Source organism: Hydrogenophaga sp., assembly GCF_030373225.1.
GTDB lineage: Bacteria > Pseudomonadota > Gammaproteobacteria > Burkholderiales > Burkholderiaceae_C > Hydrogenophaga.
This window is the reverse complement of record NZ_JAUCZG010000020.1, coordinates 1-56,413: the sequence shown is the minus strand read 5'-3', so window position 1 is coordinate 56,413 and position 56,413 is coordinate 1. Positions and strand designations below refer to the sequence as shown.

The 56,413-nt window shown below is 64.4% G+C and carries 51 protein-coding genes, 2 tRNA genes and 2 pseudogenes (1 of these 55 cut by a window edge); 28 read left to right on the top strand and 27 right to left on the bottom strand.

All coding sequences use genetic code 11. The features are described from left to right. Positions 1 to 1,360 carry the 3' portion of an NAD(P)H-hydrate dehydratase gene (locus QUV35_RS12450; RefSeq protein WP_300874344.1) on the top strand. The gene continues 230 nt to the left of window position 1, outside the view, so 1,360 of the gene's 1,590 nt are visible here — the last part of the coding sequence; the start codon falls outside the window, past its left edge; its stop codon occupies positions 1,358 to 1,360. Between the two features lie 10 nt (positions 1,361 to 1,370). Here QUV35_RS12450 and QUV35_RS12445 read toward each other — a convergent pair whose 3' ends face one another. The 3 genes and pseudogenes from QUV35_RS12445 to rnr form a co-directional block, all read right to left on the bottom strand. Next, positions 1,371 to 1,922 (bottom strand): YggT family protein, encoded by a 552-nt coding sequence (locus QUV35_RS12445; RefSeq protein ID WP_300874341.1) that lies wholly within the window; start codon positions 1,920 to 1,922, stop codon positions 1,371 to 1,373. Between the two features lie 69 nt (positions 1,923 to 1,991). Next, positions 1,992 to 2,975, bottom strand: a complete 984-nt coding sequence (locus QUV35_RS12440; protein ID WP_300874338.1) for a gamma-glutamyl-gamma-aminobutyrate hydrolase family protein — start codon at positions 2,973 to 2,975, stop codon at positions 1,992 to 1,994. Further along, positions 2,972 to 5,305, bottom strand: a pseudogene (rnr, locus tag QUV35_RS12435) (ribonuclease R); the annotation flags it as partial. The gene QUV35_RS12440 and the pseudogene rnr, both read right to left, overlap by 4 nt. A 1-nt stretch (position 5,306) precedes the next feature. On the opposite strand from rnr, the gene QUV35_RS12430 reads away from it, so the two are divergent. Beyond that, a tRNA-Leu gene (locus QUV35_RS12430) sits at positions 5,307 to 5,391 on the top strand. Between the two features lie 169 nt (positions 5,392 to 5,560). On the opposite strand, the gene rimO is transcribed toward QUV35_RS12430, so the two are convergent. The 5 genes from rimO to QUV35_RS12405 form a co-directional block, all read right to left on the bottom strand. After that, a complete protein-coding gene (rimO, locus tag QUV35_RS12425) occupies positions 5,561 to 6,946 on the bottom strand; it encodes a 30S ribosomal protein S12 methylthiotransferase RimO (protein ID WP_300874335.1) in 1,386 nt (461 codons plus the stop codon). Positions 6,947 to 7,049: 103 nt separating this feature from the next. Beyond that, the gene (phaR, locus tag QUV35_RS12420; protein WP_300874331.1) at positions 7,050 to 7,586 is read right to left on the bottom strand and encodes a polyhydroxyalkanoate synthesis repressor PhaR; all 537 of its coding nucleotides are present in this window, start codon (positions 7,584 to 7,586) and stop codon (positions 7,050 to 7,052) included. Between the two features lie 220 nt (positions 7,587 to 7,806). Then, positions 7,807 to 7,883, bottom strand: a tRNA-Val gene (locus tag QUV35_RS12415). 47 nt (positions 7,884 to 7,930) lie between these two features. After that, entirely contained in the window at positions 7,931 to 10,231 is a 2,301-nt protein-coding gene (locus QUV35_RS12410; protein ID WP_300874328.1) for a bifunctional (p)ppGpp synthetase/guanosine-3',5'-bis(diphosphate) 3'-pyrophosphohydrolase, read from the bottom strand. 13 nt (positions 10,232 to 10,244) lie between these two features. Next, positions 10,245 to 11,165: an alpha/beta hydrolase gene (locus tag QUV35_RS12405; protein ID WP_300874325.1), complete on the bottom strand. Its 921-nt coding sequence runs from the start codon at positions 11,163 to 11,165 to the stop codon at positions 10,245 to 10,247. 86 nt (positions 11,166 to 11,251) lie between these two features. Between QUV35_RS12405 and QUV35_RS12400 the strand changes: the two genes are divergently transcribed. Beyond that, positions 11,252 to 12,022 (top strand): 3-hydroxybutyrate dehydrogenase, encoded by a 771-nt coding sequence (locus QUV35_RS12400; RefSeq protein WP_300874318.1) that lies wholly within the window; start codon positions 11,252 to 11,254, stop codon positions 12,020 to 12,022. 111 nt (positions 12,023 to 12,133) lie between these two features. Here QUV35_RS12400 and QUV35_RS12395 read toward each other — a convergent pair whose 3' ends face one another. Both QUV35_RS12395 and QUV35_RS12390 read right to left on the bottom strand, forming a co-directional pair. Beyond that, positions 12,134 to 12,805, bottom strand: coding sequence for an SIMPL domain-containing protein (locus tag QUV35_RS12395; protein WP_300874312.1), 672 nt, complete (start codon positions 12,803 to 12,805; stop codon positions 12,134 to 12,136). Between the two features lie 65 nt (positions 12,806 to 12,870). Next, complete coding sequence (locus QUV35_RS12390; RefSeq protein WP_300874309.1) at positions 12,871 to 13,251, bottom strand: hypothetical protein; 381 nt, start codon at positions 13,249 to 13,251, stop codon at positions 12,871 to 12,873. Between the two features lie 82 nt (positions 13,252 to 13,333). Between QUV35_RS12390 and ompR the strand changes: the two genes are divergently transcribed. Both ompR and QUV35_RS12380 read left to right on the top strand, forming a co-directional pair. Continuing rightward, entirely contained in the window at positions 13,334 to 14,065 is a 732-nt protein-coding gene (ompR, locus tag QUV35_RS12385) for a two-component system response regulator OmpR (RefSeq protein WP_300874306.1), read from the top strand. Continuing rightward, positions 14,065 to 15,468 carry an ATP-binding protein gene (locus QUV35_RS12380; protein ID WP_300874302.1) on the top strand — a complete coding sequence of 468 codons (1,404 nt, stop codon included), beginning with the start codon at positions 14,065 to 14,067 and terminating at the stop codon, positions 15,466 to 15,468. The genes ompR and QUV35_RS12380 overlap by 1 nt, the downstream gene beginning before the upstream one ends. Before the next feature lie 12 nt (positions 15,469 to 15,480). Here the strand turns inward: QUV35_RS12380 and ispF are convergent, their stop codons facing one another. Together ispF and ispD are read right to left on the bottom strand one after the other, a co-directional pair. Beyond that, on the bottom strand, positions 15,481 to 15,984 hold the full coding sequence (gene ispF, locus QUV35_RS12375) for a 2-C-methyl-D-erythritol 2,4-cyclodiphosphate synthase (protein ID WP_300874300.1): 504 nt from the start codon (positions 15,982 to 15,984) through the stop codon (positions 15,481 to 15,483). Next, on the bottom strand, positions 15,981 to 16,715 hold the full coding sequence (gene ispD / locus QUV35_RS12370) for a 2-C-methyl-D-erythritol 4-phosphate cytidylyltransferase (protein WP_300874297.1): 735 nt from the start codon (positions 16,713 to 16,715) through the stop codon (positions 15,981 to 15,983). The genes ispF and ispD overlap by 4 nt, the downstream gene beginning before the upstream one ends. A gap of 136 nt (positions 16,716 to 16,851) precedes the next feature. Between ispD and mfd the strand changes: the two genes are divergently transcribed. From mfd to QUV35_RS12330, 8 genes are all read left to right on the top strand, one after another. Continuing rightward, complete coding sequence (gene mfd, locus QUV35_RS12365) at positions 16,852 to 20,334, top strand: transcription-repair coupling factor (protein WP_300874294.1); 3,483 nt, start codon at positions 16,852 to 16,854, stop codon at positions 20,332 to 20,334. Positions 20,335 to 20,387: 53 nt separating this feature from the next. Further along, positions 20,388 to 21,113 (top strand): phosphoserine phosphatase SerB, encoded by a 726-nt coding sequence (serB, locus tag QUV35_RS12360; protein WP_300874292.1) that lies wholly within the window; start codon positions 20,388 to 20,390, stop codon positions 21,111 to 21,113. A 158-nt stretch (positions 21,114 to 21,271) separates the two neighbouring features. Then, a complete protein-coding gene (locus QUV35_RS12355) occupies positions 21,272 to 21,589 on the top strand; it encodes a BON domain-containing protein (protein ID WP_300874290.1) in 318 nt (105 codons plus the stop codon). 46 nt (positions 21,590 to 21,635) lie between these two features. Beyond that, positions 21,636 to 21,854, top strand: a complete 219-nt coding sequence (locus QUV35_RS12350; RefSeq protein ID WP_300874287.1) for a glycine zipper 2TM domain-containing protein — start codon at positions 21,636 to 21,638, stop codon at positions 21,852 to 21,854. A 57-nt stretch (positions 21,855 to 21,911) separates the two neighbouring features. Then, the gene (locus tag QUV35_RS12345; protein ID WP_300874284.1) at positions 21,912 to 22,289 is read left to right on the top strand and encodes a hypothetical protein; all 378 of its coding nucleotides are present in this window, start codon (positions 21,912 to 21,914) and stop codon (positions 22,287 to 22,289) included. A gap of 17 nt (positions 22,290 to 22,306) precedes the next feature. Further along, on the top strand, positions 22,307 to 22,690 hold the full coding sequence (locus QUV35_RS12340; RefSeq protein ID WP_300874281.1) for a hypothetical protein: 384 nt from the start codon (positions 22,307 to 22,309) through the stop codon (positions 22,688 to 22,690). Then, a complete protein-coding gene (locus QUV35_RS12335; RefSeq protein ID WP_300874278.1) occupies positions 22,687 to 23,064 on the top strand; it encodes a hypothetical protein in 378 nt (125 codons plus the stop codon). Before QUV35_RS12340 ends, QUV35_RS12335 begins: the two co-directional genes overlap by 4 nt. A gap of 9 nt (positions 23,065 to 23,073) precedes the next feature. Then, the gene (locus QUV35_RS12330; protein ID WP_156406473.1) at positions 23,074 to 23,223 is read left to right on the top strand and encodes a lmo0937 family membrane protein; all 150 of its coding nucleotides are present in this window, start codon (positions 23,074 to 23,076) and stop codon (positions 23,221 to 23,223) included. A gap of 15 nt (positions 23,224 to 23,238) precedes the next feature. Here the strand turns inward: QUV35_RS12330 and QUV35_RS12325 are convergent, their stop codons facing one another. Continuing rightward, positions 23,239 to 23,601: a translation initiation factor Sui1 gene (locus tag QUV35_RS12325; RefSeq protein WP_300874275.1), complete on the bottom strand. Its 363-nt coding sequence runs from the start codon at positions 23,599 to 23,601 to the stop codon at positions 23,239 to 23,241. A 74-nt stretch (positions 23,602 to 23,675) separates the two neighbouring features. Here QUV35_RS12325 and QUV35_RS12320 point away from each other — a divergent pair, with 74 nt between their 5' ends. The 6 genes from QUV35_RS12320 (at position 23,676) to selD (ending at position 30,330) form a co-directional block, all read left to right on the top strand. Beyond that, entirely contained in the window at positions 23,676 to 24,926 is a 1,251-nt protein-coding gene (locus QUV35_RS12320) for a DEAD/DEAH box helicase (RefSeq protein ID WP_300874272.1), read from the top strand. Positions 24,927 to 25,188: 262 nt separating this feature from the next. Beyond that, the gene (locus tag QUV35_RS12315) at positions 25,189 to 25,509 is read left to right on the top strand and encodes a DUF2282 domain-containing protein (RefSeq protein ID WP_300874268.1); all 321 of its coding nucleotides are present in this window, start codon (positions 25,189 to 25,191) and stop codon (positions 25,507 to 25,509) included. A gap of 45 nt (positions 25,510 to 25,554) precedes the next feature. Next, complete coding sequence (locus QUV35_RS12310) at positions 25,555 to 26,532, top strand: DUF692 domain-containing protein (RefSeq protein WP_300874265.1); 978 nt, start codon at positions 25,555 to 25,557, stop codon at positions 26,530 to 26,532. Further along, entirely contained in the window at positions 26,529 to 27,299 is a 771-nt protein-coding gene (locus QUV35_RS12305) for a DNA-binding domain-containing protein (RefSeq protein ID WP_300874261.1), read from the top strand. The genes QUV35_RS12310 and QUV35_RS12305 overlap by 4 nt, the downstream gene beginning before the upstream one ends. A gap of 140 nt (positions 27,300 to 27,439) precedes the next feature. Then, positions 27,440 to 27,883, top strand: a complete 444-nt coding sequence (locus QUV35_RS12300; protein WP_300874382.1) for a DoxX family protein — start codon at positions 27,440 to 27,442, stop codon at positions 27,881 to 27,883. A gap of 161 nt (positions 27,884 to 28,044) precedes the next feature. Then, positions 28,045 to 30,330: a selenide, water dikinase SelD gene (gene selD, locus QUV35_RS12295; protein WP_300874258.1), complete on the top strand. Its 2,286-nt coding sequence runs from the start codon at positions 28,045 to 28,047 to the stop codon at positions 30,328 to 30,330. Between the two features lie 30 nt (positions 30,331 to 30,360). Here the strand turns inward: selD and QUV35_RS12290 are convergent, their stop codons facing one another. From QUV35_RS12290 to QUV35_RS12255, 8 genes are all read right to left on the bottom strand, one after another. After that, a complete protein-coding gene (locus QUV35_RS12290) occupies positions 30,361 to 31,206 on the bottom strand; it encodes an S-methyl-5'-thioinosine phosphorylase (protein ID WP_300874256.1) in 846 nt (281 codons plus the stop codon). 3 nt (positions 31,207 to 31,209) lie between these two features. Then, positions 31,210 to 32,205, bottom strand: coding sequence for a hypothetical protein (locus QUV35_RS12285; RefSeq protein WP_300874253.1), 996 nt, complete (start codon positions 32,203 to 32,205; stop codon positions 31,210 to 31,212). Then, positions 32,202 to 33,056 (bottom strand): ATP-binding cassette domain-containing protein, encoded by an 855-nt coding sequence (locus tag QUV35_RS12280; RefSeq protein WP_300874250.1) that lies wholly within the window; start codon positions 33,054 to 33,056, stop codon positions 32,202 to 32,204. Before QUV35_RS12280 ends, QUV35_RS12285 begins: the two co-directional genes overlap by 4 nt. Beyond that, positions 33,053 to 33,949, bottom strand: a complete 897-nt coding sequence (gene phnE, locus QUV35_RS12275) for a phosphonate ABC transporter, permease protein PhnE (RefSeq protein ID WP_300874247.1) — start codon at positions 33,947 to 33,949, stop codon at positions 33,053 to 33,055. The genes QUV35_RS12280 and phnE overlap by 4 nt, the downstream gene beginning before the upstream one ends. Further along, complete coding sequence (locus QUV35_RS12270; RefSeq protein ID WP_300874245.1) at positions 33,946 to 34,812, bottom strand: phosphate/phosphite/phosphonate ABC transporter substrate-binding protein; 867 nt, start codon at positions 34,810 to 34,812, stop codon at positions 33,946 to 33,948. Before QUV35_RS12270 ends, phnE begins: the two co-directional genes overlap by 4 nt. Continuing rightward, positions 34,809 to 35,855: an arsenosugar biosynthesis radical SAM (seleno)protein ArsS gene (gene arsS, locus QUV35_RS12265; protein ID WP_300874242.1), complete on the bottom strand. Its 1,047-nt coding sequence runs from the start codon at positions 35,853 to 35,855 to the stop codon at positions 34,809 to 34,811. The genes QUV35_RS12270 and arsS overlap by 4 nt, the downstream gene beginning before the upstream one ends. 103 nt (positions 35,856 to 35,958) lie before the next feature. Next, positions 35,959 to 36,594 carry a DUF1109 domain-containing protein gene (locus QUV35_RS12260; RefSeq protein ID WP_300874239.1) on the bottom strand — a complete coding sequence of 212 codons (636 nt, stop codon included), beginning with the start codon at positions 36,592 to 36,594 and terminating at the stop codon, positions 35,959 to 35,961. Beyond that, on the bottom strand, positions 36,591 to 37,151 hold the full coding sequence (locus tag QUV35_RS12255; protein WP_300874236.1) for a sigma-70 family RNA polymerase sigma factor: 561 nt from the start codon (positions 37,149 to 37,151) through the stop codon (positions 36,591 to 36,593). The genes QUV35_RS12260 and QUV35_RS12255 overlap by 4 nt, the downstream gene beginning before the upstream one ends. 170 nt (positions 37,152 to 37,321) lie before the next feature. On the opposite strand from QUV35_RS12255, the gene QUV35_RS12250 reads away from it, so the two are divergent. The 8 genes from QUV35_RS12250 (at position 37,322) to QUV35_RS12215 (ending at position 45,590) form a co-directional block, all read left to right on the top strand. Next, positions 37,322 to 38,218 (top strand): DUF547 domain-containing protein, encoded by an 897-nt coding sequence (locus QUV35_RS12250; RefSeq protein ID WP_300874234.1) that lies wholly within the window; start codon positions 37,322 to 37,324, stop codon positions 38,216 to 38,218. Between the two features lie 425 nt (positions 38,219 to 38,643). After that, positions 38,644 to 39,906 carry a site-specific integrase gene (locus QUV35_RS12245; protein ID WP_300874231.1) on the top strand — a complete coding sequence of 421 codons (1,263 nt, stop codon included), beginning with the start codon at positions 38,644 to 38,646 and terminating at the stop codon, positions 39,904 to 39,906. Beyond that, positions 39,903 to 40,331: a hypothetical protein gene (locus tag QUV35_RS12240; RefSeq protein ID WP_300874229.1), complete on the top strand. Its 429-nt coding sequence runs from the start codon at positions 39,903 to 39,905 to the stop codon at positions 40,329 to 40,331. Before QUV35_RS12245 ends, QUV35_RS12240 begins: the two co-directional genes overlap by 4 nt. A 340-nt stretch (positions 40,332 to 40,671) precedes the next feature. Beyond that, positions 40,672 to 40,890, top strand: a complete 219-nt coding sequence (locus QUV35_RS12235; RefSeq protein ID WP_300874227.1) for a hypothetical protein — start codon at positions 40,672 to 40,674, stop codon at positions 40,888 to 40,890. Then, positions 40,887 to 41,288, top strand: coding sequence for a hypothetical protein (locus QUV35_RS12230; RefSeq protein ID WP_300874224.1), 402 nt, complete (start codon positions 40,887 to 40,889; stop codon positions 41,286 to 41,288). The genes QUV35_RS12235 and QUV35_RS12230 overlap by 4 nt, the downstream gene beginning before the upstream one ends. Positions 41,289 to 41,400: 112 nt before the next feature. Next, positions 41,401 to 41,694, top strand: coding sequence for a helix-turn-helix domain-containing protein (locus QUV35_RS12225; protein WP_300874221.1), 294 nt, complete (start codon positions 41,401 to 41,403; stop codon positions 41,692 to 41,694). A 91-nt stretch (positions 41,695 to 41,785) separates the two neighbouring features. Next, positions 41,786 to 44,188 (top strand): AAA family ATPase, encoded by a 2,403-nt coding sequence (locus QUV35_RS12220; protein WP_300874218.1) that lies wholly within the window; start codon positions 41,786 to 41,788, stop codon positions 44,186 to 44,188. A gap of 1,213 nt (positions 44,189 to 45,401) precedes the next feature. Next, on the top strand, positions 45,402 to 45,590 hold the full coding sequence (locus QUV35_RS12215) for a hypothetical protein (protein ID WP_300874216.1): 189 nt from the start codon (positions 45,402 to 45,404) through the stop codon (positions 45,588 to 45,590). A gap of 125 nt (positions 45,591 to 45,715) precedes the next feature. On the opposite strand, the gene QUV35_RS12210 is transcribed toward QUV35_RS12215, so the two are convergent. The 6 genes and pseudogenes from QUV35_RS12210 to QUV35_RS12190 form a co-directional block, all read right to left on the bottom strand. Then, entirely contained in the window at positions 45,716 to 48,448 is a 2,733-nt protein-coding gene (locus tag QUV35_RS12210; protein ID WP_300874213.1) for a phospholipase D-like domain-containing anti-phage protein, read from the bottom strand. A 377-nt stretch (positions 48,449 to 48,825) separates the two neighbouring features. Further along, positions 48,826 to 51,414 (bottom strand): anti-phage-associated DUF1156 domain-containing protein, encoded by a 2,589-nt coding sequence (locus QUV35_RS12205; RefSeq protein ID WP_300874210.1) that lies wholly within the window; start codon positions 51,412 to 51,414, stop codon positions 48,826 to 48,828. A gap of 36 nt (positions 51,415 to 51,450) precedes the next feature. Next, positions 51,451 to 51,669, bottom strand: a pseudogene (locus QUV35_RS18920) (DUF1156 domain-containing protein); the annotation flags it as partial. Positions 51,670 to 51,700: 31 nt separating this feature from the next. Beyond that, on the bottom strand, positions 51,701 to 52,306 hold the full coding sequence (locus QUV35_RS12200) for an anti-phage-associated DUF3780 domain-containing protein (protein WP_300874207.1): 606 nt from the start codon (positions 52,304 to 52,306) through the stop codon (positions 51,701 to 51,703). Continuing rightward, positions 52,303 to 55,419, bottom strand: a complete 3,117-nt coding sequence (locus QUV35_RS12195) for a DUF499 domain-containing protein (RefSeq protein ID WP_300874205.1) — start codon at positions 55,417 to 55,419, stop codon at positions 52,303 to 52,305. The genes QUV35_RS12200 and QUV35_RS12195 overlap by 4 nt, the downstream gene beginning before the upstream one ends. Before the next feature lie 66 nt (positions 55,420 to 55,485). Beyond that, a complete protein-coding gene (locus QUV35_RS12190) occupies positions 55,486 to 55,680 on the bottom strand; it encodes a helix-turn-helix domain-containing protein (protein ID WP_300874203.1) in 195 nt (64 codons plus the stop codon). 251 nt (positions 55,681 to 55,931) lie between these two features. Between QUV35_RS12190 and QUV35_RS12185 the strand changes: the two genes are divergently transcribed. Then, on the top strand, positions 55,932 to 56,225 hold the full coding sequence (locus QUV35_RS12185) for a DUF3293 domain-containing protein (RefSeq protein WP_366945426.1): 294 nt from the start codon (positions 55,932 to 55,934) through the stop codon (positions 56,223 to 56,225). The last annotated feature ends 188 nt before the right edge of the window (positions 56,226 to 56,413 follow it).

Below are 56,413 nucleotides of genomic sequence, written 5' to 3'. Positions count from 1 at the left end.
CCGTTGGGCCGCGGGCAGCAACAGCGGTCTCAGAGTCATCGTCACCCACGCCGTGGACGGGCATGCCGGCGAAGAAGCGCTTCCAGCGGATGCCCGATGGGCCTTGGCAGAGGCACGTTCGGCCGGCGTGGTCTTCCAGCCGGATGCGCCCGAAAGCTTCGACCTCGCGATCGATGCACTGCTGGGCATCGGCGCCGGCCGGCCTCTGCAAGGACGCCTGGCGAGCTGGGCCATGGGGTTGCGCACCACGGACGCACCGGTGTTGTGCGTCGATCTGCCCAGCGGTCTGCAGGCCGACACAGGGCAGTTGGCACCGATCGAAGAAGCGTCTGCGGTTCGTGCCCATCGAGCCGGTCCGCGCCACACCTTGGCACTGCTCACCCTGAAGCCCGGTTTGTTCACCCATCAGGGCCGCGACGCGGCCGGCAGGGTCTGGCTGGACGATCTGGGCGTGCGTCCATCCGCGTCGGTGGCGCCCACAGCCTGGCTCGCGGGCCGAGCGGCGCCAGGCGCGACCAGAGCGGACAAGGCACACGCCAGTCACAAAGGCAGCTTCGGCGACGTGGTGGTGATCGGCGGCCAGGGCATCGCAACCAGCGGCGCCGGCATGACCGGCGCGGCCGTGCTGGCGGCCCGGGCCGCCCTGCACGGCGGCGCCGGAAGGGTGTTCGTCGGCCTGCTGGAAAGCGGCGCGGCCAACGAAACCCGCTGGGATCCGGTCTGTCCGGAACTGATGTTTCGACGTCCGCAAACCTTGGCCGACGAGGCCTGGGTGGAGCGAGCCTGCGTGGTCTGCGGTTGCGGCGGCGGCTTGTCGGTGGCAGCGGTCCTGCCCCGGTGGATGGCCGCCGCCACCCTGGTGCTCGATGCCGATGCACTCAACGCGGTGGCCAGCGACACCGCCCTGCAGACCCTGCTGGCGCAGCGCACGTCCACCGCGCAGGTGACGGTGCTGACCCCTCACCCGCTGGAGGCGGCCCGGCTGCTGGGTTGCAGCACCGCGCAGGTGATGGCCGACCGGCTGCGGGCGGCCCGGACGCTGGCCGAGCGGTTTGGCGTGATCTGCGTGCTCAAGGGTTCGGGCACGGTGCTGGCCGCGCCGAACCGTGTGCCGATGATCAATCCGACAGGCAACGCCGCGTTGTCCACGGCGGGAACGGGCGACGTGCTGGCGGGCATGATCGGCGCCGCACTGGCGGGCTCCCCGGCACCCGGGCAGGGCACCCTCGATCGGGTGGCTGGCGCCGTGTTCCAGCATGGCTGGCTGGCCGACCATTGGCCTGCCGACGGTCAATCGCCTGGGGTGCCAGCGGGTCTGGTGGCCGGCGAACTGGCCCGTCGCGTCAGGCCGTTCGACTGAAGAACGCCGTTCAGCCGAGCAGCATCAGGCCGATCTGCAGCAGGATGATGAGCAGCAGAACCGACAGATCGACACCGCCAACCAGCGGCACCACGCGCCGGATCGGGCGCAGCAGGGGTGCACACAGCCGATCCAGCGTGGCCAGCACCGGCGACTGCGGCTGTACCCAGGACAGGATCGCGTAGCCGATCAGCAGGATCATCAGTCCCTGCAACAGGGTTCGCACCAGGATGCGCAGCGCCATGGTGAGGATGGTGATGACCCAGGTGGCGGGCGACACCGACAGGTCGGACACGCCCGAGGCCAGCATCAGCCAGATGCCGCCATACGCCAGCGCCAGCAGGATCGCCGACAGCAGGCTTCCCCAATCGATCCTGCTTTGCGCCAGCGCGCGCGGCAGGATGCGCCGGACCGGCTGCACCAGCCAGTCGGTGACCGCGATCGAAAACCGTCCGGGTTGGGCCGACATGTGCACACGCAGGTGGTTCATCCACGCGCGCAGCAAGGCCATCGCCATCAGGAAGAAGAACAGCGTCTCAAGCAGGAAAAAAACGATGCGCATGCTGTGCGGGTCCGGTTGGGAATGACAGTGAAAGGTGTCTCGTTGCCCGGTCGGTGGAGCGCCGTCCGCTCACGCGCCCACCAGCCGCAGCGGTGGCCGGGGCACACGTGGATCGGGCTCGCGGCCAGCGGTCAGGCGCTCCATCGCCGCCTCGCGGGAGGCCTCGAGAAAGTCCAGCATGATGGGCGAACTGTCGGCCAGCGCGTGACGACCGTGATGGAACTCGGGGTGCCACTGCACGCCCCGTGCGTACGCGTCGCCCGTCCAGCGGATCGCCTCCACCAGACCATCGAGCGTCGACACGGCCTCAACCACCATGCCCTTGCCGAGCTCTGCGACCGCCTGGTGGTGGATGCTGGTCACCCGCAATTGCGAAGCGCTGGGGTAGAGCTTGGTGAGGGCCGTTCCCTGCAGAAAGGTCACGTCGTGTTCGAGTTGGTCGTACAGATCGGTGTCCACATGGGCGTGGGCGGCCGGGCATTGGGTGGAGATGTCCTGGTAGAGGGTGCCGCCAAACGCCACGTTGAGCAGCTGCGCCCCACGGCAGACGCCGAGCACCGGCTTTTTTTGCGCCAGGAATGTCCTGAGCAGGGCCAGTTCGTACCGGTCGCGCACCACGTCGCCCTGCCAGCGCGGGTCGATCGGCGCCTGACCGTAAGACTGGGGCGCCACATCCGCCCCACCCTGCAACACCAGCGCGTCCAGTTCCTGGACCACGTGCTCCACCTTGAGGTGGCGAGCGGCGTGTTTGCTGTCGTGCGCCACGGCGGGCACCATGAAGGCAATGGCTCCATGCTCCATGATCCAGTGCGCCAGCGACTGCTCGATGTACTGCAGGTTCTTGTTGCGAAACCCCAGTTCCAGCGGTACCTGGTAGAGCAGGCGGGCCGACACGCCGATGCGCAAGGAGCGCTCGGTGGGCAACGGGCCGACCTTGGGGACACGCTTGATGGCTGGCGCCAACCGCACACGGGTGCTCGAAACGGCCTCCAGCGCAGCGGATCGCGCGGGGGCCTTCTTCAACCCGGAAGTGACGGTTTTGCGCTCGCTCAACGCCGGCTCTTTCTGGGCTGGTTGGCGGTGCTGCGTGCAGCGCCGCGATCGGACTTCTTGCCCGCTGCCTTTTTGCCCGGTGGCTTGGTGTCCGGCGCCGGTGCGCGGGGCGCCCTGTCCTGGCGGCCAGCGGCTGCGGGCTCGGCGCCCCTGCCCCGGCTGGCCTTGCCGCCGCGCCCAGGGCCCGCAGCGCCTTCGGGGGTGCCAGCCTGACCGGTTTTGTCACGCATCGCGCGCAACACCAGGTCGTCCTCGCCGCTGACCAATCGAAAGTCGATCCGCCGACCATCGAGGTCGACGCGGCTGACCTGCACCTGCACGCGGGTGCCCAGTGCGTAGCGGATGCCGGTTCGCTCGCCGCGCAGTTCCTGGCGGGCCTCATCGAAACGGAAGTACTCGCCGCCGAGTTCGGTGATGTGCACCAGACCTTCAACATACATGGCATCGAGCGTGACAAACAGACCGAAGCTCGTCACCGAGCTCACGACGCCACTGAACTCCTCGCCCAGGTGTTCGCGCATGTACTTGCACTTGAGCCAGGCCTCGACGTCGCGGCTGGCCTCGTCGGCTCGGCGCTCGTTGGCACTGCAATGCAGGCCGGCGGCCTGCCAGGCCAGCGTGTCGACCGACGGCTTTTTCACCACCTCCCCCACCGCCAGCGGCTTGGCGCGACTGGCCAGGCGTTTGCTCAGCTTGGCGTGGGCCTCGCCCGGCGTGGGCAGCACGGGCAACTCGTAGCGCTGGCGGGCCAGGATCGCCTTGATGACGCGGTGCACCAGCAAATCGGGGTAACGGCGGATCGGGCTGGTGAAGTGGGTGTAGGCTTCGAAGGCCAGGCCGAAGTGCCCGCTGTTGACCGGCGTGTAGATGGCCTGTTGCATGGACCGCAGCAGCATGGTGTGGATCTGCTGCGACTCGGGACGGTCTTTGGTCGCGGCCGCGATCTTCTGGAAGTCGGCCGGCTTGGGGTTGTCGCCGATGGTCTGCGACACGCCCATGGCCTTGAGGTAGTTGCGCAGGATCTCCTGCTTCTCCGGCGTGGGGCCTTCGTGCACTCGGAACAGGCCGGTGTGTTTGCCCTCGCTGATGAAATCGGCCGAGCACACGTTGGCCGCCAGCATCGCTTCTTCGATCACCTTGTGTGCATCGTTGCGCGTGCGCGGGATGATCTTCTCGATGCGGCCTGATTCGTCACAGACGATCTGCGTTTCGGTGGTTTCGAAATCGACCGCGCCGCGTTCACCACGCGCGGTGAGCAAGGCGCGGTACACGTCGTGCAGATTGAGCAAATAGGGCACCAAAGCCTTGCGCTGACTTGCTTCGGGCCCACGCGTGTTCTGCAGGATGGCGGCCACCTCGGTGTAGGTGAACCGCGCATGGCTGAACATCACCGCCGGGTAGAACTGATAGGCGTGCACCTCGCCCTTGGCGTTGACCAGCATGTCGCAGACCATGCACAGGCGCTCCACACCGGGATTCAAGGAACACAGCCCGTTGGAGAGCTTCTCCGGCAGCATGGGAATCACCCGGCGGGGGAAGTACACCGAGGTGGCTCGCTCGTAGGCGTCAACGTCGATGGCCGAGCCTGTCTGCACATAGTGGCTGACATCCGCAATGGCCACCAGCAGGCGCCACCCTTTGCCTTTGCCGACCTTGGCCGGCTCACAGTAGACAGCGTCGTCGAAGTCGCGTGCGTCTTCACCATCGATGGTGACCAGAGGCACATCACGCAGATCGACACGGTTCTTGTGATCGGCGGCGCGCACATGGTCGGGCAGCGCGCGCGCCTGCGCCATCGCCGCATCCGAGAACTCGTGCGGCACGCCATATTTGCGCACCGCAATTTCGATCTCCATGCCGGGATCGTCGATCTCGCCCAACACCTCTTTCACCCGACCCACAGGCTGGCCGTACAAGGCAGGTGGTTCGGTGAGCTGCACGACCACCACCTGCCCGGGCTTGGCCGAGCCGGTGGCCCCCTTGGGGATCAGGACGTCCTGCCCGTAGCGCTTGTCTTCGGGCGCCACCAGCCACACACCACTCTCCTGGAGCAGGCGGCCAATGATGGGGGAGTCAGAGCGTTCGACGATTTCCGTCACGCGACCTTCGGGTCGACCCTTGCGGTCCAGCCGCACGATGCGGGCCTTGACCCGGTCCCGGTGCAGCACCGCTCTCATCTCGTTGGACGGCAGGTAGATGTCGGCCTGACCATCGTCGCGGACCACAAAACCATGGCCGTCCCGATGACCGGAGACGACACCTTCAAATTCGGCCAACAGGCTGTTTTTTTCGTTCACTTTTTCTCTGCTATGATTGCGTTTTTCCTGAAATGCCCAGGTGGCGGAATTGGTAGACGCACTAGTTTCAGGTACTAGCGCTGAGAGGCGTGGAGGTTCGAGTCCTCTCCTGGGCACCAATCATAAAGGCTTGCAAACGTGATGTTTGCAAGCCTTTTTCTTTGGTCCCGGCAGCAGCAAACGAACCAACGCTTGCTGGCGCGCTGCAGAGATGCTGCGAAATCTGAAGCAGGCAAAGGAGGGCCGGTGCCGCGAGGCCAGGGCTGAGCCGGACCCGCGCCATCGCCTTCAAATCGGGACCGCCAGCAGGTCGTGCCCCTGCGCAGCAACGATCCTCGCCTTGGTGAATTCACCGACCTTCAAGGTCTTGCTGATCTTCTCGGGCGGCAGCAAACGCACCAGCCCATCGATCTCCGGTGCGTCGGCATAACTGCGGCCGACACCGCCCTTTTTGCCCATGCCGGGCGCCGAATCCACCAGCACCTGCATGGTCGCGCCCACGCGCTGCTGCAGCTTTTGCGCCGACACCTCCTCGGCCACCGCCATGAAGCGTGCGCGACGTTCCTCACGCAGGGCGTCGGGCACCGCATCGGGCAGCGCATTCGCCACCGCCCCCTGCACGGGTGAATAGGCAAAACAACCGGCACGGTCGATGTGCGCCTCGCGCAGGAAGTCCAGCAGGTGATCGAACTCGGCTTCGGTCTCGCCAGGAAACCCCGCAATGAAGGTACTGCGCACCACGATCTCCGGGCACAGTTCGCGCCAGCGTGCAATGCGCTCGAGGTTTTTCTCGCCGCTGGCCGGGCGCTTCATGCGGCGCAGCACATCGGGGTGGCTGTGCTGAAGCGGCACGTCAAGGTAGGGAAGGCACAAACCCTCGGCCATGAGCGGAATGATCTCGTCCACATGCGGATAGGGATACACATAGTGCAGGCGCACCCAGGCGCCATACCCCTTGGCCAGCTCGCCCAGCGAGCGCACCAGATCGAACATGCGCGTCTTGACCGGCTTGCCATCCCAGAAGCCGGTGCGGTACTTCACGTCGACGCCATAGGCCGAGGTGTCCTGGCTGACCACCAGGAGTTCCTTGACGCCCGACTCGAACAGTTTGCGCGCTTCGGTCAGCACATCACCGATCGGGCGGCTCACCAGATCCCCGCGCATCGACGGGATGATGCAGAAGGTGCAGCGGTGGTTGCAGCCTTCGCTGATCTTCAGGTAGGCATAGTGGCGAGGGGTGAGCTTGATGCCCTGTGGCGGCACGAGGTCCACGAAGGGATCGTGCGGCTTGGGCAGATGCAGGTGCACCGCGCTCATCACCTCGTGCGTGGCGTGCGGACCGGTCACCGCCAGCACGCTGGGATGCATCTGCCGCACCAGATTGCCGCCGCCTTCGCCCTCGCGCGCGCCCAGGCAGCCGGTGACGATCACCTTGCCGTTCTCCGCCAGGGCCTCACCAATGGTGTCCAGGCTCTCGCGGACCGCGTCGTCGATGAACCCGCAGGTGTTGACGATCACCAGATCGGCGCCGGCAAAGGTCTTGGAAGTTTGGTATCCCTCGGCACTGAGTTGTGTGAGGATGAGTTCGGAGTCGGTGAGCGCCTTGGGGCAGCCCAGGCTGACAAAACCGACTTTGGGGGCCGCGTTGGCGACCGGGACAAGCGTTTCAGACATCGCCCGATTGTCTCAGACCTGCTGCAACAGCGCAGAGCTCACGAGGGCGTGTCGATCCGGCCCTCGGGCGCCGCGGGCTTCGGCGGCGCGCGAAGCCCGGGGTTCAGCGCTTGAGTCCGAGCGCTGCGAGCATCTGCTCGCTGTTCTTCTGCATCTGCTCCTGCATCTGCGTGAACGCGCTGCGCGACTGTTCAAGGTAAGTGCCCATCATGCCCTGCATCATCGGCGACTGCACATTCATGAATTGCTTCCAGGCTTCCGGGTTCGCGCCGCTGGATTGCTCGGTCATCTTGTGCTGCAGGTCCATGAAGATCTGCACGTTCTTCTCGAGGTAGGCGCCCATGAAATCCTGCATGGCGTGCCCGTAGAAACGGATGATGTTGGCCAGCACCTGCTCGGTGAAGATCGGCACGCCCGCGGTTTCTTCCTCCAGGATGATTTGCAGCAGGATGCTGCGCGTGAGATCGTCGTTGGTCTTGGCGTCGCGAACGACAAAGGGCTCGTTGTCCATCACCAGCGTCTTGACTTCGGCGAGCGTGATGTAGGAGGACGTGTCGGTGTCGTACAGACGCCGGTTCGGGTACTTCTTGATGACGCGCACGGCGGGCTGGCTGCCGCTCTCGGCCTTGTTTTTTTGCACTGATGGATCTTTCTGGGAATGGGAAGGGACCCACCGCTGCAGGCCGGGGATCGCAGACCATTCTAAAAACGCCGGCGCCTCGCCGGGCCATGGGTTTTCCCTGTGCACAAAGAGGGCAGCGCGGGCGTTGAATTCGGCCAGCACCAAGGCGCGTGGGCAACAAAAAAGCCCGACACAGGGCCGGGCTTGCTTGCTGGATGCCTTGCATCCGGAAAAAGTTTGGTAGGCGCGATTGGACTCGAACCAACGACCCCCACCATGTCAAGGTGGTGCTCTAACCAGCTGAGCTACGCGCCTACAAACGATTCGAAGCTGCGAAGTATAGCAGGCCCGAGAGGCCGTTTTCAGCGCCGGCGCACCTCGCGCACACCGGGCACGTCGCCCACCACGGCCATCGCTCGGGCAACCTGCCTCGCGTCGACCACTTCGATCGTGAAAGTCATCCACGCCACCCCGCGCACAGACTGGGTCTGCACGCCGATGACGTTCATCTTTTCGCGGGCGAAGACGTCGGAGATGTCGCGCAGCAAACCCTGCCGGTCCTGCGCTTCGATGCCCACATCGACCGGATACACCGCGGCCTGGCCGTCGCGCCCTGCTCCGCTTTGCCCGCTCCATTGAACTTCGATCACGCGGTCCGGGTTCTTTCGCTGCAGGTGGGCGAAGTCGGTGCAGTCGGCGCGGTGGATGCTCACGCCCTTGCCGCGCGTGACAAATCCGCCGATGTCATCGGGCGGTGCGGGCTTGCAGCATTTGGCCAGCTGGGTCATGAGCGAGTCCACGCCCACCACCAGCACGCCCCCGGCCGCCGGGCCGGTGTTTTTGCGGGGCTTCTTGAGCCACACCGGTTGCTCGTTCGCCGGCGCCACTTCGGGAGGACGCAGGTGCTGCTCGATGGCGCGCAAGGACAGCTCGTCCTTGCCCACCTGCTCGAACAGCTCCTGGGCCGACGCGAGCCCCATGGACATGGCGAGGTCGTCGAACTTCAGGGCCGTGCGGCCTTCGCGCTGCAGCAGCTTCTCGACCGCCTCGCGCCCGCGCGCCATGGTCTCTTCCATGGCTTGCGCGTTGAACCATGCGCGCACCTTGCTCTTGGCGCGGTGGCTGACGAGGTAGCCCAACTCACCGTTGAGCCAGTCGCGCGAAGGACCGCCTTCCTTGGCCGCCGTGATCTCCACCGTCTGGCCGTTCTGCAACGGCGTGTTGAGCGTGACCATGGCGCCGTCGACACGCGCGCCGCGGCAGCGATGCCCCAGGCTGGTGTGCACGGTGTAGGCGAAGTCCACCGCGGTCGCCCCCTGCGGCAGTTCGACGATGGCCGCGTCGGGAGTGAGCACGTAGATGCGGTCTTCAAACAGGCCGTGGGCCGCACCGCTGAGGTCGCGCTCCCAGGCCAGCAGTTGGCGCAGCACGGCGATCTTGGCGTCGTAATCCGAGCTGGCCGTCACACCGGCATAACCCTTGGCGCCGGCCTCCTTGTAGGCCCAGTGCGCCGCCACGCCGTGCTCTGCATGGTCGTGCATGGCCTGCGTGCGGATCTGGATCTCGAAGGCGCGGCCCTGCTCGTCGCGCACCACCGTGTGCAAAGACTGGTAGCCATTGGCCTTGGGTTTGGCGATGTAGTCGTCGAACTCGTCCGCCACCGGCACAAACTGGGCATGCACATGCGCCAGCACGGTGTAGCAGTCGTCCAGTTGCGGCACGATCACGCGCAGCGCCCGGATGTCGAACACCCGATCGAAATCGAGCGACTTGCCGCGCATTTTCTTGACGATGCTGTAGATGTGCTTGGGCCGCCCCTGCACCGAGGCCGCCACACCTTGGCGCTTCAAGTCGTCCTCGAGTTGCTGGCGCACCTGCTCGACGTGGAGTTCCCGCTCGGCGCGCTTCTCGTCCAGCAAGCGGGCCACGTCCCTGTAGGTGTCGGGCTCCAGGAACCGGAAGGCGAGGTCTTCCATTTCCCATTTGATCTGCCAGATGCCCAGGCGGTTGGCCAGGGGGGCGAACACGTGCAGCGATTCGCTCGCCAACCCCAGCCCCGGATCGCCCTTGCAGGCGGCAAAGTAGCGCAAGGTCTGCAGGCGCGAGGCCAGTCTGAGCATGACCACACGCAGGTCGCGGGAGAAAGCCAGCAGCATCTTGCGGACGTTCTCGGTCTGGCTCGCGGCCAGCTCGGACACCGGGCTCTTGTTCGTGGTCGATGCGACCTGATCGAGCGCTGCCAGCCGCTCCTCTTCCTTCTTGGCCTGAACCTCGGCGGTCTTGATGCGGGCCTGGCGCTGCAACTGCACCAGCTTGGTGGTCTCCAGGGCAAGGGCGGCGAAATTTTCGCCAAATGCCTTGGTGATCACCTCCTGGGGCCGGTTCAGGTACTGGCAGGCATACACCAGGTAGGCAGCAGCCTGCATGGCCTCGGAACCGCCAATGTCGGCCAGCACGTTGGCCACGGCATCGGCATGCGCCAGGATGTTCTCACCGGTGTCGAGTTCTTCGTGGGCGAGCAAGGGCTCTGCAAACGCCCTGGCCCGCACCAGTGCCTGCGCCTGGTGGGGCAAGCTGTCGGCGGTGGCCGCGACGATGGCCGACGGCACCACCACCGGCGCGTCGGCCACGTCGGCCTGGCCCGAAGAAGAAGATCGCTTCATGCCGATCGCCCCGTCAGGCCGACCACAGGAAATCCCGCACCGCCGCCACCTGGTCGTCCGCCACCAGGGTGGGCGCATGACCGACGCCGGCAAAGGTCACCAGCTGCGCCATGGGCCCGCGCCGGGTCATCTCCAGCGCGGTGGCTTGCGTGAGCAGATCGGACATTTCGCCCCGCAGCAGCAGCGTGGGGGCCTTGATCGCGTCGTACAGGCCCCAGAGCGCAGCCTCGCCAGCCTGCACGATCTGCCGGGCCGTCGCCTCGTCCGCGCTGGCGGTCATGGCCTTGAAGGGCACGGCGATCGCAGGGTCGTAGTGCAACCACCAGCGACCGTCTCGTTCGCGCAGCAGTGGCAGCGACAGCGCACGCCACTGCTCGGGCGTGTGCGGACCGAAACCGCTTGAGATGGTGGCCAGGTAGTCCACCGCCGACTGCTCGCTGTCGAACGACGGATTCAGACCGAGGTAGGTGCCGATGCGCAGCAAGGCCTCCCACTGGATCACCGGGCCCACATCATTGAGGACCAGTCGCCGAAGACCCACCGCTGGCTGGGCCGCCAGCGCCATGCCGATGAGGCCACCCATGCTGGTGCCGACCCAGTCGATCCGGACATCGGGCGTTTGCGCTTTCAGGTGCGCCACGAAGGCAGCGAGGTCGCCCGCATAGGTCGCGATCTGGTAGCCCATCGGATCGGCCAGCCAGTCGCTGTGTCCGCGTCCGGCCACATCCACCGCAATGACCCTCGAGCGCTGGCACAAGGTTCTGGCCAGGGTGTTGAAGTCCAGCGCCTGGCGCGACAGGCCGTGCACACAGAGCACAACACTGCGCAGATCAGCGGCCTGGCACGACCACTCGTGATACGCCAGGCGACGGGGTGCGCCGGTCGTGGCGGCAGCGCCGCCCACGGTGAAATACTGGAGTTGGTTGGCTTGCATGAGGCGATGGGGTGAAGGGGCCGGAGGTGTCCGTGATAATCAGGTGGCCACCGTTCAATCAATCGTAATGGAAGTGAGAATTTCACATGCTTGCCAACAAAACCGCCCTCGTCACAGGCTCCACCAGCGGCATCGGCCTGGGGATCGCCAAGGCCCTGGCGCGCCAGGGGGCCAACATCGTGCTCAACGGGTTCGGTGACATCGAAGGTCCGAAGGCTGAGATCGCTGCCCTGGGCGCCAAGGTGGCCTACCACGGTGCCGACATGAGCAAGCCCGCCGACATCGAAGCCATGATGGCGTTCGCTGCCGCCACCTTCGGGCAGGTCGACATCCTTGTGAACAACGCCGGCATCCAGCATGTGGCGCGCATCGAAGACTTCCCGGTCGAGCGCTGGGACGCGATCATCGCGATCAACCTCACCAGCGCCTTCCATGCCAGCCGTCTGGCCTTGCCCGCCATGCAGAAGGCCAACTGGGGCCGCATCATCAACGTGGCCTCGGTGCACGGCCTGGTGGGTTCGGCCGAAAAATCGGCCTACGTGGCGGCCAAACACGGCATCGTGGGCCTGACCAAGGTCACTGCACTGGAAAACGCCAGCAGCGGAGTGACCTGCAATGCGATCTGCCCCGGCTGGGTGCTCACGCCGCTGGTGCAGAAACAGGTCGACGCCAAGGCCGCAGCCATGGGCATTTCCAACGAAGACGCCAAAAAGCAGCTGCTGGGCGAAAAGGAACCGTCGATGCAGTTCACCACGCCCGAGGAGCTGGGCGAACTGGCGGTGTTCTTCTGCTCACCCGCGGGCAACAACGTGCGCGGCGTGGCCTGGAACATGGATGGCGGCTGGGCCGCACAGTAGAGCCGGCCACGCAAGCGCGTGCTGCCTCCAGAGATACCGCGGAACGGGCTTTGCCAGGCCGTCGGTGTCGACCCGTTGAGGGGATCGGGCGCAGCGCGGCTGGCCTGCCTTCTATCTCAGTTGCACCGAACCGGACACCGTCACGTTGACCGTGGACTTGCCGGGTTCCACCGGCACCGCCGCATCCGACATGGCGGCCTTGGCCTCCATGGCCATCGCCCGCGGCTGAAACGGGCGGCCCTCCTGGTCGGCCGAACTCACCGACACCTCACGAAGGCTGTAGCCGGCAAAGCCGAAGCCCTTGGCGACGTCGCCAGCCTTTGACTTGAACCGTTCGATGGCCATGGCCTGGACATCGGATTCGAGTTTGAGCCTCGCCTCGCGAGAGAGTGAGAAACCCATGTTGCTCATGGTCAGCGTCTGGATCTTGCCGGCGGTGCTGCTGATGCGGGCAAAGTCGCGCCCTTCCAGCACCAGCTCGGTGCTGCCTTGCCATCCACTGATCTTGCCCTTGTCAGAGTAGCGCGGGTACAGGCTGAATTGTCCTGTGCGCACTTCCAGTTGCTGGGGTTGGGCGCTGGCGCGCGCCACCGCCAGCGCGGATTCGAGCGCGGCCTTGAGCTGGTTCTGCACGGTCACCGCATCGCTGCCTTCGCGGGTGGTGCTCAGGCTCATGCTCAACCAGTCCTGCGGGGCCTCGAGAAAGCCGCTCGCGGACAGGTTGACCACGTTGAGGGGAGGCGCCTGCAAGCCCTGGGCTTGCGCCAGGGTCCCAAAGGCCATCAATGAAGAGAGGAGAACGGTGCGAAGCGGGAAGCGAGGGGAAGTCGAGCGAAGAGCGGACGGGATCATTGTTTGAACTTGTACTCTTGAGGTGACTGGCCGCGGAGCTGCTCGCGCAGACGTTGGCGCTCTTCAACGGACAGGCGGTAAGGCTTGGCGTTGTCCTCCATGTCGTCAAAGGGTTGCCGCAACACGTCGCGCAGGCGCATGGCCGTGCGGGGCTCCCCCTCATCCACCGAAATGGGCATGACCATCACCGCTCCATTGGAAGGCAGGGGTGGGTTGCGCTGATCGTCCGGACCGGCATGCACCGAACCCAACGCCAACATCATCAGGCCCAGAGGCAAATACGTTTTCATGGTCCGGTCGAGTATCAACATTCCGGCGATTGTGGGATGTGCGAGCAGTGAAGCGTTCGGCGCTGCGGGCAACATCTGTAACAGCATGTCAGGAAAATAAAAATCCAGTGCTGACAAGCACTTGGCACTGCCACAATCGAGTTTGTTACATATTCAGGAAGCTGTCCCAATGCCACAAAACAACACACGCGCCAACAAGATCCTGGTGGTCGATGACGATGTCCGCATTCGCGACCTGCTGCGCCGCTATCTCATGCAGGAAGGATTCGAGGTCATGCTCGCCGAAGACGGCAAGTCGCTCAACCGGGTGCTGCAGCGGGATTCGGTCGACCTGATCGTGCTCGACCTCATGATGCCCGGCGAAGACGGGCTCTCGATTTGCCGCCGCCTGCGTGCCAACGGCGACCGCACGCCCATCATCATGCTCACCGCCAAAAGCGAGGATGTCGATCGCATCGTGGGCCTGGAGGTCGGCGCCGACGATTACCTCGGCAAGCCGTTCAATCCGCGCGAACTGCTCGCGCGCATCCATGCCGTGCTGCGCCGACGCCCACCGGTCGAAGTGCCCGGCGCGCCGTCGCAGGACCAGGAGGTGGTGAAGTTCGGTCCCTTCGAATTCGACCTGAGCCTGCGCACGCTGCGCAAGGAAGGCGCCGACCTGCCCCTGACCACTGGCGAGTTCGCCATGCTCAAGGCTCTGGTGCGCCATCCCCGCCAGCCGCTGTCGCGCGAAAAGCTCGCCCAGCTCGCGCGGGGCCGTGAATTCGAACCCTTCGACCGCAGCCTGGACGTGCAGGTTTCGCGCCTGCGCAAGCTGATCGAAGAGGACGCCGCCTCGCCGCGCTACCTGCAGACGGTGTGGGGCGTGGGCTACGTGTTCGTGCCGGACGGCAACGCCTGATGTCAGAAGAGTCACGGGTTCCGTTCGAAACCCGACCCACCTCGCTGGAGACGGCTCCCGCGCCGCTGGAGATGCGCCCCAGCCGGGGCGTGAGCCTGTTCTGGCGCACCTTCTTCTTTCTGGCGCTGCTGCTGGTGGGCTGCATCGTGGCCTGGCTGCAGACCTTTCGTGCGCTCGAGTACGAGCCTCGCGCATTGCAAAGCGCGAACCAGTTGGCCTCGCTGGTCAACCTGAGCCGCGCAGCGCTGGTCCATTCCGATTCGATCGCCCGCGTCTCGCTGATCAAGACCCTGGCCGACGAGGAGGGCCTGCGCATTGCGCCGCGGGAGCCCAACGACACGTTTCGCCTCTACAACACCGATGTGCTCAGCCGCAACGTGGCCGAGCGCCTGAGCGGTCGCCTCGGTCCGGACACCCTGGTGGCCCGCGAGGTCAACGGCGCGCCGGGCCTGTGGATCGGCTTCACGATCGATGGTGATCCCTACTGGCTGCTCACCGATCCCTCGCGCATCGGCCCGGTGGCGGGCACCACCTGGCTGATCTGGCTCGGCACCGCTGCCCTGCTCTCGCTCACCGGCGCCGCGCTCATCGCACGCCTCATCAACCGACCCCTGAAAAAACTCTCGTTCGCCGCCAGCCGGGTGCGCGAAGGCGATTTCAACGCGAGCCAGCTCAACGAAGCCGTGGCCACCAGCGAGATCCGCGAGGTCAACATCGGGTTCAACCGCATGGCGCAGCGCCTGTCGAAGATCGAGCAGGACCGTGCCCTCATGCTGGCGGGCATCTCCCACGACCTGCGCACCCCGCTGTCGCGCCTGCGGCTGGAGACCGAGATGAGCGTGGCCGATCCGCAGGCACGCGAACACATGGCGGCCGACATCGAACAGGTGAATTCGATCATCGACAAGTTTCTGGACTACGCCCGGCCCGACCACATCAAACCCGAGCGCGTGAGCCTGAACCAGGTGGTCGATGCGGCCGTGTTCGCCCTGGGTGACAACGAAAGCAATGTGTTCACCACCAGCATTCCGCCCGACACCGCGGTGATGGGTGACGCGGTGGAGTTGCAGCGCGTGTTTGCCAACCTGCTGGAGAACGCCTGTCGCTACGGGCGGGACCCCGGCACCGGCGTGGCCCGCGTGGAAATCGCCGCCAAGCCCAAGGACGATTGGGTGCTGATCAAGCTGCGCGACCATGGCCAGGGTGTGGACCCCGAGATCCTCGAGCAGCTCACACAACCCTTTTTCCGCGGTGACGTTTCACGCACCGCGGCCACCGGCACGGGCCTGGGGCTGGCCATCGTGGACCGCGCCATTGCCCGCATGGGTGGGCGCTTCGCCCTCGCCAACAGCAGCACCGGTGGCCTGTCGGCCCACATCAAGCTGCCGCGGGCAACCGCCTGACGGGCCGCCCTGTCAGGACCGCACGCAGAGCAGGACCACGGCACGCGCTTCCATCGACAGGCCCTGACCCACCGGGCCGATCTTCTCGGCCGTCTTGGCCTTCACATTGACCTGGGCCTCGGCCAGGCCCAGCGAGCGGGCGATGCTGGCCACCATGGCCGGGATGTGGGCCGCCAGTCGGGGTGCCTGGGCGACCACCGTGCTGTCGACATTGCCGATCTCGAAACCTGCCGCGCGCACCCGACGCGCGGCCTCTTGCAGCAGCACGCCCGAATCGGCACCCCGAAAGCGTTCGTCGGTGTCGGGGAAATGGCGACCGATGTCGCCGAGCGCGGCGGCGCCCAGCAGCGCATCGGTGATGGCGTGAAGCAGCACGTCCGCATCGGAATGACCCAGCAGGCCCTGGGTGTGCTCGATGGGCACGCCACCGACCACCAATTTGCGCCCCGGCACCAGGGCATGCACGTCCCAGCCCTCGCCAATGCGCCATGCGGGCGCGGGAATCGGGGTGTTCATGTGCGGCTCCTGAAGATGGCTTCGGCCAGGTCGAAGTCGTCGGGGTAGGTGATCTTGACATTGCGGGCACTGCCGGGCACCAGCAGCGGCCGGTGCCCGGCCAGCTCCATCGCACTGGCCTCGTCGGTCACGCCGGAGAAGCCCTGCGGGGCGGCCAGCTTCAGGGCCGCGTGCAGTGCGCCGAGTCGAAACATCTGCGGTGTCTGGGCCAGCCACTTGCCGGCGCGCGGCACCGTGGCGCTTGCGCGCCCGTCGACCGAGTCCTTGAGCGTGTCGGGCAGGGGAATGGCCAGCAGGCCGCCCACGGCATCGTGCCGGCAGGCGTCGATCAGGGCATCGATCATGGCTGCGGTGACCAGGCAGCGCGCCGCGTCGTGCACCAGCACCCAGTCGTCGGGCTGGGTGCCCTCGTCGAGCAACACCTGAAGTCCGTTGAACACGCTCTCTGCGCGGGTGCTGCCGCCGCAACCCAGCGCGGTCACGCCGTGGTCAGTGCCCGCCCAGAACCCGTCGCCTGGCGCTGCAACCACGACGATCCGGTCCAGTCGGGTCACGGCGCGCAGGGCCCGCAGGGTGTGCAGGACCATCGGCAGGCCCATGATGGGCTGGTACTGCTTGGGCTGCAGGGTGCCGGCGCGCGAGCCGGTGCCGGCGCAGGGCAGCAGGGCGTGGCAACGGATGCCGGCCTCAAGGGGCGTCTGGGGGGTCAATTCGCGGGCGGCATCGGGCATGGGTGCCTGCATTCTAAAATCACGGCTCACACACCCCCTGCCTCACCGGGCCGGGGGTGTTCGTCATGGACGGTGCGGCGCGGCTGCCCCGCTCGCCCGTCTGCTTCCCCGCCCTGCACGCCGACCACTGCCTTTCATGGACCTGCCCAAACTCACACCCGGCAAACGCTTCACCCTGCCCCACCCTGGCGGTTCGGCCGATGCCTTGCTGCTGGCCACGCTGGCCGTGCGCGACAAGGCTGCGGGTCGGCTCACCGCCATCATCACGTCGGACGCCAACGACGCGCAGCGCCTGATCGACGAGATGGCGTTCTTTGCCCCCGGCCTGCGTTGCGCCCTGTTTCCCGACTGGGAAACCCTGCCTTACGACACCTTTTCGCCGCACCAGGACCTGATCAGCGAACGGCTGGCCACCCTCTGGCGAATCTCGCAGCGGGACAAGGACACCGGTGCCGATGTGGTGCTGGTGCCCGCCACCACCGCGCTGTACCGCGTGGCCCCGCCGTCGTTTCTCGCCGGCTACACCTTCGAATTCAAGGTGAAGCAGAAACTCGATGAAGCGCGCCTGAAGAGCCAGCTCACGCTGGCCGGCTACCAGCACGTGACGCAGGTGGTGAGTCCGGGCGAATACGCGGTTCGCGGCGGGCTGATCGACCTCTTTCCCATGGGCAGCCTGGTGCCTTACCGCGTGGACCTGTTCGACGACGAGATCGACAGCATCCGCACCTTCGACCCCGACAGCCAGCGCAGCCTGTACCCGGTGCCCGAGGTTCGGTTGCTGCCCGGGCGCGAATTCCCCATGGACGACAGCGCGCGCGCGAAATTCCGCAGCCGCTGGCGCGAACTGCTCGATGGCGACCCGACCAAGAGCCGCATCTACAAGGACATGGGCAACGGCGTGGCCACCGCCGGCATCGAGTACTACCTGCCGCTGTTCTTCGACGACACCGCCACCGTGTTCGACTACCTCGGTGCGGACGCCACCGTGGTGCTGCACGGCGATCTGGAGCCCGCCTTCCAGCGCTTCTGGCAGGACACCAAGGACCGCTACCGCCTGGTGCACGGCGACCCCGAGCGTCCGGTGCTGCCGCCCGAGTCGCTGTTTCTGGGCGTCGAGCAGTTTTACGCACGGGCCAACGAACACGCCCAGCTATCGCTGCGCCCCGCTCAAGCCGGGCAGGAACACAGCGCGTTCGCCCAGAAGCTCGGCGACCTCTCGGTGGTGCGCGGCGCCGAAGACCCGCTGTCCCGCCTGCAGGGCCACATCCGCAACACCGCACAACGCGTGCTGCTGCTGGCAGAGAGCGACGGTCGGCGCGAGAGCCTGCTCGACTTCCTGCGTGCCAGCGGCGTCAACCCGCCGGCGTTCGATTCGCTGCTGGAGTTCCAGACCAGCAGCGAGAAGCTGGGCATTGCCACCGCCGCGCTGGCCACCGGTTTCTCGTGGCTGGAAGACGGCATCGATTTCGTCACCGAAACCGAGCTCTTTGCCGCCAGCCCGGTCACGCGACGGCGCAAGAAGCAGGAACAGGTCAGCGACGTTGACGCGCTGATCAAGGATCTGTCGGAGCTCAACCTCGGCGATCCGGTGGTGCACATCGCCCACGGCATCGGCCGCTACCGCGGCCTGATCCACCTGGACATGGGCGAAAAAACCGCCGACGGCGCGCCCGCGCTGATGGAGTTCCTGCACCTGGAGTACGCCGACAAGGCCGTGCTCTACGTGCCGGTGAGCCAGTTGCAACTGATCGGGCGCTACACCGGCGTGAGCGCCGACGAGGCGCCGCTGCACCGCCTGGGCAGCGGGCAATGGGAGAAGGCCAAACGCAAGGCGGCCGAGCAGGTGCGCGATGCCGCGGCCGAACTGCTCAACATCTACGCCCGCCGCGCCGCACGCCAGGGCCATGCCTTTCGGTATTCGGCGCAGGACTACGAGGTGTTTGCCAACGACTTCGGTTTCGAGGAAACCGCTGACCAGCGAGCGGCCATTCACGCGGTGATCCAGGACATGATCAGTCCGCGCCCGATGGACCGGCTGGTGTGTGGCGACGTCGGCTTCGGCAAGACCGAAGTGGCGCTGCGGGCGGCCTTCGTGGCCGTGACCGGCGGGCGCCAGGTGGCCTTGCTGGCGCCCACCACGCTGCTGGCCGAGCAGCACTACCAGACGCTGGTGGACCGCTTCGCCAAGTGGCCGGTGAAGATCGCCGAGATGAGCCGCTTCCGGTCGGCCAAGGAGATCACCGCCGCCGCCAAGGGCCTGGCCGACGGCTCGGTCGACATCGTGGTCGGCACGCACAAGCTGCTCTCGGAGAGCGTGAAGTTCAAGGACCTGGGCCTGCTCATCATCGATGAAGAGCACCGTTTCGGCGTGCGCCACAAGGAGCAGATGAAGGCATTGCGCGCCGAGGTGGACGTGCTCACCCTCACCGCCACACCGATCCCGCGCACGCTGGGCATGGCCCTCGAAGGCCTGCGCGACCTCAGCGTCATCGCCACCGCCCCGCAGCGCCGCCTGGCCATCAAGACCTTCGTGCGCAACGAAGGCAACGGCGTGATTCGCGAGGCCATCCTGCGCGAACTCAAGCGCGGCGGACAGGTCTACTTTCTGCACAACGAGGTCGACACGATCGAGAACCGCCGCCAGAAGCTCGAGGAAATCCTGCCCGAAGCGCGCATCGCGATTGCCCATGGCCAGATGCCCGAACGCGAGCTCGAACGTGTGATGCGCGACTTCGTGGCGCAGCGCTTCAACGTGCTGCTGTGCTCCACCATCATCGAGACCGGCATCGACGTGCCCACGGCCAACACCATCGTGATGGCGCGCGCAGACAAGTTCGGCCTGGCGCAGCTGCACCAGCTGCGTGGACGCGTGGGCCGCAGCCACCACCAGGCCTATGCCTACCTCATGGTCCCCGACATCGAGAGCCTCACCAAGCAGGCGGCCCAGCGGCTCGATGCGATCCAGCAGATGGAAGAACTGGGCAGCGGTTTCTACCTGGCGATGCACGACCTGGAGATCAGAGGCGCTGGCGAAGTGCTCGGCGAGAACCAGAGCGGCAACATGCTCGAGGTCGGCTTCCAGCTCTACAACGAGATGTTGAGCGAGGCGGTGCGCTCACTCAAGGCCGGTCGCGAACCCGACCTGCTCTCGCCACTGTCGGTCACGACCGACATCAACCTGCACGCCCCCGCCCTGCTGCCCAGCGACTACTGTGGCGACGTTCACCTGCGCCTGTCGTTCTACAAGAAGCTAGCCACCGCACAAACCACCGATCAGGTCGACGGCCTGCTCGAAGAGATCGTGGACCGCTTCGGCAAGCTGCCACCGCAGGCGCAGACACTGGTGGACGTGCACCGGTTGCGGGTGCTGAGTGCGCCCTACGGCGTGGTCAAGGTGGACGCAGCACCTGGCGTGATCCAGATCACTTTCCGTCCGGACCCGCCGTTCGATTCGATGCGCATCATCGAACTGATCCAGAAGAACCGCCACATCAAGCTGGCCGGCAACGAGAAGCTGCGCATCGAGCGGGCCCTGCCGGACGTGAAGGACCGGGTGCAACTGGTGCGCGACGTGCTGCGATCGCTCGGACAACCGACCAAACAACCCGCCACTGTGTGAAGGCACCCCATCCAACTCCGTTCGGGCCAAGCCTGTCGAAGCCCCCGCCAACCATGACCACCGCCACCGAATTCGCCCCCGGACTCACCATCCAAGGCTTCACGCCACCGCTCAGGCTCGCCGATTTCAAGCTGATCGCCTTCGACATGGACTCCACGCTGATCAGCATCGAATGCGTGGACGAGATCGCCGACGCGGTGGGCCGCAAGGCCGAGGTGGCGGCCATCACCGAAGCCGCGATGCGCGGCGAGATCGCCGACTACAAGGACAGCCTGCGCCGGCGCGTGGCGCTGTTGCGCGGCGTGACCGTGGCCGACATGGAGCAGGTCTATGCCGAACGCCTTCAGATCAACCCGGGCGCGGCAGAACTCATCGGCGCCTGCAAGCAGGCCGGCCTGAAGGTGCTGCTGGTGTCGGGCGGTTTCACCTTCTTCAGCGAACGCGTGCGCGAACGCCTGGGCATCGACTTCACCCGAGCCAATGTGCTCGAGGTGGAAAGCGGACCGAACTGCGGACAGCTCACCGGCCGCATGGTCGATCAGGCCTGGGGCGACATCTGCGATGGCGCCGAGAAGCGCAGAACGCTGCTGGAAGTGGCCTCCCTGCTGGGCATCGAGCCTGCGCAGTGCATCGCCATGGGCGACGGTGCCAACGACCTTCCCATGATGGGCGTGGCCGGCCTGTCGGTGGCCTATCACGCCAAACCGGCCGTGCGCGCACAGGCCATGGTGGCCATCAACGAGGGTGGGCTCGACCGCCTGCTCGACGTGCTGCGCTGAGGCGGACGCGGCACCGCCCGATGGTGCGACAGCGCACAGACGCGGGCGAAATCTCTTTTTAAAGTCAATGCATTGGCACTGGGGCACGAGCCCTGTGCCATGCGGTGACCTTGCGAACACGTCGGGCCACGCGACCCCTTCACTCCAAGGAAATCACCATGAAAACACGTCAATTCTTCCCCATCGCCATGCTCGCCGTTGCCGCATCCGTCATGACCCTGGCAGGCTGCACCACCAGCCCCAAGCAGGAAAGCGCCGGCCAGTACATCGACGACACCGCCATCACCGGCAAGGTGAAAGCGGCCATCTTCAACGACGCTTCGCTGAAGTCGGCGGAAATCAATGTCGAGACCTTCAAGGGCGCCGTGCAACTCAGCGGCTTCGTGAGTTCGCAGGCCGACATCCAGCGCGCTGTGGCCGTGGCACAAGGTGTTTCCGGTGTGACGTCGGTGAAGAACGACATGCGCATGAAGTGAGCCTCGGGCTGACTTCAACCCTCCAACTCACCTCAAGGATCTCACCATGAAATCGATTCAACTGCGCTCCATCACCGTCGCCGCATCCATCGCAATGCTGGTCGGCCTGACCGCCTGCAGCGGCATGTCGCGCCAGGACCAGAACACCGCCGTTGGCGCAGGCGCAGGTGCCGTGGGCGGCGCCGTGCTGACCGGCGGCAGCACCATTGGCACGCTGGGTGGCGCTGCCATCGGCGGCCTGATCGGCAACCAGGTCGGCAAGTGATCGAAGCCGGCCTCGGCCGGCCCTCGACGCCTGGTTCCCACTTCAAGAAAGACGCCCATGATCACCACTGACAAATCCGTCGGGGACGAGCTCTCCAACCTGGCACAGACCGCAGAACGCGCCGCCAACACGGCTCGCAACGGTATCGGCCAGGGCATGCACGACCTGTCCAACGGCCTGCAGCACGCACGCTCGGAAACCGGCAATGCCCTGCGCCAGCTCGCGTCCGAATCGGATGCCCTGATGCACCGCGGCATGGACAAGGTGCGCGACGCCTCCGGCCAGTTGCGCGACAAGTCGCTGCACGCCAGGGACACCGCTTCCAGCTACATCCAGCACGAACCGATGAAGTCGGTGCTCATGGCAGCTGCCGTGGGCGCGGGCCTGATGGCGCTGGTTGCCCTGTTCAGCCGCAACAGCCACCACGGTCGCTGATCGCGGTCGCAACGTCCATGCTCCACCCCGTGTTCCGCCTGGCGGCGTCACAACCGCAATTGCTGGCAGAGCACGCGGCCGGCTATGCCGGTCTGCTGGCCGAAGAAGTGGCCAGCAGTGGTGCGCACCTCAAACGGCGCATCACTTTCCAGGTTGTCGGGTTGTTGAGCCTGATGGTGGCATTCATCCTCGGGGGTGTCGCGCTGCTGCTGTGGGCTTCATTGCCCGCGGCGTCACTGCAGCAACCCTGGTTGATGTGGGTCACTCCGCTGGCGCCGGCCGCGCTCGGCGCACTGGCCCTCCAGATGGCCCGCAACGACGGCGAGGCGCCGGCCTTTGCCAATCTGCGCGAGCAGTTTGCCCAGGACGCCGCGCTCCTGCGCAGGACCACACCGCCATGAACCCACCCGAAACGCCCGTGCAGCGGCTGGCACGCAGCCGCACCCAGCTGGTGCAGTGGCTCGACCACGACCAGGGCCGGCGCGAAACGTTCTCGCACACCGGGCTGGGTCAGTTCACCGCGATCCCCTGGATCCGGCGCATTGCCGACCACCCCCTGGCCAGCCTGGCCATGGGCGCATTCACCAAATGGTGGATGAAACCGCGCGCCAAACGCTCATCCACCGCGACCGCGGTTGCACTGGGCACCGGCCTGGGCCTGCTGCGCCGTCGACCCGTTCTGACCTTGGGAACCGTGTCGGCCATCGGCGCATGGGTGTGGTGGACGCAGTTGCGCCGCCGCCCCGTCGCTGCGTTGAACGCTCCCTCGAGATAAGGAAAAACCATGCTCTACACCATCGCCGTCGTTCTGCTTGTCCTCTGGCTTCTGGGCCTGGTTACTTCCACCACGCTGGGCGGCTTCGTTCACGTGTTGCTGGTGATCGCTGTGGTCATGGTGCTGCTGCGCCTGATCAGCGGACGCAAACCGTTCTGACCCAGGGGCTGGCCCTCAGCCACCCGCGCGCTTGACGTTGTGGCCCTGGGCCCTGAGCGCCGCGGTCACCTTCTCGGCGTGATCGCCCTGGATCTCGATCACGCCGTCCTTCACCGTGCCACCCGACCCACAAGCGGCCTTCAGCTGCTTGCCCAGCGCGGCCAGCGCCGGCGCCGGCAAGGCCAGCCCCCGGACCAGCGTGACCGACTTGCCGCCCCGACCCTGCGTCTCGCGCGACACACGCACCACGCCATCGCCCGTCGGCACCGCCCGGGCCTCCCGACACACGCAGCTCGCCACCGGCTGACGGCACGCCGGGCACATGCGCCCGGCATCGGTGGAATAGACGAGTCCACCGCTGGAGAGTTTGTTCTTCATGGGGCTGGATCCTAGCGCGCCGCCCTCGCCGGGGCACGCACGGCCGCTACACTGGGCCGAACCCATCCAACGCCATGCCATTCCAAGCCCTGGGCCTCGCGCCCGCCCTCGCCCAAGCCGCCACCGACCTCGGTTTCTCCCGCCCCACGCCCATCCAGGAGGCGGCTTTGCCCGCCGCCCTGTCCGGTGCCGATGTGCTCGCCACGGCACAGACCGGATCGGGCAAGACCGCCGCCTATGTGTTGCCCCTGTTGCAACGCCTGCTGCCGCAAATCGGCCAGGCGCCCCGACGGGTGCGCGCCCTGGTGCTGGTGCCCACCCGGGAGCTGGCAGCACAGGTGGGTGAGGTCGTGCGCAGCATGGCGCAGCATTTGCCGGGCACCGCCAGAACCGCCGTGGTGTTCGGCGGCGTCTCGATCAACCCGCAGATGCTGGCCCTGCGCGGGGGCGCCGATGTGGTGGTCGCCACGCCGGGGCGCCTGCTGGACCTGGTCGCTCACAACGCCTTGAAGCTCGGCAGCGTGGAGCTGCTGGTGCTCGACGAAGCCGACCGCCTGCTGGACCTCGGCTTTGCCGAGGAACTCCAGCGCGTGCTGGCGCTGCTGCCGGCGGCGCGGCAGAACCTGTTCTTCTCGGCCACTTTCCCCCCAGCCGTGCAGGAACTCGCCGGGCAGCTGCTGCACGCCCCCGTGCGCATCGACGTGCCGGCTGCGCCCGTCGAGGAAGCCGTGATCCTGCAGCAGGCTTTTCTCGTCGACAGCACGCGCCGCACCCAGCTGCTGCGCCAGCTCATCAAGACCCAGGGCTGGCAGCGCGTGCTGGTGTTCGTGGCCACGCAGTACGCGGCCGAACGGGTGGCTTCCAAACTTCACCAGGGAGACCTGTTCGCCACCTCCTTTCACGGCGGCCTGAGCCAGGGTGCGCGCAAGCAGGCGCTGGAGGAATTCAAGGAAAAGCGCTGGGACGTGGTGGTGACCACCGACCTGGCCGCGCGCGGCATCGACATCAGCCAGCTGCCGGTGGTGGTGAACTACGACCTGCCCCGCTCGGCGGTGGACTACGTGCACCGCATCGGCCGCACCGGCCGCGCCGGCGCCAGCGGCCTGGCCGTGAGTTTCGTGACACCCGCCAGCATGGCCCATTGGCGCCTGATCGAAAAACGCCAGGGGCTGAGCCTGCCGCTGGAAGTGGTGCCCGGACTGGAACCCACCGAAGAGGCGCCGGTGAGCGAGCCGGGTGGCGGCATCAAGGGCAAACGCCCGAGCAAGAAGGACAAGCTGCGCGCCGCCGCATCGAGTCCACCGGCCGATCCGCAGCAGCCGTGAAACAAGCCCTTGCGAACACTCGCAAGGGCCGGACTCACAACCGGGGGCAGGAAACGGTGCAGGGCTCGAACCTGCGCTGTGTGTGCCGGCGACTGGCTGCCGGTCGCGCAGGCGCGCGCCAGCCCGTCCGGACTTGCCGGCCCGCAAAAACTTTTGCCGGTCGCTGTAACGATCCCGCGGCTGCGGCGACTACACCCTGCGAGCCCAACCGGTTGGCGAGCACCTTCCCCCATCCACCTTCCAGCACTTTCAGGAGATCACCATGAACCAACACATGACCCGCCGCAACGCCGCACAGATCGCCTCGGGCGCGGCCCTCGCCCTCGCCATGGGCGCCGCCTTGACACTGGCTGCCAGCCCCGCTGCTGCACAGAGCGCCGACAAGGAGAAGTGCTTCGGCGTTGCGCTCAAAGGCAAGAACGATTGCGCCGCAGGCCCCGGCACCAGCTGCGCCGGCACATCGAAAGTGGATTACCAGGGCAATGCCTGGTCGCTGGTGCCCAAGGGCAGCTGCGAGAAGACCGCTTCGCCCAAGTCGCCCACCGGATTCGGCCAGCTCAAGGAATTCAAGGAAAAGGCCTGAGCCCCCGCGCGTGACCGACGGACACCCGACACCGGAGAAGACGCCATGAACGGCCCTCCCGTTTCGCCATCCTTCTGCGCTCCTCCGGTCACGCTCCCTCGCCCGCGTCCCGCCGATCGCCGGCCACTGCCGCAGCGCGCGGGACTGGGCCTCAAACCCGAACACTTCGCCCATGTTCACGAGCACCGCCCGGATGTGGGCTTCTTCGAGGTGCACGCGGAAAACTTCCTCGTGGCCGGCGGCCCCATGCACCACCACCTCACCCGCATCCGCGAAAGTCATGCACTGAGCATCCACGGCGTGGGCATGTCCATCGGCGGCGTTGACGCCCTCGATACCGTCCACCTGGAAGCCGTGGCCGGCCTGGTGCAGCGCTACCAGCCGGCCGTGTTCTCCGAGCACCTGGCCTGGTCCAGTCACGGGGGCGTGTTCTTCAACGACCTGCTGCCCCTGCCCTACAACCTGCCCACACTGCAACGCGTGTGCGAACACGTCGACCTGGTGCAGAACCGCCTGGGTCGCACCCTGCTGCTGGAGAACCCGTCCACCTATGTCGAGTTCATCAGCTCGACCTGGAGCGAGGGCGACTTCCTGCGCGAGGTGATCCACCGCACCGGCTGCGGCCTGCTGCTCGATGTCAACAACGTGCATGTGTCCAGCACCAACCACGGCCGCGACCCCGAACGCAGTCTGCGCGAACTGCCCTGCCACGCTGCCGGCGAAATCCACCTCGCAGGCTTCGCGCAAGACGTTGATGCCGCCGGCGACCGCCTGCTGATCGACACCCACGGCGCGCCGGTGGCCGCAGCGGTCTGGGCGCTGTACGAGACCGCGCTGGCCATCACCGGCCCGCTGCCCACGCTGATCGAGCGCGACAACGACCTGCCTGCATTCGAGGTGCTGCAGCAGGAGGCGCGCCTGGCCGAGCAGCACCTGTCGGCCATTGCATGCAGCGCCAGCCAGGCCGGGCCTGACCTCCGTGCCAAAACCCGCTGCGCAACGGAGCAGGTGGCCTGCCCATGAACACGCAGCAGCATTGGGCAAGGGTTCTGCTCGAACCCGCGATGGCAGTGCCCACCGGCCTGACCACCTGGAACCACACCGATCCCGCGAAGCGCCTGGCCGTGCACCGCAACAATGTGGTCGTCTCGCTGGTGGACGCACTGGCCTGCACCTTTCCAGTGACGCTGCAACTGGTGGGCGAAACATTCTTCCGCGCCATGGCCCAGGTCTTCGTGCATGCCCACCCGCCCCGCACCCGCGTGCTGGCCCACTATGGCGATGAGCTCCCGTGGTTTGTCGCGCAGTTTCCACCCGCCGCCGGCCTGCCGTATCTGGCCGATGTGGCGCAACTGGAATGGCAGCGCCTGCAGGCACTGCACGCGGCCGACGCAGCGGCCATGGAAACCGCCGCCGTCGCCAGGCTGCTGGCCGATGTCGAGCGGCTGCCCCTGCTGCGATGGCAACTGCATCCCAGCCTGCACCTGCTGCAATCGCCACACGCGGTGGTGTCGCTCTGGGCGGCCCACCAGCCCGCCAGCGGCCTCGCCATGCAAGACGTCGATCCGGCGCGGTCCGAATCGGCCCTGGTCTTTCGCAGCGGGCTGAACGTGATGGTGCTGCAGGCCGACCCTGGCCTGGCGGCGCTGCTGGCCGCCCTGCTGGACAACACCGGCTTCGGTGCGGCCATGGAACAGGCTTTCAGCGCCGAACCAGGCTTCGACCCGTCGCAGGGCCTGGCGGTGCTGATCCGCCACGAACTGCTGATCGGCGCACAACGCCGGCATTGAGCCTGTACCGAAACACGCGTCCCCGTTCGCTCACCACCACCCAGGAGACCCCCATGAACACCCTGACTTCCACCGAAGGCCCAACCACCAGCGGCCCGACGGGGCGCCTGACCACGCTGCTGCACAGCGTGAACAGCCTGATGGGCCGGTTGCCCAACACGCTGCTCGCCTTCATCGCGCGCTTTTCCATCGCCGCCGTGTTCTGGAAATCGGGCCAGACCAAGATCGAGGGCCTGGCCATCGACATCGTCAGCGGCACCTTCACGCTGGGTGTGCCGCGCCTGTCCGAGAACGCGGTCTTCCTGTTCAAGGAGGAGTACAAGCTGCCCCTGCTGTCGCCCGAGCTGGCAGCGGTGCTGGCGGCGCTGGGTGAACACATCCTGCCCGTCCTGATCCTGCTTGGCCTGGCCACCCGCCTTTCGGCCCTGGGCCTGCTGGTCATGACGATGGTGATCCAGCTCTTCGTCTACCCCGACGCCTACCCCACCCACGGCACCTGGGCTGCCGTGCTGCTCTACCTCATGGCACACGGCCCGGGAAAGCTCTCGATCGACGCCTGGATCGCCAGCCGACAGGCGCGCTGAGCGCGCGGCGGCCAACCGGCGCCGATCGGGCGCATGGTGACGGGATGGCCCGGCTCGCAGCGGGCGGGCCATCTCTCGAACGAGGTTCGCCTGCAAGGCAGCGCGGCACCCGCCCAGGCCGCATGCCTATGATGGGCCGTCATTGCCTCCACATTCCCTCCATGCAAGTTTCAGAACAACCCATCCTGCGCGACCTCGTGCTCGTCGGCGGCGGCCACAGCCATGTCGTCGTGCTTCGCATGCTGGCCATGCAGCCCGAGCCCGGCCTGCGCATCACCCTCATCTGCACCGACATCGACACGCCCTACTCCGGCATGCTGCCCGGCTACATCTCGGGCCACTACAGCTTTGACGAGGTGCACATCGACCTGGGCCGCCTGGCCTCGTTCGCCGGTGCGCGCTTCATCCACGGCGAAGTCACGGGCCTGGACCGGACCAGCCAGCGCGTCCTGCTCAAGGATCGGCCTCCGGTGCCGTACGACCTGCTGTCCATCAACACCGGCTCCACCCCCAATGTGCGACAGGTGGAAGGCGCACAGGCCCACGCCGTGCCTGTGAAGCCGATTGCCCAGTTCAACCTGCGCTGGCTCAAGCTGCTGGAGCGCGTGCGCGAACTGCGCGGCCGCTTCACGATCGCGGTGGTCGGTGGCGGTGCGGGCGGCGTTGAACTGGTGCTGTCCATGCAGTACCGCCTGCGCAGCGAATTGCAGAAGCTGGGTCGCAACCCCGACTGGCTGCACTTTGTCCTGCTCACGGCGGGCGACTCGATCCTGCCGACGCACAACCCCGGGGTGCGTGCGCGCTTTGCCCGCGTGCTCCAGGAGCGCCAGGTGGCGGTGCACACGCACGCGCAGGTGGATCGGCTCTCGCCAGGCGGCCTGCACACGCAGGACGGCCGAAGCTTCGATGCCGACGAAACGATGTGGGTCACGCAAGCCGGCGGGCCGGCATGGCTGCAAGGCACCGGCCTGGCACTGGACGACAACGGCTTCGTCAAGGTCAACGACCGGTTGCAGACGCTGGACGACCCCAAGGTTTTCGCTGCCGGCGACGTGGCGTCGTTCACCGACCGCCCGCTGGAGAAGGCCGGTGTGTTCGCCGTGCGCATGGGCCCGCCGCTGGCGAGGAACCTGCGTCTGTGCCTGCGTGGCCAGCCGCCGGTGGCATTCAACCCGCAACGCCAATGGCTGGCGCTGATCTCCACCGGCAATCGATACGCCGTGGCCTCGCGCGGCTCCATCGGGTTTGCCGGTGCCTGGGTCTGGACCTGGAAAGACTGGATCGATCGCCGATTCATGCGCCGATTCACCGAGCTGCCGGCCATGGCGCCCGGTGCCGCCCCGTCGGCCGCACCGGCCAGCAGCCTGGCGCTGAGCGCCGAAGAATCCCGCCAGGCCATCTCGGCCATTGCCATGCGCTGCGGTGGCTGCGGTGCCAAGGTGGGCGCCAGCATCCTGAGCCGCGCGCTGAGCAACCTGCAACCGGTCGAGCGCGACGATGTGCTGATCGGGCTCCACTCGCCCGACGACGCCGCCGTGGTGCGCGTGCCACCGGGCAAGGCCATGGTGCACACGGTGGACTTCTTCCGCAGCTTCATCGACGACCCCTACCTGTTCGGCAAGGTCGCGGCCAATCACGCCCTGGGCGACATCTTTGCCATGGGGGCTGAAGCCCAGTCCGCCACGGCGATCGCCACCGTGCCACCAGGCCTGGAATCCAAGGTGGAGGACCTGCTGCTGCAGATGATGACCGGCGCGGTCGAGGTGCTCAACGCCGCCGGCTGCAGCCTGGTCGGAGGGCACACCGGCGAGGGCCGCGAACTCGCGCTGGGCTTCGCCATCAACGGACTGATCGACGAGAACATGGACGGCGTCATGCGCAAGGGCGGCATGCAAGCGGGAGACGTGCTGCTGCTCACCAAGCCCATCGGGACCGGCACGCTGTTCGCGGCCCACGCGCGCCACGCCGCCAAGGGCCGCTGGATCGATGCGGCACTGACCTCCATGGTGGTGTCCAACCAGGTCGGCGCGCGGATCCTGCGCGAGCACGGCGCCACCGCCTGCACCGACCTGACCGGTTTCGGCCTGCTGGGGCATCTGGTGGAAATGACCCGCCCCTCGGGCGTGGACGCCGAGCTGCAACTGGGCGCCCTGCCCTTGCTCGACGGCGCGCTGGAATGCATCGAAGCGGGCATTGTCAGCTCGCTGCAGCCGGCCAACGTGCGGCTGCGCCGCGCCCTGCGCAACGCCGAAGACTTCGTGAAAGACCCACGCTATCCGCTGCTGTTCGACCCGCAGACGGCCGGCGGCCTGCTCGCCAGCGTGCCGGCCGACCGCGCCGCCGACTGCATCCGTGCCCTGCAGGCGGCCGGCTACCGGCACACCGCAGCCATCGGACGCATCAGCGGCGCGTCCGACGCGTTGGAGCCGGTGGTGCTGGGCCTGTGAGGTGCCGGACCCGATCCGCGTTTTCCGGGATCAGGACCGGAGCTGGGACACCCATGTCTTCTGGGCCTCGGACATCGCGTCGTCGGGCGTGAGCAGCGCCCCGGTGAGCGCTGTCCGGATCGAGGTTTCGGGCACCGGGAGCGTCTGCGACAGCAGCGCGTCCAGCAACCGACGTGCCTTGGCCAGGCTCTGACCGTAGAGCTCGAACACGGCCGACACGCTGACGTGTTGCGTGGGGTCGTCGAGCCAGCAGTCGTAGTCGGTCACCAGGCCCACGGTGGCATAGGCCATCTGGGCCTCGCGCGCCAGAAACACCTCGGGAGCATTGGTCATGCCCACCAGGTGGCAAGCCATCTGGCGCAGCAGGTGGCTCTCGGCCTGGGTGCCCAGGCGGGGACCGTCCACGCAGGCGTAGGTCAGGCCGCGGTGCACTGTGAGGCCAGCCTTGTCGGCAGCGGCCATGACCGCATCGACCAGTGCGCTGCTCACTGGCTTGGCGGTGGACACATGCGCGGCAACGCCGCCACCGAAGAAGGTTCGCTCGCGCGCACCCCGCGTCCAGTCGATGTACTGCTCGGGCATCGCGAGGTCGCCGGGAGCGACCTGCATGGCCAGGCTGCCCACGGCCGAGAAGCCCAGCATCATGGTGGCGCCGGCACGCTTGAGCGCGTACACGTTGGCGCGGTAGTTCACCTCGTGCGGCAGCAGCCGGTGACCGGCCCCGTGGCGCGCGAGAAACAGCACCGTCTGGCCGTGCAGGGTGCCGCGCAACACCTCACCCGACGGCGTGCCGAACGGCGTGTCGCCGCCCAGGCGATCGTGGATGTCGAGGCCGTCGAGTTCGTAGAGGCCGGTGCCTCCGATGATGGCGAGCATGGTTCAGTTCTCCTCGTGGCGCACGGCGTCCTGCAGCTGGTAAGCCGGACCGTGCTGGATGCGGTTGAAGTACGAAGCGTGGGCGTCGCTGCCCTCGGGCCACAACCGTTGGAATTGCCGCTGCCAGGCGGTGCTGTCGATCTCGATGGCGATGGCGTCGACATGGACACCGCGCTCGACCACGCCGAAGCGACGCTCGGCGCCCGTGTACGACGCGAGCGCGATGCGGGTGATCAGGCCCGCCGCATCGCCCTGGAAATTGGGCATGCCGGTGGCGCCGTTGTTGAACACCCAGCGTGCGTGGGCGTCCGGTCCCGACCTCAGGCGCTGGAACACGGGAAGGCAGGTGTGCGTGCTGGCAAAGGCGTGCACGCCGGCCTGGTCGAACCAGCGCTCCACCTCCTCGCGGTGCGCGGCGTCGCGCAGATGCTCCTGGGCAAAGCCCCAGCCGGCGAGCGACTGCGCGTCGCCGTGCACCAGGCCCAGGCGCAGGGGGCCGACGTCGGCGCGTTGCCACATCGGCAGGGACCGCAGTTCGCGCTGCTGCCCGGGCGTGACGCAGCTGCGCAGCGCTGTGTGAATGCGGTTCGAGCGTTCGACCACCTGGTCGCCCACCCAGTCGGGGTAGGCGCAACCGCAGCCGGCATCGGCGTCGGCGTTCTCGTCGGCCAGCTCGGTCTCGACATTGCCACGCAGCGCATCGAAGCGCAGCACCGATTGCTGGATGCGGGTGAACACGGCGGGATCGGCGTCGAACCAGTGAAAGTCGCCGTTGAAGACCATGCGGGCACGCCCGCGCTCCTGCCCGAACAGTTCAATCACGCGCTGCAGCGCAGCCTCGTTGCCGTACAGGCCGCCCACGACATAGAGCACGTCGAGATGGGCCAGGTGTTCCGGCGCCTCGCTGGCAAACACCGAGGGCGCGTAGCGGTAGTGCAGTGGGCAGCTTCGGCCGGCGGCCGCCGGCGCGGCCTCGAGCGTGGGTGCATCCAGGGTCATGGTGTGTTTCCTTGCAAGGTGGGCCGACAGGCCATCAGCGCCGGCGCCGGGTCCGGACGGGAGGTTGGAGCCTGGGTTTGAGGGGAAGTGGGAGCGGGCGTCGGGCCGGGTTCGTACAGCGCCTGCAAACGATCGACCCCCACCTCGGCGATCGGCAGGTCGAACACCGGCGCACCGTCGCGAAGGCCGATCACCCGGTCGGCCAGCAGCGGCAGCAGCGCGGGCTGGTGCACCACGGTGATCAGGGTGGCACCCGGCGCGATGCTGCCCAGCCAATGGCAGGCATCGGCGGCGGCGGCCGGGTCCAGATTGGCCGTGGGTTCGTCGGCAAGGATCAGGCGCGGGCGCTGCAGGCGCAGCCGTGCAATGCTGAGCTTCTGGCGTTCACCGCCCGAGAGACGGTCGGTGCGGGCATCGCCCCGACCCTGCAGGCCGACCAGGGCGAGCGCCTGGTTGGCTTCGTCCACCAGCGCCGCCGGGTACAGCCGGCTCCAGCTGCGCCAGCCGCTCAGGCGTCCCAGGGCACCGATCAACACGTTCTCGCGCGCGCTCAGGCGCGACACCATGTGCAGCCCCTGCATGACCTGGCCCACCTCGCATCGCCAGGCGCGCAGCGCGGCGTCGGACACCGGTTCCCGCAGAGGTCGCCCCAGCACACTGACCGAGCCCTCGGCAGGCTCAAGCAGGCCGCCGATGACGCGCAGCAGGGTCGACTTGCCCGCGCCGTTGTGCCCGACGATGGCCACCCGCTCGCCGGCACCGATGTGCAGTTCGTCCAGCCGCAGCAAGGTCCGGGAACCGGCCTTCACGGCCAGATCACGGATGTGGATGTCGAGTGTTCCGGCGCTCACAGCAAAGCCTGGCGGATGCGCCGCGAGAAGCTGTCGAACGCCACCACCAGCGCGATGACGACGAGCAGGATGGTGGCCAGGCGGCTCCACTGGAACAGGCTCACCGCCTCGGAGATCAGCAAGCCGAGTCCGCCCGCGCCGATCAGGCCGAGGATGGTCGAGTCGCGGATGTTGAACTCCCAGATGTAGAGGTGGTTCGACACGAACTGGGGCAGCACGGCGGGCCACACGGCGTTGAAGAAGACCTGGGTGCGCGACGCGCCGGTGGCCTGCACCGCGTGGACGGCCCCCATGTCCAGCGACTCGACCGACTCCGCGTACAGCTTGCCGTAGGTGCCCATGGAGTGCAGCGCAATGGCCAGGATGCCGGCGGTCGGGCCCAGGCCGACGATGCCGACCAGCACCAGGCCGAACACCAACGTGTGAATGGCGCGCAGCACGTCGAGCAGACCTTTGCTCGCCCAGGCCAGCCAGCGCGGCGCGCCCAGGTTTCGCGCGCTCAGCAGACCCAACGGCAGGGCCAGCAAGGCGCCCAGCAGCGAGCCCAGGGTGGCGATCTGGAACGTGACCCAGGTGGCACGCCCCAGCGCCGCCAGAAAATCGGCCTCCACCACGCGGCGGTTTTCCACGCGCAACAGGGTGCCGTCGTCGCTGCGGTATTCCAGCCGCTCGGGCCCGAACCACACATCCAGAAAGCTCGGGTAGGCGAACTCCCCGATCGACTTGATCAGGTTGGCCACGGGGTTGCGGCCCAGCGACAACTCGCCCGCGACCCAGAGGCTGCCCAGGCAGGCAGCCACCAGCAGGCCATAGGCAAGCACCAGCAGCAGGAAGCGCGTGCGGCCCGACCACGGCAATGGCCAGAACGTCCGCTGGATCGGCAGCGCGTTCACCTGGGCTGCAGGGTGCCGGTGGCCAGACCTGCGTCACGAATCGGCTTATAGGCCCGGTTGTCGCTGTTGATGAAGCCGGTGTAGCTCGGCGGCATCAGTGCGGGCTGCGCCTTGAGCAAGGGGCCGACCTCGGCGAGGGCCGCCTGCAGTCGCGCCACGAAGGCCTTGTCCTGGTGGAGCGCTTCGCTGACGGCAAACGCGTCGTTGGGCAGGGGGTCGGACTGCCAGATGATCTTGGAGCGCTCGGCCTTGATCAGGCCCTGCGCGATCATCGCGTCGCGGTTGCGGTTGTAGTCGGCGCCGGCGTCGATCTGCCCGGCGGTGACCTGGGTCTGGATCGCCTGGTGCTTGGTGTGCAGCACGCGAGAAAAATGCTTCGCGGGGTCGATGCCCTGCTTCATGAAAAAGTGCAGCGGGATCAGGTAGCCGGAGGTGGAGCCCTTGTCGCCAAAGGCGAAGGTCCGGCCTTTGAGATCGGCCACCGAATTGATGCCCGAGTCCGGATGGGTGACGATCATCGCGAAATATTCGGGCTTGCCTTCGTACAGGATGGTCGAGACCACCTGGGCATTGGCCGCCTGGTTGGCCAGCACATAGCCCCACGGACCCATCAAGGCCAGGTCGGTTTCACCATTGGCCAGCGACTTGGCCAGGCCCTCCCAGCTGTCGACCGTGCGCAGCTCCACCGGGCGGCCCAGGCGCCGGGACAGGTGTTGGGCCAGCGGCCGGTAGGTGGCGTCGTTGCGCTCGCGGTCGGGCTGGAACAGGCCGACACCGAACTTCAAGGGCGTACCTTGCGCGTGCGCAGGCAAGGCTGCGAGCAGCAGCAACAGGCTGGCCAGCCAGCGGGTGAACGCGGTCATGGGGTCGCTCCTGAAGTCACGGATTGGGGGGTACCGGTGTGCACGACATGAACGGCCACGGTTGCGGTGGCGGTGTCAGCCGACTCCAGCGCACCCCCGCAACTGCTGCCCTGGCCTGCGGTGCAGCCGTAACAGTGGTCAGCGATCCGGATGGCCTCGCCTTCGGGATCGGCCTGCAGCAGGTCGCGCAACTGCGGGCGCCAGGTCTTGCCCAGGCGGGCCGGCAGGCCCAGCATCTGGTTGAAGTCGCAGTCGTACAGATCGCCCTGCCAGTCCACGCTGATCATGGAGCGGCACATCACGGTGTCCAGGTTGTCGGCCTGGTACGACTGCTTCAGCAGCTGCATGTAAGCGCCAAACGTTCCCTTGGACACCAGGGTGCTGCCGAAACGCTGCACCGGCATGTTGGTCAGTGCAAACAGGTGGTTGAAGCGGATGCCGAAGTGCTGCAGCAGCTCGCGCTTGTAGTCGGCCTCCAGCGCACCCTGCGGCGGTGGCAGTGAGGGGCCTTGAGGGTTGTAGACAAGGTTCAGCGTGAGGCCACTGCCCTCCACCCCGTATCCCAGCGCGTTGAGTTGCTGCAGCCCGGTGATGCTGAGGTCGAACACGCCGTCGCCGCGCTGGCGATCGACGTTGGCCGGGGAATAGCACGGCATGGAGGCCACCACCTGAACGCCTTGCCCGGCGAGGAAGGCAGCGAGGTCCTCCTGCCCGGGCTCGCTGAGGATGGTCAGGTTGCAGCGGTCGATCACCTCGACACCCAGGGCCCGGGCCGCCACCACCAGCCGCCTGAAGTGGTCACTGAGCTCTGGCGCGCCGCCCGTGAGGTCCAGCGTGGTGATGCCCCGGGCCTGCAGCACCTCGATCACCAGGTCCACGGTTGCCCCGTCCATCATTTCGGTGCGGTTGGGGCCTGCGTTGACATGGCAATGCAGGCAGGACTGGTTGCAGCGGTAACCGAGGTTGACCTGCAGCGTGTTCAGGGCTTGGCGCCGGATGGCGGGAAAGTCGGTGGCTTTGAGCAGCGGCAGGGTGTCGTGCATGGGGCGGGCTGGTGATGTTGAAGGTCGGACGCCATCAGTCGTTCACCACCGCCTGTTTGTTACAGCCCGACAGAAAAATACCGCCAGGGGCGTTGTCGCTGCCTCACCACCGCAGCAGCCGCGGCCCGAGGACTGCGCCCAGCAGCCCTGTCAGCAAGATGCCGAGTGAGTACCAGACCGCCACGAACGTGGCCGAGACCTCGGGGCACACCAGGGAGTAGCCCATGGCGCCCAGAGCACCGGCCATCAACCCGGCGTGGAAGCCGGCGGACCTGAGCTCGGTGGGTGCCAGCCCGCGCAAGGCCCACAAAGCGCCGGCCAGCGCCGGCAGCGACAGCAGCACCACGTTCCTGGGACAACTCAGCCAGGTTTCACCAAACAGCGCCGCCAAGCGCTGGTCCGGCGCGCTGGTCACCAGCGTGAGCGCGCCCAGGGCCAGCATGGTGGCAAAAACGGCCAACACGGCCCGCACGGGCCAACGGGTGCGCGCCACCGGCCGGGACAGCCGAGCCGTCAGCCAGCCCGCCGCCAGCGCCAGGCTGGCGCCGTACATCAGCTTGAGCCAGGGCGCCGAGGTGGCCCACATGGCCGCCGGGATCGATCCCATGCTCACCAGGGCGAACAAGGCGCTGGCGATCAGGCCGAGTGCCATCACCGGAGCCAGTCGCCGCAGCACGGGCGCCTGCGGGGCAGGCCCTGCGCCCTTGGCCAACATCTCGATCAACGATTGTGTTTTCATGTTCCTGTGTCCTTCACCCATTGCGCCAGCCGCTTCAATCCTCTGTGCACCTGCACCTTGATCGCCGATTCCGAGATGCCGGTGCGCTTCGATGCCTCGGACACCGACAGGCCCTCGATCTTCGTCAACTCGATGGCCTGGCGCTGGACATCCGGCAACGCCGCAAGCAGCTTTTCAAGGTCGCGCTGTGCACCATCCTCGACCGGCTCGGCGGCCAGCAAGGCCTCGTCCACATCGTCCAGCGCGTCGTGGAGGTTCTCCCGACGCCCACGGCGCCTCCAGAGATCGACCAGCTTGTGGCGCGCGATGGCCGTGACCCAGGCGCTGACCGGCAAGCTCGGATCGAAGGTCCCGCGTTGCAGATGAAGCGCCAGCAGCGTTTCCTGGACCAGGTCTTCGATGTCATCCGGCGTCGACTGCATGCGCCGGCGCAGGAATCCACGAATGCGCACCGCGATCTTCTCCAGCGCCTCGCGGTAAGCCACCTCGTCGCCCTGCTGCGCGCGCAGCCACAGCGGTTTGAGGCTGGCTTCGAAGTCGTTGTGACCTGTCTCCATGGGCATTTCGTGGCAGCTGCTGCTTTGGTTACACAGATGGGGGATGGTTGGAACCAGTGCCGACCAAAGGCATGGTCGGCCCGGGATTCTGCACTGCCTGTAACCGAAAGGCCTGCGGCTTCGTAAAACCAGTGCCCTTCCCTCCCTTTCAACCCGTCAAGGCAAGCCCGATGAAAACCCCTTCAACGCCCACCTCGCGCGCAACCACGGCGCCCGCGACCGTGAGCGCTGTCATGACCCCCCGCCGACGCCAGTTCCTGCTCTTCACTGCCGGGTGCCTGCCGGCCTTGTGGCCCATGGGCCAGAGCCATGCTGCAAGCTTCGATCACACCCACGCCGCCTGGACCGGTCTGCTCAAACGGCATGTCGTGCTGCTTCGTGGCGGGCAGGCCTCGCAGGTTCGCTACGCAGGCTTCGCGCAGGACCGCGGTGCGCTCACGGCCTATCTGTCGTCCCTCTCGGCCATCACCGAAGACGCCTTCTCGACCTTTTCGCCCGCGCAGCGCCAGGCGTTCCTGATCAACGCCTACAACGCGTTCACGGTCGAACTGATCCTCACCAAATACCCGGACCTGACATCGATCAAGGCGTTGGGCAGCCTCCTTTCCAGTCCCTGGAAGCCGACATGGATTGCCCTGTTGGGCCGCAAGGTGTCGCTGGACGACATCGAACACGGCATGCTGCGCAAGCGGGGCGTGTACGACGACCCCAGGGTGCATTTCGCGGTGAACTGTGCGTCCATCGGTTGCCCGATGTTGCGCGAAGAAGCCTTCGAGGCAAGCCGCATCGACGCCCAACTCGAAGAGCAGACGAACCGTTTCATGGCCGACCGCACGCGCAACCGGTTTGATGAAACCCGGGGGCGGCTGCAGCTGTCGCGCATCTTTGACTGGTACGCCGACGACTTCAAGCGAGGCGACCGGGGCATCACCTCCCTGCAGGCGTTTGCCGGCCTGCACGCCGAACGCCTGTCCGATTCCCCTGCGGGCCGGGAGCGGCTTCGCAGCGGGCGTTTCGACATTGCATTCCTCGACTACGACTGGTCCCTGAACAGCGTTCCCCGCTGATGCGCCCAGACCGATCGCTCGATTCTTCTAGGACTCTCTGCCCGCTGAAGACAGCGCGGGACCCGATCACGCGGCAGATGCGATGAGCTGCGGTTGTTTGAAGCAAGAAAAAAGCCCTTGCAATCGCTTGCAAGGGCTTGTTTCACAGCTGTGGGCTGGTGGGCGGTGCAGGGTTCGAACCTGCGACCCCTGCCGTGTGAAAGCGAAATAGGGGCTTTTTTGGCTTGTACAGGGTTGTACTTCGCAGCACTTTTTAGCACTTTGCTGGACTCCTGAATACTTCGATGCACCCAGCAAATTCCTTGCGGGACCCCTGCCCTGTCGAATATCCTTGAACTCAGTCGCACTTCACTGCACTTGTTCTAGCGTGGAGTCCCGGCAGGAGTCCACGGGCTCCCTGCCCTACCGAAGCAAGGGTCCGCATCATGGCCGCAGTCATCACCGCGAAGCTCACGAAAACCTACATCGCCGAACACATCAAACCCACTGGCGAGCGCAAAACCTATCGTGATGCCGAGTGCCGTGGGCTGATCTTACGAGTGGGCGCCACCGGCAAGATGTCCTGGGCCTATGACTATCGCGACGCTGCTGGTAAGAGACAGACCTGGACCATCGGCACCCTGGAGCAATTCGACCCGGGGCGCGCCAGGCTGGCGGTCGACAAGGTACGCGGCAAAGACCCAGCTGGCGAAAAGCGCGAGGTGCGCGTCGAAGACGCGAAGGCCGAGTCGCGCACGGTGCGCAAGTTCGTCGAAGGCAGGTACTGGACTGATTGCCTGATCCGCGCCAAGAGCGGCTCGGACACCAAAAACCGCATCCTTTCCGCTTGGAAACCCATCCTCGACGACGACATGGCCACCCTGGATATCCAAAAGGTCGTGGCTCACCGTTCAGATAGGCTGACTGAGGAGATTGCCCCGCAGACTCTGAACCGTGATCGCACCGCCCTCCTCGCCCTTATGAACAAGGCTGTGGAGTTTCGTGTCATCGACAAGAACCCCCTCGACGACCCTGCGTTCAAACCGTTCGGGCGCGACCTCATCGGCGACGACAAGCGCGTGCGGTGGCTTGGCCAACGGGATGAGCAGGAAGAGATCTTCGATGACCAGGGCAACAAGCTGGGCGAGCGCGCCCGGTTCATGCAGGCCCTCAACCATCCGGACACCCCGGCGTACCTGCGCCGACTGTGCATCCTGGCGCTGAACACCGGTATGCGGCGCGGTGAAATGTTCAAGCTGCGGTGGGAGAACGTCTCAATCCAACGTGCTGAGCTGATCGTCACGGCGGCATCGAGCAAGGGCAACAAGACCCGCCACATCGCGCTCAACGCAACCGCCGTTGGCGTGCTGCAAGAGCTGGCGGCCGAGCGCGACGCAGCCGCACGCGAGGCCAAGGCCGCCGGCGAGCCAGTAAAGCTTGCGCCGTTCGTATTCGTGAACGCCGATACCGACAAGCCCTTCGTCACCTTGAAGAAGTCTTGGGCGGTGCTGATCGAGCGGGCCCAGCTGAACGACCTCACCTTTCACGATCAGCGCCACGACTTTGCCTCGCGCCTGGTGCAGGCCGGCGTGGACCTGTATCAGGTGAGAGATCTCCTCGGCCATTCGAGCATCACTCTCACCGAGCGCTATGCGCATCTGGCACCTCACCAGAAGCGCGCGGCCGTGGCCTTGCTGGACGCAGCATGAAGACCCGGGTCAACAACGCCACCGAGGCGCCCACAGACCCAACGGCGGCCAAGGCCATGCTCCGCAGCAGCTACCTGCAGACCGAAGGCTACGCACCCGCCCTGAACCTCCTGGATGTGCTCATCGCAGCGTATCCAGAGGCACAAAGGCCCGCTGAGGACGGGGAACCAGGCGGTACTGACTGGCAGCTGCTCGCTTGGCAGCTAGCCATGGATTTTGTTCCAGCGTTTCAGGAAGGTGGGGCTCCCGGCCGGCCGGCATCAGGAAAAGACGGGCTGGTGGAAGCTGTTGAGGGTCTCATAGCGAGCGGTAAGGCCAGCAGCATCACCCAGGCCTGCAACATTCTGGAGCGCCGTGCGGCGTTCCCGGAAATCGAGGACGTGCGCCAAGCCTACTACCGAGAACGCCGGAAAAAGAATCCGTGACATAAATCGACAGAAGGTTTCTGTCCCGAAATAGTTGGCTGCAGAGGCCCACGGTGGGCCTTAGGAGCCCTCTCATGAACACAGCCAGCCAGTCCAGCACGCAGCGCAAGCATCGGCCGCCGAGCGTGATCGTGCCTCGAGCACTTCGCGAAAAGGAAGCCGCCCAATACCTTGGGCTGAGTCCCAGCTTTCTCCGAAACACCCGCGTCGCAGACATGCGCGCCCTTCGTGAGAGCAAGCCCGGTAAGGGCCCACGGTGGGTGACGCTCGCCACGGCCGTCCGATACCTCGTCACTGACCTGGATGCTTGGCTCGTGCAGCACCGCGTCGGGGGTGCAGCATGAGCCCGAGCGACATGCGCATGGCTGCCACCGAGGTGCAGGCCATCCTCGAGCTGGCGAAGTTTCGTCTTGCCGCCAAGGAGCCGCTCGAGGCCTACGGTGTGTTCTGCGTCGAGGTTGCCTTGAGCGTGGCCAGTGGGCTGCTAGACCCCGTGGTAGTCCCTGAAGAGGGCGGTGTTAGGCCGCTGCTGGTGCAGGCACCGGGAGCGCTTCAATGAGCGTGCATCGCGTGCCGGGCGCAGTCGAACTTCTGACTCACCTGATCGCGGTGTACCGGGCCGAGGCCGAGGCCGACTGGTGCAACCAGTCGAAGGATTTCCACCGCGCTGTCGCTGCCGATGCCGAGTGGACGCTGGCCAAGCACACGGGCGCACCGCTGGGGAAGCGCACCCCGCACGCAAAGCCAACTTTGAAGAGGGCCATCCATGAGGTGTGCCGCGAGCTGGTGATCTGCTGCCTGGCGGACAGGCGGAAGCGAAATCGCAGGGGTGGGGTTTCCTACCTCGCCGCGAGGAGGAACGCGGCCGAGTTGGTAGGGGTGCCTTACGCCGTTTTCATCAAACTCTACACCGGGGTGATCCCGAAGTGCGTAGTGCTTGAAGGAGGTCGGCCATGACCGGCACCACAGCGTTGACGCCGAGCGATGCGAAGTGCCTGATCACTGCGCGCGCACATATCGCCCTGGTCGACCTAGAGCACCTGGCCGCAGAGGTCACAGGCGGCCGGCGGTGACGCGGCCGGTACGCAATGAGCGCGGGCTGTTTCTGGGGGACCACCACCAGAGGGCCATCCTGACGCAGGCCCAGGTCGACGAGACCTTCGAGCTGCGAGATGCCGGGTGGTCACAGCAGGAGCTGGCTGACAAGTACGGCGTCGCGCGCCGCACGATTCGCGATGCCCTTTCAGGGAGATCCTGGAACAAAGCCGCAGCAGTGGGCACGCAGTGGCAGGCCCGCCAGGCTGATGCACTGATCTACCAGTTCAACGCGTTGTTGCTGGCTTGGAGCACGCCCCCGCCATGAAGAACGAATTCATCCGCCTCATGGCAAAGCAAAGAAGGAAAAGGCCCCAGCCGCCACAGCCGAGGCCCCTCAAACATCAGATCAAAGAACCATGACGATACTTCAAGAGACGGTGCGGTATGCGCCATTAGCTAAAGCTGGATCCACCGCCGCGCCCGGCAGCGGCATCCAGATTTCGAACGAACAGTTCCTGCTCGATGTCTTTGGTGACGAGTACATGCTCGCCCACGTCACGGCGTTCACTGAGTCACCAGATACGCTCGACCCACATAGTCGCAAGCAATCGGCGCGGTGCTGGGCCGGCGGCTGGTACAGCGACAAGGCCCGCGCGCTGGTAGCGCGCAGCAACACCTACTTCACCATCAGCCTGTTCGAGCCTTCCGTCGAGGACGGCATCAAGAAGGCCAGGCGGCGCAAGGCGCTGCACCGGGTTACCTGCTGCATCGTAGTCGACGACGTCGGCACCAAGGTGCCGCGAGACGTGGTGACGCTGCCGCCATCCTGGCGGCTTGAGACTTCACCAGGGAACTGCCAGGTTGGGTACATCATCTCCGGCGGTGGCGAGGCCGACCAGGTGCTTGTCGAGGGCCTGGTGAACGCCATGGTGGCCAAGGGTCTGGCCGTCGAGGGAAAAGATCCAGGCATGAAGGGCGTGACTCGCTACGTGCGCCTGCCAGTGGGCAGCAACCGCAAGTCGGCGTATCTCGAGCGGTTTGGGGCTGATGGTTACCTCTGCCAGATGCTCGAATATGTGCCTGAGCGCAAGTACACCATAGCCCAGATCGCTGAGGCGTTCGGCATCAGTGCGGACGACATCAGCAAGCATACCGACTGCGATGGGGCCAAACCTGCGCGTCACGACGCGGTTGTTGGTGGCGATCCGGTGCTCGACGCCTTCGCTGCCATCGGAGCATACAAACACGCACTGTCTGACGGATGGCACGACGTTACCTGCTGCAAGGTGTACGAGCACACCGACAGCGCCGACAACGGCGCCGCAGTGCGGCTCAACAGCGATGGCAGTTACGGTTACCGCTGCCACCACCGGCATGGCGGCGAGCTGAAGTTCCCCCAGGTGCTTGAGTGGTTCGAGCGTGAGCACCCTGAGCTGGGCCTCTCGGCAGCTGTGCCATCGCGTAGCAGCCCAGCCGGGGCAGCGGAGTTCGAAGACTTGGAGGCGGTGGACAGAGACAAGCGCGACTACATCCTGGGCATGATCGAGATGGCCGAGAGCGAAGGGGTCGCCGCCACTGATCTGATAGAGATGGTCAAGGCGGAATTGCCAGCACTGCACCATGCCCAGGCGATGGTCGATTCGGTGCTAAAGCGCCTTTCTGGCAAGACCGGTGGGACGCCCGAGAAACTGGCCGAAGACTTGGGCGTTGAGGTCAAAACGGATAGGCACCCGGTCGCGCTGGATTGGTCAAGGATGCCGGAGGATCCGCCCGAGATTCCGTTCGTCATACCGGGCTGGATGCCCGACAAGGTGGTGACGATGTTCGCGGCGCATGGCGGCACCGGCAAGAGCTACATGTCCGTGTACATCGCACTGTGCCTGGCTACGGGGCGGCACCCGTTCGACCCTGACCAGAAGATCCCGCGGACCCGGGTTGTGCTCTACAGCGCCGAGGACAACCTTGACGTGATGCACCTGCGCTTCGCGCGGTACATGCGCAAGCTGAAGATTGCCCGTTCTGATCTGGAAGGGTGGCTCCACGTGTTGGACGCAACCGAGAGCGACAACGTGCTGTTTGCTGGGGAGGAAAAGGTCAACGGCCGGACGACGGAGAGGTTCAAGTGGTTGGCGAAGGAGGTCAAACGCATCGACGCCAAGGTGTTGATCTTCGACAACGCATCCGACGCGATCGACGCGAACGAAAACGACCGGGCGAAGGTACGGCAGTTCATGTCGCACCTGAAGCGGTTGGCGTCGGCGGTACTGCTGCTGTCCCACGTCGACGCCGCCAGCAGCATGGCCGAGGTTGGCGAGGCCAAGGGGTATTCAGGCAGCACCGGGTGGCACAACAGTGCCCGCTCTCGCTGGTTCATGGCTAGGGTCAAGGACAGCGACGAGATCGTGCTCACGCTGCCGAAGGTGAACTACGCCAAGGCCGGCGCCGAGGCGGTTATCAAGTGGAACGACGGGCTCAAGCTGTTCGATGTCGTCACGGTTCGCCAAGGGCGTGCCCGAGCCGAGGATCACCGCGACATGCTGCTAAACCTTTTGGACCAGGCCATCAAACAAGGGCGCCGGGTCAGTCCAAAACAAAACTCTAGCAACAGCGTCTTCAACACGCTGAAATCGATGGAGGGTATGCCGGCGGGTTTGAAGTCGGCCGACGTCATGAAGGAGGTCAACCGGTGGCTCGGTGAAGGGTTCGTAAAAGTGGACACTTATCTGATGAGCAACCGCAACGCGGGTGAGTGCCTGGCTTTGACCGAAAAGGGGCATGAGACCGCCGCTGGTGTTTTCACGCCGGAGGGTGAGCTGTGAAAACCACGTGCAGCCAAGCCGGGTGCACAGCTGCACGCACTCGGTCCCTTGTACCCTACACACACAGTGCGTGCAGGCAAACGCACTCTGCGAACGTGGTTGCACACGGTGCAGAAGATCAGACCGCGTGCACCGCGTGCAGGTTGTGCTGGGGGATTTTCGGTGCGGGGGCACACGGTGTCGGTGTTTCACGCAAGACAGCCCATAGCGCCTTGAACGAGCAGGAAATCTGCAGCTCACCCCGCCGGCTAAGCGCTCCTGCGTGGAAGGGTCCAGCAACATGCTGATACCGCGGCACACGAACCGTTTTGGGCAGCCGGTGGGCGAGGCCAATCACTTCCATCGGTTCACCGACGTAGAGGTCGCTCGCGCCCGCGAGCTAAGAGCTGCCGGTACCACCTCGCGCGCCATCGCGGCGCTCATCGGCTGCCGCCACTCCACGGCGTTTCGCTGGATCACCCAGCGCGCTATATTGCCGGCGGTCTCGCTGCGCGTCGTTCGCGCAAAAGCACTGGCTATGCCTCGCCACGGCAGAGGTCCAGCAAACTTCGCTTGGGTAAATACACCCTCCTCCACATGTGGACTCCCACCGGGACTCCATGACCACCACTACTCGTCCGCCAAGTGCACTACTGAAGTCACGCACCTTGAATGCGCACCAGCTCTCACGCGCGCCAGCCCATACGACCTCAATCTATTCAACCAGGCCGCCTACGGTCTCGCCGGCTACCGGTTCAACTTGATTCCGAAATGAGAAGCGAAAACCGGGGAGGGTTGCGTGCGGGAGCTGGCCGACCAGGAAACGCCTGCCATGTGGAAGATGCGAGGCGCTTGGATATTCGCCAGATGCAGAAAGCCGGTCTATTTCGGACTCCGTGGCAAGGCATGTGGTGGTGGAAGAACCCTGAGACGCTTGCGACGACATCGACCATCTCGGTCAGGACATTACAAAACAACATGGAGATTTCCTACGCGGTTGGTGGCCTACTCGTGCACGAGACCATCGATCTGAGCCATGCCGCATGTGGATTCGGGGGAACTCGGGTGATGATGCTGTGCCCTGGATGTCGGCAGCGCTGCTCCGTGATGTTCTTCGGCAACAGAACTTTTCGCTGCAGGCACTGCCACCGGCTGTCCTACGAGTCGCAAAGCGAGTCTCGGCTGGGGCGCCTAGCGATCAAGCGACAGAAGATCCTCCGACATTTAGGTCCTCATGGCAGCCGAAGAAAAGGCATGCACCTCGACACCTACCGCCAACAGTTTGAAAAACTACAGGAGGTTGAAATGGCGATCGACGATGAAATTTGCCGACTCTTGCGATGGCCGCCAACTCTTCGAATTGGAGCTTAGCCATCAGTTCTTTGGGCTGGAAGTTTCGATTGACGACAAACTTGCCGCCTGATTCGGCTATATCCCCGATCTTTCAGAGCAATCTTTCTGACATCCCCCTGAATTCCGGACTTTCAAAACTAGAGGTACGGTTGCCTTCCGGCATGCTCGCAATGGCGCAGGGAGGAGCAAATGTGTTCATCGCCACGGAGCTCCCATCACCTGCAGGATGTCGCGCCGCGACAGCACCCGGGTGCACTCGTCCCATCGGTTTTGTTCGCTGCTCACGGTCGATCCCCAGGTCTCCTCGAAAATATTAGAAACCTGACCTCGTAGATGTAGATGAGTCTGCGCCAGGTCCTCGAACTCCTGGATGTCTTCGATCCAGTCGTCGTCGATGCAATCCGGCAGCCCACCGAAGATGTCAAAGCGGTCCTTCATCCGTGACGAAATCGTGTTGTAGACGTCCTCATCTCGTGTGGCGTGATAGGTCAGGTTGAGCATGTCCACGGTATCGCGGGCTTGGCCAAATCGCTTGATGCGGCCCAGGCGTTGTTCAAGCCGCGATGGGTTCCACGGCAGATCGATGTTGATGAGCGTACCCAGAGTCTGCAAATTGAGGCCCTCGCAAGCTGCGTCGGTGGCTACCACCAGTTGGACTTCCCGGGTCTTGACCAACTTCTTGATCTGGTCGCGGTCGACGCCGATGAACTCACCGTCACGGAAGAGGCCGCTCTTGCCGGCGCCGGCATACACGGCGACTACCTTGTCGGGGAAGTCCTTGGCGAGTTCAGTGGCTACCCAGTGCGCGGTGTCGTAATACTGCGAAAAAATGATGCAGCCGAGCTCGCTCCAAGTCTGTCCACCGCTTCGATGCTGGCTCAGGAACCAACGGACGGCGTTGAGCTTCGGGTCGATCGCCTCCGCACGTGTCAACTCGTCGCGAATCGCCTCGAGATATCCGACCTCTTCATCGGTCAGCGTTTGCAGGGCGCCGAGCTCGACCATCTCCAGTTGCGGGTTGTCGCCGCTGGTGTCGACCCGCCGCGCCAGCATGCGTTCGACCGTCAGGCGCCCCGACTGAAACGACGAACAGATTCGCTGTAGGAACACCGACCGCAGCAGCTTCGCGCCCTTCGTGCGCTGGCTGAGGATGGCAATGAACGCCTCCGCAGCTTCATAGGCCAACTCAAAAGGATGGTTGGTCATGAGGCCGCGGCCCAGGAAAGTTACGCCGGGATAGGTTCCAGGCGGTGCCTCCGGGTCAGGATGGACATCGACAGCGATCTTCTCCAGCAACCCAGCGTCCTCGAGTGTCTTCCGTCGCCTAAGAACGACATGGCGCACGAATGGATTGTTTCGCTGGAAGAAGTTTGTCTTGACCAACGCCTGCAGGTCCGAACGCGTGAAAGGGCTCAGGCTTGTCGAAGCGTCAGAGACGTGAAACTGGCCGTCGGGCAGGTTTAGGTCGTTTCGGATCGCCAGGACCAGAGGTCTGCAGATCACATCCATCATCGGTGTGGTCTTCGCGGGTAGCGGCGAACGCAGCAGGTCCCAGGCTGTTGCCTCATCGGGCACGAATTCGCGGCCGGTGATGATCGGGTGCGTCCTCTGCCAGAACCGCCAGATCGACGCTTGGTCCCGGCCCATTACGAAGTCGGCGTTCTGGTTCAGGATCATCAGCAGATCCCACAGCTCGCGTACCGCCGTCTGGATCGGTGTAGCTGTGCCGAGAAGCACGTGACGGGCGTTGTGAGCCATGTCCATCATGAAGGCCAACAGGTTATTGGGCTCCGGGTCGTCAACGCCAAGTTGCCCGCGGCGCCGAGCCTTATGGCTCTCATCCAGGATCAGCGTGCCCACCCGTACACGCTTCAACACGTTGGCTTCGGTGGATTGGTGAACAATCAATCCGGTGGACACGATCGCGACCTGAAAAGGGCAGCGCGCGATGTCCTCCGCACCACGCGTCATGATCGTGCGCCCCTCGGCGTCCAGCCAGCACTTCTGGTTGCTCACCCAGACCCCGCTTGGAATTCCCAGACGGTCCTTCATCTCGGCCTGCCACTGCAAGGTCAGAGTTGCCGGGCACAGAATCAGCACCGGGCCATCGCCCAGCAGTGAACTGACTAAAGCCGCCGTAGCCATGGATAGCGTCTTACCAAGCCCTACCTCATCCGCTATCAGGAGCCTGGCCTTGCCGTAAATTTCTCGGTGCTGCAGAAAGGTGGCGACGAACGACCTCTGCCAGGGCTGCAGTTGCTCGCCGCCACGGTAGATGGGGGACTCCACCATCGTCGCCGCGGGCAGGTCTTTGGCCGGCAGGTCTTTGAAGGTGACCTCCACTCGCTCGGCGATGCGTTTGACCTCAGTGAGGATGGCATCGGGCAGGTCATGCCCCTCGGCCCACAGCGCATCGAATTCCTCGTCGACCCAACGGCAACCCTCCTCTGAGGGGTCCTCCCACAAAATCTCATAGTTCTCCGCGAACGCGGCGCGGCTTTCGTTGATGCTGCCCAGGAAGCTGGTGCGCCGCCCATCTGCCAGCGTAATCACGCCAGCCTTGCCATGCAGAAAGACCCGGTTCTTCGGCACCACCTTGATCTGCACGCGGCCGCTGCTAAGCAAGTTGTACAGGCGCCGGTAGCGTTCTCGATGGAAAAAAGCCTCGGTCTCAATCGGCTCCTGATTCCAACGTTCCTTCAGCGCGACTTCGCGCGCTGCCTTGGACACCATGACGTCATGCGGATCCAGCTCGCTGTTGCAAACGATACGGACGTCCTCGATCTCCTCGATCTGTTCGCCGACCAGTTCCAGGATGGAGGAGCGAAAGTACCCCGCGATCCGCTTGTAGGACCGTGCACCTTTGAGTCGATCGGCAAGGAACACATGGTCCAGGCGCTGACGCAGGGAAGAAAAACGTTGGATCACGGCTTGGGCTCCTTCGCCACCGAGCCTGCACGCTCGACGAAGCAGAGAGCTCCGTCACTCGACCGAGCGAATGGACACCACCCAAGTCGCCTGTTCAATGCGTCTTTTGCTCGTTCAAACACTCGGGCGGGATAGTAGTTGTTGGCCCCGTAGCCAGTGATAGTGACCCGAGGAATGTCGCAAGTCCGAAGAATCGCGGCCATCCTGCGATTCAGAGTAATCCGAGGCTCGTGCCCTCGACCCGATAGATTGAAGCCGCGCTTACGCCGCTCAATACCACATGCTTTCTCGACTTCCTCGCGGATTGCCGAGTAGAGCTGCTGCTGATCTGTGAGGTCACCGAGCTGAGCCATTGGAGCGAACAACGTCGTGAAGATTCAAACGCGCTCGCGCCGGACCAGATCGCGCAACACCATGGCGTTCGAGCTTTCGTCCGGCCGTGTCTTCGCGGTCTTCTTGCTCACGTAGTCCGCAAGAGCAGTAATACGCTCCCGCTCGCGGAAGTAGTCAGGCACCAAGTCACGGAGCTGGTGCAAGACGTCCTCGGGTTTTATCTTGTCTTCCTGCAGCAGGTGCACGGCGTACAGCACGCTTCGCAGCAAGGTTGGGCCGAACTCTTCGGCCGCCGTCATGCCCCGTTTGCCGAGCTGCGAGGCGCTTTTCAGATTGGCATGGTTTGCCTTGACCTCATCCATCACCACGCCGTAGTCCTGCACCTTGAACGCCTTGGCGAAGTTCTGATAATTCGACAGGACGTGAATGTCTTTGGACTCCATATCAAGCATCTTCAAATAAAAGCGTTCGATGCCAGCACTCTTTTCCCAAACCGCACGGTCCACTCCGTCAGGCACCAAGTATTCGTTAGCGATATTGACAGCAAACGCTATCAGCTCGTCAATCATGGTCGTCTGGCCCTTCACACGCGGCCTCATGGCTTCATGTGGCATCGACACACCGTCAATGGTGCAGTACCGGGTAAGCACCCTCAGTGCTGCCGCGTAACCGGCCATCTGCAGATCAGCGTCCTCGAATAGGTTTTCATCGCGGTACAAATCCTTGACGTCCTTGTTCAGTCCCGTTAGCAAGTCAACCTGATTCTTAACCTCTTCGGCCAACTCATAGGCCAACTCGTCGCGCGCCGTATCAATGGTTTCTAGGCGCTTACGCAAGACAAGCAAAATTGTTCCCTTGACGTACTGCCCGTCCCGCAGAGCGCTATCTGTTTCGGTTACTACATACCACGCTGCCGTAACTCGCAGCCCGCTAGCCCAGACAATATTTGCCATGTCCGTCCAAATTGAGCCGGATTGATGGGTAAACATCACAATTTGTAGGCCATTCTCTGGCATACGCTCGGCCATCCGCTTGTAAGCGGCGACCATCCCCAATTTGAAATCATGATCCTCTCCCTTGACCGCTATGGCGCGGCGGGAGTCCCAAATCCAATCTTTAAATTCAGGGATATTCCTCTTTCGTACCCATGCTATGAAGAAATCGAGGAGTTCTTCATATTTGACGGCATCCCCGTAGGGCGGGTCAGTTATGAAAAGGTCTGCACTGCTCGTAAATTCAATTGCCGGACCATTCACTATGTCGTAATCTCCGGCGATTGGAGCATGTGATCCGAGCGATGAAATGAAAGGAGTCAGATATGCGAGTCCACGACTGCCGTAATCGTAAAGTGGGTTCAAGGCTTGATTCATGAAGACCTTCTGAACACTACCGCCACCACCATGAGATCTGTGCCAGACACTGAGCCGAGAATTAACGTCAAGGCCGCGTATCGTCATCCCCAGACTCTCCGCCGTTTGACAACAGGAGAGTAGCGTGGCATTCAAAAGTATTTGTCTTGGATTGAACGCATGTTGCCAGCGTGTCCATCCACGCTCGACGACGAGACTCCGACCTTGATACCGCGGGGGAGCGCCTGGCTCGATTTTAAGGTCTGGCACATATCCAAGTCTCTGCCACTCACCTAAATTGACTCTTACATGCTCAGTGACGAGTTCTTCCCGCGCTAAATCCTCTTCTGTAACATCTCTGAATTCACTTTTCGGTCTGCTCGCTGCAGATTCCTCTATCCATTGGATTGCATACAACCTCTCGCCGAAGATATCCTCTTCTCGAAAAAGTAAATCGGAGTTTTCCCACTGCCTCAGGCGGTTCCTCGGACGTTCGACGCCATCCTCGTTGCTGGCATTGTCTCCACGGATACCTGAAATAGAGTTCCTGTGAAGAACGCCGTTGACGGTATGGGTCAGGTAAGCCTCGCCGTAACGACTGTTGCGCGTTATCGTGCCCGTCTCCGCGGTCTTGAGTTCGAGGTCCGAGGCATTGTGGCCGAGTCTAATTTTGTAGCGCTTATTTGTTGGATCTGGCACAAGCTTGGCCACAACCCTGTACCCGACACTGACGACTAGAGATTGAAGAACAGGAACCCTCCACCCAGAAGTTGGACAAAGAACTTCAAGGCAATAGAGGTAGACTTTTCCCCTCCATCCCTTACCATCCGTCTCTACACCTAACGCATCAATCTTCGACTTTGCCTCAGCAATTACTCTTGCCTGTTCATTTGCGATTTCAGCACGTCGACTGTCACTAGCACCTGCGATCTTAAAGGCGCTCCAAGTCAACAGGCAGGCAATTGGATTTAGGTCCGAGGCGTAAACATCGCAACCTAATCGGGCAGCCTCAAATGGTATCTGACCCGAACCCGAGAATGTATCGGCAACCCTCGGCCGATGTCCAAAGCGCATGATTCCGAGCTGTTCAACCAACTGCACATAGTTGTTTGCACATGTACCAAGATGAGAATTTACCCTTTCCCAAATATGGGTATGAATAGTTTCGAAAATTTCTTCGGCTCGCTTCCCTTTACTGGCGAGGGCTTTATAGGAAAGTGATGGCAGCTGCTCTGCATCATCAAGTTGAAGCCGCTTACGCATGGACTCATCGTCCATTCCCATTAGAAGCTCAAATACTTCAAGATCCTTCTTTGTGTTTTCAGATGCGGGTAGGAGTGCACCCAGAATGCATGCTCGGTTTAGTACAAGCGGCTTTCTACCCTTCCAATATGAGCCTAACGACGTAAGAGTTTGGCCCGAGCCGGCCATTCGCTCCTTGTAGACATCAATTGATAGTCTTTGGACGGGAAGGACCTTTTCGATAAGAGAGGGTGCATTCTTTAGACTGAACTCAACTATTTCCGATCTCGCTGTCATTATTCTTTTTTCCATAAACTAGGTTCCGTTGTCATCCGAACAGGCTGAAGGTCTTGTCGTCATCCAAGAGGGCTTGCCGGCCTTTGCGTGGCTCGCCGGCCTCAATATCAGAAAGCGCATAAAACAGGGCTTTGCGCCATCCACGTTTCCCATCTTCCGCAAGACCACCTTGAGCCGCAGTCATGGCGTAAAGCCACCATCGCTCCTCTGGGCGCAGCGCGGTCCACTTGATGCAAATGGCATCAAGCTGCTCCTCGCTGGCATGCTCCGCAGCCCATATGAGCACGCAAAGCTCTTTGCCCAGCATGCGATCCAGGAAGTTGGCTTGCGGCTTCCATGTACTGGGTGGGACCTTGCTGCTACGAAGTCGGGCGTTGAAATCCTTGCGGGCGGCATCCGCAAGCTTTCCCCACTTGGCGCGGGGCAGGATGGCCCGGATTTCGAATTCGGGTGTGCCCTCCTGCCCGGCGAGGTAACCATATGCCTCGGTCAAGACCACATCGCCCGACCGGCCGGCCGGGATATTGACAGTGAACACATGGGCGCCGTACTCGGCACTGGCACCAAAGCCAACAAAACCCGCCGGCCCGGGACTAGCAGTCGAGGGTGGGTTTCCAGACGGAGAGTGACGCGTCATGGCGCCTCCGCCCACTCACCGGCATAGGCCAGGTCCAGCGACTTGGTAAAGTCGATTAAATCTTGCCCAGTTGGGAACCGGGCTCTGAATTGCATGGTTACGGGAGTGGACGGCGAAAAGCCTGCCGAGAGGGTCTCCAGCGCCTGCTGGATTCGCTCGGCCTTGCTGCTCTTGCCCTGCAGTCCGAATTGGCCGAACGCGGTACCTTCCTGGATGCGCAGCACGACGTCGGTGAACTCGATGTTCCTTTCAACCGCCTTGGCCAGCGCGGCGAATACCTGCTCACGCGATGTGACTTGCGCGTTGCGCTGCGTCGGATAGGACACTGGCTTGTTGAGGGGTGGTTCGATCGGCTTCGTCTCGCCGCCACCACCGCCGCCACCCAAGGCTGGAATCCTGAACTCCGCCCTGCCTTCGAGCCCGCTGGCCTCGCTGTAAACAAGCAGCAGTGCGGCATCGCCTCCGACGGAGAAGGGTCCTGCATAGCTTGTTCCGTTTCGCGGCTCTGCACCGTTCAAGGTGTAACGCACCACATCCGCGTGAGGTAGCACCGTGAGGGATACTGAGCGTTGTCCATTGCTCCCCGGTTTAATCTCCCACTGAACGAGAAGTTTGTTCTGCCAGACGTGCGGTGCGCCCTTCTCGGTGCGACTGGAATGGTCGACGGCCAGAAACGCGACTCGGAGCGCCTTGGTGCTGAGCTTATCGTCGCTCAGCTTTGGGCAAGCCTCAGACACCTCGCCGTCCTCGGCGTAATAGACGCTCGTGGTCTCTGGGCTGGCGTTGATGACGCCGATCTGCAGCACAGTGGACCCATCGTCCTGCATCTTGCCGACCGGCGTGACCTGCACTCCGGCTTGCTTGGGCTTGGGCTTCTTGGTGACGTAGCCGTTGCCCAGGTCCTCCCAAAGACCCTCGTTGATGGCGCGGATCTTGATCTTTTCCAAGTCGCCCTGCGGCAGGAAGTACATCGAACAGTCGGTCTGCGCCTTGTCCTTGATGTCGGCCCAGGCGACATCGTCTTGCGGGCCGAATAGGCGCTCAACGCGCGACCTGACGCCTGCAAACTTGGTCGTGTCCTGCCAGTCCAGGTACAGCTTGATCGGGTCCTTGATCAGCGTCGCCTCGATGCGCGCCTCCCCGTCATTGGTGTCGCCACTTTGCTCCAGGTTGCGGGGTTGCAGCTTCGGGGCGGTACTCGGCGTCTGGAAGGGGAACAAGAGCTTGTCGAACAGCGTCTTCACGACGCCTGTGAACGTCAGTTCAAACTGCTTGCGGAGGTCTTCGAACTCTTCCCACTGCGGGCCGCCACGTTCGATGCGCCGCTGGGCCTCGGCCTGGTTGGCGGAATAGACCATCCGGGCCGCGTCCCAAAGCTTGTCCATCTCGAACGAGCGTTCGCCACACAGGATGAGCAGGTTGTTCTTGCGCGTCAGGCCGTCGAAAAGCTTGACCACCTCTTCGGGCGGCAGTGCAGAGTCCGGCGGCACGATCGCCAGCACGCGTCCAGCCTGCACATCCGCCTGTATTTCGTCGATCATTGGCAGCGCAAGGACCTTGCTGTAGGCCGACTTGCGCTTGGGCTCGAACATCTGTTTAAGCCGTGTCGACACCAACTCCTTGACCTTGGGCTCCGGCGCCCGTTCGGCCATTCCGACCAACATCTTGGTCAGGTTCTCCATCTTGTCGAAGTAGATGCGACCCTCAGTCGTTCGGTGCATGTACCAGGCCGACTTCTGCAATGAATCAAGCGCTGCTTCGAAGAAGCTGAGGTCGGCAATAGGGGAAGCCAGGCACTCCAGCGTTTCGGAGCGGGTCAGCCCCTTCACCGGATTGACGGCGGTGGACATGCTGGAGATAAGAAGCAGGTTCGCAGCCTGCGTGGCGCAATCGCTGCCGGCATTGGCGTCGATGACCTGGGCGTGGGCGCCACCCTCCTTGGAGTAGATGTCCCGGGCGACCGCGTCCTCGAGCCGGGATATCGAAATGACTTTTTCGCGAACCTCGTCAATGCTAAGGTCGAAGTGTTGCGGTCCTATCAAAAGGACATCATCGGACTTGCGTGACCAAACCGAGTTGAGCAAGCGCGAGGCAAGCTCCATCAAGCCGCGGGTCTGCTGGTATTCCTTGTTCTCCTTAAACAGGGCGAACAGATTCTTCATCTGTGGGTGGAATGGATAGGTCTGCTCCACCTCCATCGCCAACTGCTCGGGCGTCTTCTGCTGGTCAATCGTGCGCGACTTCTGAGCCTGCTCGATGGACTTGGCATACATCTGGGCCAGATGACCGATCTTGTTCGCGTCTGGCAGCGTAGCGAAGAGCCGCTTCTTCAAGATGGCGTAGGTCTCATCACCCGCAAGGTCAACAGGTGTGATGTTGAACTCGACACGGCTCAGTTCCTTGCGCGCATTCTCCAAAGCGGCATTGATGATCTGCGTGCCTTCCGCGTGAGAGGCTTCGAGGTCGGACACGACGACGCATATATTATTGCGCGCCATGGCTGCCGTTAGCATGTTCGCGAACGCACGCCCGGCCACGTCGGCCACAGTGCCCCCACCAATCGGCTGCGTCTTGTAGTACGCGAAGTAGGTGGGCATTTCGTCCAACAAGATCAACGCAGGTGCATCGATCTTGTTGAACAGGGCCGTCCAATGGTTTTCACCTGGTGCCTTGACACCGGGCTCGAAAAATCCGTCGTGGCCCAACTGCGCTGCGATGCGCCCCCAGAAGTAGTCGTCTGGCTGCTCGCGGCCATTGAAGAAGGTGACCCTCGCGGCGCCGAACTGGTACCGGCTGGCCGCTTCGCTAAAGAATTCAGAGCGAAGGAGTTCATGGCGAGCTAGGAATGCCATGGTTTTGATCAGGTGGGTCTTACCGCCACCCATGGCCTGCTTCAGGCGAAAAACGGGCTTACCGCCCAGGCCACCTGACAGCCGCTTAAAGCCCTCCTGGACCAGTTCGACCATGCCTTTGGTCAGGTAAGAGTGCTTGAGAAACAGGCGCCCATCGTCGATGCTCTGGGTCTCCTGGTCGACCCGCTCTATGCCGTCGCTAATGCGGATGTTGAGCGCGCCTTCGTTCAGCGTGCAAGCTTGTCTAACCGTCAATAGCATCTATAGCTCCCTCAATTCGATTTCGATCTTGTACCTCGTGCCGCCAGCGGCGACACCGAGAACGCACTACGCACCGCCACCCTTGACTTCATCACCATCTGGTCCGGTGCTCTTATGCGCATCTATCCATCCCTGAATGTCCGCGCGCTGGAAGCGCCAGGCACCGGCTACCTTGAAGCCCGCCAGTTCACCTTTCTGGGTGAACCGGTAGATAGCCTTGTCGTCGACGTTCAGAAAGGCTGCGACATCCTTGACCGTCATTGCTGGTTCTAGTGGGTTTTACATAGGCGATCCACGAGCATACAAGAGCGCAGGGTGGAACAGTCCAAACACGGTGTGTTGAGGTTTGCGAGGGCCAACGGGATCGGATAGGCTGCCGGCTGAACTGGAACTGGGCCAACGCCCAAGCCAACCTCCCCGTCCCGGGCAAAGTGGAACGCGAAAGCGGATGCGGCTCCCTCGTGAGCAACCAAGCGGGAGCAGCGCCGGCCCGTCCATGATGGAGAGTTTTTTTGTTCGAATCGATCATCAGCGCTGAAACGGCGCAGGCCTACAGGGAAACTGAATACCGGGTCCTTGGCGATGCTCCATTCGTCATGCTCGTCGATGAACGCTCCTCTGCATTAGCGGTAGCCCACAAGCGTCACCACGTTGACTGCAGCGCCTACGTCACTGGGTGCAATCCGCTCAGCCAATCCCTTGATGGCGCGGCAAACGCAGAGCGGCATGCCGCACTTGGACGTGAACTAAGCGCGCGCAGCCTTGCTTTCGTCGAGGGGGTTGGTCAGCATCTTTCGAACCAGTGACCTGGCGAGAGCAGCTTCCTCGCCCTTGGGTTGACCCTCGAGGCGGCCATGACCTTGGGATCGCGATGGGAGCAGAACGCTGTCGTCTGGACCGGCGGCGATGCGGTGCCGCACTTGATTCCGTTGCGATGAGTGTTGACGCCGACCAATGGGATGGACGCCCCCACCCGTAACGGCATCGATGTGCC

Bases quoted from the DNA above. Each gene is read 5' to 3' on its own strand.
- QUV35_RS12215 (WP_300874216.1), top strand. From the start codon at position 45,402: ATGGCAGCCGAAGAAAAGGCATGCACCTCGACACCTACCGCCAACAGT.
- QUV35_RS12205 (WP_300874210.1), bottom strand. From the start codon at position 51,414: ATGGGAATGGACGATGAGTCCATGCGTAAGCGGCTTCAACTTGATGAT.
- QUV35_RS12195 (WP_300874205.1), bottom strand. From the start codon at position 55,419: ATGCTATTGACGGTTAGACAAGCTTGCACGCTGAACGAAGGCGCGCTC.
- mfd (WP_300874294.1), top strand. From the start codon at position 16,852: ATGGACCTGCCCAAACTCACACCCGGCAAACGCTTCACCCTGCCCCAC.
- QUV35_RS12260 (WP_300874239.1), bottom strand. From the start codon at position 36,594: ATGAAAACACAATCGTTGATCGAGATGTTGGCCAAGGGCGCAGGGCCT.
- QUV35_RS12320 (WP_300874272.1), top strand. From the start codon at position 23,676: ATGCCATTCCAAGCCCTGGGCCTCGCGCCCGCCCTCGCCCAAGCCGCC.
- QUV35_RS12325 (WP_300874275.1), bottom strand. From the start codon at position 23,601: ATGAAGAACAAACTCTCCAGCGGTGGACTCGTCTATTCCACCGATGCC.
- arsS (WP_300874242.1), bottom strand. From the start codon at position 35,855: ATGCACGACACCCTGCCGCTGCTCAAAGCCACCGACTTTCCCGCCATC.
- QUV35_RS12380 (WP_300874302.1), top strand. From the start codon at position 14,065: ATGTCAGAAGAGTCACGGGTTCCGTTCGAAACCCGACCCACCTCGCTG.
- QUV35_RS12340 (WP_300874281.1), top strand. From the start codon at position 22,307: ATGCTCCACCCCGTGTTCCGCCTGGCGGCGTCACAACCGCAATTGCTG.
- rimO (WP_300874335.1), bottom strand. From the start codon at position 6,946: ATGTCTGAAACGCTTGTCCCGGTCGCCAACGCGGCCCCCAAAGTCGGT.
- QUV35_RS12220 (WP_300874218.1), top strand. From the start codon at position 41,786: ATGACGATACTTCAAGAGACGGTGCGGTATGCGCCATTAGCTAAAGCT.
- QUV35_RS12445 (WP_300874341.1), bottom strand. From the start codon at position 1,922: ATGCGCATCGTTTTTTTCCTGCTTGAGACGCTGTTCTTCTTCCTGATG.
- QUV35_RS12400 (WP_300874318.1), top strand. From the start codon at position 11,252: ATGCTTGCCAACAAAACCGCCCTCGTCACAGGCTCCACCAGCGGCATC.
- QUV35_RS12245 (WP_300874231.1), top strand. From the start codon at position 38,644: ATGGCCGCAGTCATCACCGCGAAGCTCACGAAAACCTACATCGCCGAA.
- selD (WP_300874258.1), top strand. From the start codon at position 28,045: ATGCAAGTTTCAGAACAACCCATCCTGCGCGACCTCGTGCTCGTCGGC.
- QUV35_RS12285 (WP_300874253.1), bottom strand. From the start codon at position 32,205: ATGACCCTGGATGCACCCACGCTCGAGGCCGCGCCGGCGGCCGCCGGC.
- QUV35_RS12350 (WP_300874287.1), top strand. From the start codon at position 21,636: ATGAAATCGATTCAACTGCGCTCCATCACCGTCGCCGCATCCATCGCA.
- ispF (WP_300874300.1), bottom strand. From the start codon at position 15,984: ATGAACACCCCGATTCCCGCGCCCGCATGGCGCATTGGCGAGGGCTGG.
- serB (WP_300874292.1), top strand. From the start codon at position 20,388: ATGACCACCGCCACCGAATTCGCCCCCGGACTCACCATCCAAGGCTTC.
- QUV35_RS12315 (WP_300874268.1), top strand. From the start codon at position 25,189: ATGAACCAACACATGACCCGCCGCAACGCCGCACAGATCGCCTCGGGC.
- QUV35_RS12330 (WP_156406473.1), top strand. From the start codon at position 23,074: ATGCTCTACACCATCGCCGTCGTTCTGCTTGTCCTCTGGCTTCTGGGC.
- QUV35_RS12310 (WP_300874265.1), top strand. From the start codon at position 25,555: ATGAACGGCCCTCCCGTTTCGCCATCCTTCTGCGCTCCTCCGGTCACG.
- ompR (WP_300874306.1), top strand. From the start codon at position 13,334: ATGCCACAAAACAACACACGCGCCAACAAGATCCTGGTGGTCGATGAC.
- QUV35_RS12405 (WP_300874325.1), bottom strand. From the start codon at position 11,165: ATGCAAGCCAACCAACTCCAGTATTTCACCGTGGGCGGCGCTGCCGCC.
- QUV35_RS12200 (WP_300874207.1), bottom strand. From the start codon at position 52,306: ATGACGCGTCACTCTCCGTCTGGAAACCCACCCTCGACTGCTAGTCCC.
- QUV35_RS12270 (WP_300874245.1), bottom strand. From the start codon at position 34,812: ATGACCGCGTTCACCCGCTGGCTGGCCAGCCTGTTGCTGCTGCTCGCA.
- QUV35_RS12410 (WP_300874328.1), bottom strand. From the start codon at position 10,231: ATGAAGCGATCTTCTTCTTCGGGCCAGGCCGACGTGGCCGACGCGCCG.
- QUV35_RS12355 (WP_300874290.1), top strand. From the start codon at position 21,272: ATGAAAACACGTCAATTCTTCCCCATCGCCATGCTCGCCGTTGCCGCA.
- QUV35_RS12395 (WP_300874312.1), bottom strand. From the start codon at position 12,805: ATGGCCTTTGGGACCCTGGCGCAAGCCCAGGGCTTGCAGGCGCCTCCC.
- QUV35_RS12235 (WP_300874227.1), top strand. From the start codon at position 40,672: ATGAGCCCGAGCGACATGCGCATGGCTGCCACCGAGGTGCAGGCCATC.
- QUV35_RS12250 (WP_300874234.1), top strand. From the start codon at position 37,322: ATGAAAACCCCTTCAACGCCCACCTCGCGCGCAACCACGGCGCCCGCG.
- QUV35_RS12305 (WP_300874261.1), top strand. From the start codon at position 26,529: ATGAACACGCAGCAGCATTGGGCAAGGGTTCTGCTCGAACCCGCGATG.
- QUV35_RS12290 (WP_300874256.1), bottom strand. From the start codon at position 31,206: ATGCTCGCCATCATCGGAGGCACCGGCCTCTACGAACTCGACGGCCTC.
- QUV35_RS12390 (WP_300874309.1), bottom strand. From the start codon at position 13,251: ATGCTGTTACAGATGTTGCCCGCAGCGCCGAACGCTTCACTGCTCGCA.
- QUV35_RS12300 (WP_300874382.1), top strand. From the start codon at position 27,440: ATGGGCCGGTTGCCCAACACGCTGCTCGCCTTCATCGCGCGCTTTTCC.
- QUV35_RS12255 (WP_300874236.1), bottom strand. From the start codon at position 37,151: ATGGAGACAGGTCACAACGACTTCGAAGCCAGCCTCAAACCGCTGTGG.
- ispD (WP_300874297.1), bottom strand. From the start codon at position 16,715: ATGCCCGATGCCGCCCGCGAATTGACCCCCCAGACGCCCCTTGAGGCC.
- QUV35_RS12240 (WP_300874229.1), top strand. From the start codon at position 39,903: ATGAAGACCCGGGTCAACAACGCCACCGAGGCGCCCACAGACCCAACG.
- QUV35_RS12190 (WP_300874203.1), bottom strand. From the start codon at position 55,680: ATGACGGTCAAGGATGTCGCAGCCTTTCTGAACGTCGACGACAAGGCT.
- QUV35_RS12335 (WP_300874278.1), top strand. From the start codon at position 22,687: ATGAACCCACCCGAAACGCCCGTGCAGCGGCTGGCACGCAGCCGCACC.
- QUV35_RS12230 (WP_300874224.1), top strand. From the start codon at position 40,887: ATGAGCGTGCATCGCGTGCCGGGCGCAGTCGAACTTCTGACTCACCTG.
- QUV35_RS12345 (WP_300874284.1), top strand. From the start codon at position 21,912: ATGATCACCACTGACAAATCCGTCGGGGACGAGCTCTCCAACCTGGCA.